The sequence below is a fragment of the Glycomyces sp. NPDC050141 genome (genome assembly GCF_055586545.1).
Genome location: NZ_JBVJHZ010000007.1, coordinates 106,161 through 158,988 on the forward strand (window position 1 = coordinate 106,161; position 52,828 = coordinate 158,988).

The following is a 52,828-nucleotide window of genomic DNA, read 5'->3' on the forward strand; positions in this document are numbered from 1 at the left end:
GCTGTCGGCCAAGACCAGCGCGACGATCACTGCGGTCGCCACCGCTTCCGGGTCGAGAAGGAGCAGCAAGGGGATCACGAGCGCGGCCGCGAGGGCACCGGAGGCGAGCACACTCCGGCCGAAACGGTTGCGGGCGTTGGCGATCGCCGGGTCGGCGATCCGGTCGGGCGGGACGGCGACGCCGAAGGGGAGGCCGGGGCGGGCGAGGGCCGGGATCGCTCGCCAGACGGCGGTCACGAGCGCCACGGCCAGGAACAGGGTGATGAGCGGGAGGGTCACTGTCCGGTCCTCTCTGCGGGGGTGAAGGCGTCGAGCACCTGGGCGGTGCGGTCCAGGACCTCGTCGCGGGTGAGGCCGTGGGCGACGGCCTCGGCGAGCATGATCGTCAGCCGCTCCTGCCAGGCGTCGGCGACGCCTGGTTCGGGCGGGCCGGAGGTCCGGTCGCGGCGGATCACCGCGCCGCTCTTGCGGTTGACGCGGATGAACCCCTCGTGCCGCAGCAGGTCGTAGGCCTTGTTGACGGTGTGGAAGTTGACCGCGAGGTCGGCGCCGAGCTGCCGGGTGGAGGGCAGCGGCGTCTCGGCGGTGAGCTCGCCGGTGGCGATGGCGGTGACGATCTGATCGCGGATCTGCTGATAGATCGGGATCTCGCTGTCCACCGCAAGCGTGATTCGCATGAATCAAGTCTATCTGATATACATGAACTAGAACAGATAGAAGAGATGGAGTTTTGCGATGCACCCTCCGCACCGCCTCGAAGTCCAGGGGCTCACCAAACGCTTCGGCACCGTCGACGCCGTCACCGACCTGACGTTCACGGTCGAACCCGGCCGCGTCACCGGCTTCCTCGGCCCCAACGGCTCCGGCAAGACCACCACCCTCCGGATGCTGCTCGGCCTCGTCACCCCCGACGCGGGCGCCGCCCTCATCGGCGGGAGCCGCTACCGCGACCTCCCCGAACCCGCACGCACCGTCGGCGCGGTCCTGGAGGCCTCCAACTTCCACCCGGCCCGCACCGGCCGCGACCACCTGCGCGTCTACGCCGACATGCTCGGAATCCCGAGCGCCCGCGTTGAGGAGGTACTGGCGATCACCGGCATTGCAGATGCCGCCCAACGCAAAGCGGGCGGCTACTCCACCGGGATGCGCCAGCGCCTCAACCTCGCCACCGCGCTCCTCAGCGACCCGCCGGTCCTGATCTTCGACGAGCCCACCAACGGGCTCGACCCCGAAGGCATCGCCTGGCTGCGCCGCCTCCTGCGCGACCTCGCCGCCGAGGGCCGCACGGTCCTGGTCGCGAGCCACGTCCTCTCCGAAGCCGAACGGCTCGTCGACGACGTGGTGGTCATGCACCGGGGCCGACTGCTCACCGCAGGGCCATTGCACGCCTTGACCACCCATGGATCCGGCCTCGAACGGGCCTTCCTTCGACTCACGGGAGCCGTGGCATGAACCGTCTCATCCGCGCCGAGGTGCGCCGCCTCTGCTCGACCTCGCTGTGGAAATGGGGGCCGCCCGTGGCGATCCTCTCCGGCGGCGCGCTCACCGCGCTGTCCGTCCTCGTGGGGCCGGAGCACTTCGACCCGCCGATGCCCGGCATCGAGACTGAGTCCGGAGTGCGCTTGGTACTCAGCCTGATCGGGCTCACCGTGCTGGCCCCGGCGCTGTTCGGGGCGCTAGCGGTGACCTCGGAGTACCGGCACCGCACCATCACGTACACGTTCCTGTTCGCGCCCCGGCGGCATCGCGTACTGGCGGCGAAGCTGGTCGCGTATGCGATCGCAGGCACCGGGTACGGCCTCGTCGTCGCCGCGTCGGCAGCAGCCGCGCTCTACGGCTCCGCAGCGGTGAAAGGCGTCGCGGTGGGCGCCGATCCGGCGGCCGTGATCGGCATCCTCGCGAGCCTCGCGGCGGCGATGGCCGTCTACACCGTCATCGGCGTGGGGGTCGGAGCGCTGCTGCGCGACCAGACCGCGACCCTCGCGGTGCTCGGCGCGTACCTGTACATGGTGGAGCACCTGATCGTGCTCATCCCCGGGGCCGGCGCGATCTATCCGTTCCTGCCCGGCGGCGCGACCGCCGCGTTGACGCAGGCGAGCCTGATGGGCGAGGCCGCCGTCGAGGTCACCGGCGCGGCCGCTCCCTTGCTGCCGCCGGTACTCGGGGCTGCCGTGCTCCTCGCCTATGCGCTGCTGGCCGCGGCGGCAGCCGTGGTGCTGCCCATGCGCCGCGACGTGACCTGAACTTCGAGAAAGGAACCGACATGGCAGTACTCGAATTCACCGACACGCACCTTCAGGTCCAGTTGACCGGGGCCCGACGCGCCTTCGGACGCTGGCGTCCCCTGCTGATCCCGTTGGCGGCGATCACGGCCGTCCGCGCCGACCCTGAGGCGGCACGGGCCTTCCCCGGCCTGCGCTGGGGCTTCGCCACCAACGTTCCCGGGATCGTGAACCTCGGTTCGTTCCGGCGGGGCGGCAGCCGCGACTTCTGGGACGTCGCCGCCCCGGAGAAGGCCATCGTCGTCGAACTCGAAGGCGCCAAGTACGACCGGCTGCTCCTCGAAGTCGACGACCCGGAGCAGGCAGCGGCCGAGATCCGCTCCCACGCGGTCTAGGGCCCCGGGCAGGCGGGCGGCGCGATTAAGCTTGGCGCTCATGGAGGAGCATCCGCTGGCCCGGGAGGTCTATCCCGGGCTCGTCGCCGAACTCGCCCGCCTGCTCGAGGACGAGGGCGAGCGGTTCCTGGCGATCCTGGCGCACGATCTGCGGATCGTCGCCGAATGCGGCTGCGGGAACGACACGTGCCAGAGCTTCCACACTTCCGTCGAGTTCCCGCCCGGGACGAAGTACGGGCCGGGGCACCGCAACGTCATGCTCGACCCCGCGGAGGGCATGCTCGTCCTCGATGTCGTGGACGAGCGGATCGTCTACGTCGAGGTGCTCGGGCGGCCCGCGATGGTCCGGCGGGGTCTCACCGGCTGAGCACGGTCTCCAAGTGCGCCTTGAGTTCGGCGGCCACATCGACCTCGTCGGGGTCGTAGAGCCACTGGACCTGGAGGCCGTCCCACAGGGCCACGAACCAGACGGCCTCGCGGCGCGGGTCGCGGTCGGGGCCGAGCTGGCCGCTGTCCTGGAGCATCGCGAACACGCCGGTGAAGTGGTCGAGCGCCCAGCGGAAGCGCCGGGTGAAGTAGGCGTGCGCGGGGTGGTCGGCGGCCGTGGCCTCGTGGGAGAGCACGGTGTACAGCTCGATGAGGCCGGGGCGTTCGGCGTTCGCGCGGGCGCCTTCGATGAGGGCGCGGAAGAAGGCGCACGGCGGGAGCGGCGCCAAGACCTCGTCGCCGATCCGGTTGTCGCGGCGGGAGAGGACGGCGGCCAGGAGCGCGTCCTTGGAGCCGAAGTGGTGCAGCAGTGAGGATTTCGCCGAACCCACGCGCTTGGCGATGTCGCTCAGGCTGGTCGCGGTGAAGCCTCGGTCGGCGAACAGCCCGGTCGCGCTCTCGATGATGCGGGCCCGCTGCTCGCGCCCGCGCGCGTAGCCGGACTCGTCGGCCGGGGGCGGCGCGGGCAGGCGAACGAGTGCGCTGCCGGGGGCGTCGGCGACCGTGTCGAGGTCGGTCCGGGCGGCCTCGGCCGGGGTGCGGGCGAAGTACTCGGCGAGTTCGGCGACGACGTCCACTTCGTCGAGGTAGAGCGAGACGACCTGCAGGCCGTCCCAGGCGGAGGTGAGCCGCGCGCCGTCGGTGTCGCCGCCTTCGAAGTGGTAGCGGCGCAGCTTCTCGTAGCGGCGCTTCATGTGCTCGTGGCCGGGGTGGTTCGGGGAGACGGCCTCGCCGGTGAGCGCGGCGAACAGCGGCAGGTACCCGGGGGTGGCGGCATTGCGGCGGGCCAGGCCCAGGAGCGCTTCGGGCCGGGGAAGGTCGGCGTGGGACTCGATCCAGGCGAGGTTGGCGTCCTCCCAGCGGGTCAGGAGCGCCAGGAGCAGGTCGTCTTTGGATTTGAAGTAGCGCAGCAGCGAGGCGTGCGAGACGCCGGCCTTCGCGGCGATCGCGCGGAGCGAGACCCCGCTGAACCCCTCGGCCGCGAACAGCTCGTAGGCCGCGTCGAGCAGTTCCTCCTGGCGGGCTCGGCCGGTCGCGTAGCGGCGCTGGGTGGCGGCGGTCACCTGTGTTCCTCACGGTCGGCGGTTCGGGTGCGGCGCTGGCCGCGGGGCCAATCCTAACCGTTCGTTCGAAAATTGTGAGCCAAAGAAGCTAACCACTCGGTCAGGATTCGAGCTACAGTCCATCGCAGGGCACCGTTGCCCCAGCTTGAAAGGTCAGTGCCATGACAGAGTTGTCAGCCCCCGTGGCCGCGCCCGCGGCTCCCGCCCGCGAAGCGCGCTCCTACCCCTTCGCCCTCGCCGGAGCCAACTTCGGCATCTACGTCGCGATCCTCACCCCGGTCATGGTCTCCATGGCCTTCAAGATCGACCACATCACCGCCACCCCCGAAGCCGCCGCCAGCGCCCTCGGCCTCGTGCTCGGCGTCGGCGCCCTCTTCGCCCTCATCGCCAACCCCCTCGTCGGCCGCCTCTCCGACCGCACCACCTCCCGCTTCGGCATGCGCCGCCCGTGGATCATCGGCGGCGCCGTCACCGGCCTCCTCGCCCTCGCGCTCATCGGCGTCTCCGGTTCCGTGTGGCTGGTCCTCCTCGGCTGGTGCGTCGCCCAGACCGCGCTGAACGCGGTGATGGCCGCCGCCAACGCGACCCTGCCCGACCAGGTGCCCGCCGAGCGGCGCGGCAAGACCTCCGGGATCGTCGGCATCACCACGCCGCTGGGCATCCTCGGCGGTTCGTTCCTGGTGAACTTCATCGACGGCGACCTGCTGCGCTTCACCGTCCCCGGCGCCCTCGCCGTGCTCTTGTGCCTGCTGTTCGCGTTCAGCCTCAAGGACCGGGTCCTGGCCGAGAAGCCCGCCGAGCGGTTCACGGTCCGGCAGTTCCTCGGCTCGTTCGTGTTCAACCCGGTCAAGCACCCCGACTTCGGGTGGACCTGGCTGACGAAGTTCCTGGTCATGTTCGGGTACGCCGGGATCGCCTCGTACCTGCCGTACTACCTCACCGACAAGTTCGCGCTGAACGAGCAGGAGGCGATCGGCGTGATCCTCCTGGCGAACGTGGCCTCGATGCTCGCGATGGCCGCGTCGAGCCCCATCGGCGGGATCGTCTCGGACAAGCTCGGCAACCGCCGCGCACCGGTCGCGTTCGCCGGGCTCGTCATGGTCGCGGGCCTCGTCATGCTGGCGTTCGCGCCGACCACCGGGATGGTCATCGCCGCGCAGGGCGTCATCGGCCTCGGCGCGGGCGCGTTCTTCTCGGTCGACCTGGCCCTCGCCACGCAGGTGCTGCCGAACCCGGAGGACACCGCGAAGGACCTCGGCGTCCTCAACATGGCCAACGCCCTGCCGCAGTCCCTGGCCCCGGCGATCGCGCCCGCGATCCTCGCGCTCGGCAACGCGACCCCGCTCGGGGGCTACCCGCTCTGGTACCTCTTCGGCGCGCTCACCGCGCTCGCCGGGGCGGTCCTGGTGTACCGCATCAAGTCTGTCAAGTAAGGGAGCACCGCATGAACGACATCGACACCCGCTACCGCGACGCGTCGCTGCCCGTCGGGGACCGCGTCGAGATCCTGCTCGGGCAGATGACGCTCGAAGAGAAGGCCGGGCTGTTCTTCCACACCATGATCACGGTGGGCGAGGACGGCGAACTGGCCGGGCCCGACCCGGTGTTCGGGCTGCCGTCGAACGAGGAGTACGTCGGCGGGCGGCTCATGAACCACTTCAACGTCCTCGGCGGACTCCCCTCGGCCGAGGCGGCCGCGAAGTGGCACAACCGGCTCCAGGAGCTCGCGGCCGGGACGCGCCTGGGCATCCCGGTGACGCTCTCGACCGACCCGCGGCACTCGTTCAGCGACAACCCGCTCGCCGCGCTCAACACGCACGCGTTCTCCGAATGGCCCGAGATGCTGGGCTTCGCCGCGCTGCGCGACGAGGCCCTGGTGGAGCGGTTCGGGGACATCGCGCGCCGCGAGTACACCGCGATCGGGCTGCGCGTCGCGCTGCACCCGCAGATCGACCTCGCGACCGAGCCGCGCTGGGCCCGCCAGCTGCCGACGTTCGGCGAGGACGCGGACCTGGTCTCGCGCCTCGGCGCGGCCTACATCCGCGGGTTCCAGGGCGCCGAGCTCGGCCCGGAGTCGGTGGCGGCCATGGCGAAGCACTTCCCCGGCGGCGGCCCGCAGCTCGACGGCGAGGACCCGCACTTCGCGTACGGGCGCGAGCAGGTCTACCCGGGCGGGCAGTTCGAGCTGCACCTGAAGCCGTTCGAGGCCGCGTTCGCGGCCGGGGTCTCGCAGATCATGCCGTACTACGGGATGCCCGTCGGGACCGAGCACGAGGAGGTCGGGTTCGGGTTCAACAAGTCGGTGATCACCGGGCTGCTGCGCGAGCGGTTCGGCTTCGACGGTGTGGTCTGCACGGACTGGGGCCTGGTCAGCGACGGCGAGATCATGGGCCAGCCGTTCCCGGCCCGCGCGTGGGGCGTCGAGGACCTGTCGCCGCGCGAGCGGATGATCAAGATCCTGGACGCGGGCGCCGACCAGTTCGGCGGGGAGGCCATCCCTGAGCTGCTGGTCGAGATCGTCCGGTCCGGCGAGATCAGCGAAGCGCGCCTTGACGTCTCGGCGCGGCGGCTCCTGCGCGAGAAGTTCGTGCTCGGTCTCTTCGACCGGCCGCTGGTGGACGTCGAAGCGGCCGTGTCGCTGGTCGGCTCGGCCGGGTTCCGCGCCGAAGGCGAAGCGGCCCAACGGGCTTCGGTGACGCTGCTGAGCAACGACGGGACCCTGCCGCTCAAGGCGGGCCTGAAGCTGTACGTCGAGGGCGTCGACCCCGAGGTCGCCGCCGAGTACGGCCAGGTCGTCGCGACACCCGAAGAGGCGGACGCGGCCGTGATCCGGCTCCAGGCCCCTTACGAGCAGCGCGAGACGATGTTCGAGAACTTCTTCCACGCCGGGTCGCTCGACTTCCCGGCCGACGTGGTCGAGCACCTCAACGCCGTCGCGGCCTCGGTGCCCACGGTGGTCGACGTGTTCCTCGACCGGCCCGCGATCCTCGGCCCGGTCGTCGACGCGGCCGCAGCGGTCACCGGCAACTACGGCACCAACCCGCGGGCGCTGTTCGACGTGCTCACCGGCGCGGCCGAACCGAAGGGCAAGCTGCCGTTCGACATCCCCTCGAGCATGAAGGCCGTCGAGGCCAGCCGCCCCGACGTCCCGTTCGACACCGCCGACCCGCTCTTCAGGTTCGGGCACGGCCTGTCGTATTAGGTCGAATGAGGACGGCGGACCCCGCGCGGGCCCGCCGTCCTCGTGTCACCGGGAGGCGGACATCGGTGCGAGCGCGGCATCGCCGTCGCCCTCGACCACGCTGTTCGAGGCGGCCAGCGCGAAATCCTGCCGCAGGCCGCCGGGGGCCGCGCCCGGGGCGTGCTGCGTGACCGAGACGCCCCGCACGCGCACGGTGTAGACGCCGTCCTCAGGGGCGGCGACGGTGATCTGCTGGACGTTGTTCGTGACCCGCGTGGCCGGGTTCGCGTCCCAGTTCACGACCTCCCCGCCGGGCGTCTCCAGTTGCAGGTACAGCTCGTTCACCAGACCGCCCAGGCCCTCCAGTGAGGGTGCGTCCGTCCACACGAGCGTGACCTTCAACGGCTGTGCCGGATCGGCGGCCTCGAGCCGGTAGCGGCGGATCTCCCCGGTCGCGACCGCGTCGGCGGGCGCGTCCGCGAACCGGCTGCGGTCCGCTGAGCCGACGGCGCGGGCCACGTCGATGCGCCCGAAGCCGCTCACCGGGTTCGGTCCCTCGGGGACTTCACCAGTGAACTGGCCGGGCATCGCGACCGCGCCGTTCACCAAGAGCGCCTTCAGCAATGCGGCGGAAGGGCGGCGGCCGTCCTCCACGTGGCCCTGCGCGGCGAGGTGCTGGCGCACCAGGGCCGCCGCGCCCGCGCACAGCGGCGTGGCCATGCTCGTGCCGCCGCTCCAGCAGTAGCGTTCGCGCAGCGGGTGGCCCTCGGGCAGGCGGCCCCACAGCGGCTCGTCGTCCCCGGCGTACACCGAGGTGAGCATCGAGAGGACGTTCGTGCCCGGCGCCACCACATCGGGCTTGATCCGCAGGTCGTCGGTCGGGCCGCGCGAGGAGAACGCGGCCATGCCGTCGGCGTCGTCGGAGACGTGCCCGGCCTCCCCGAGCTTCGGGTAGCGGCCCAGCTGGCTCCAGTTGCGGTCGATGCCCGGCGGCGGCTCGGAGCCGCTGGGGCGCAGGTTCTCGCTGGCGCCCACCGTGAGGCAGTTCTTGGCGGTGCCGGGCGAGCCCATCGAGTCGGGGTCGATGACGCCGTCGCTGTCGGCGTCCTGGCCGTCGTTCCCGGCCGCGAAGAGCACCAGCATGTCCGGGTGCGTCCACATGAACTCGTCGACCGCGCGGGCGTTCTGCCCGTACTCCCCCGCGAGCGGCGCGCCCCACGAGTTGGTGTGGACGCGCGCGCCCGCCTCGTAGGCCTCGGCGAACAGCTCGCCGATATCGCCGGGGATGCCGTACAGGCCCGAAGCCGGCGGCGGCCAGGGGAACGTGAACGGCTGCAGGCCTGCCGCCGCGAGCTCCGCGCGGGACTTCCACCTGATCCGCTGGTTGATCGCCTGGAAGAACAGGGTCGCCTCGGGCGCGATCCCGGCCGGGACCGGCCCGGCCCCGGCCTGGCGGGCGGCCGATCCGTCGCCGAGGACCGAGCCGGTGACGTGCGTGCCGTGCCCGGAGTCGGTGTCGGCCGGGCCGTCGTCGTGGCCGGGCGGGTCGTTCGTGAAGGGCGCCAGGACCTTCCGGGTCGGCCACGAGGTGATCGCACTGATCCTGCCGCGCACGTCGGGGTGGACGGTCTCGATGTCGCCGTTGTCGAGCCCCGAGTCGGCCACGGCCACGATCTGCCCGGCGCCCGCGAGCGGCAGGTCCCCGAAGCGGTGGTCGGCCGGGACGCCCATGATCGCGGCGGCCTGGTCGTTGCTCGTCACCGAGAACGCGTACGGCACGATCGCCTGCACGCCTTCGAGATCGGCGAGCTCGGCGATCACCGGGCGCGGGACGCTCGCCACGAGCGACTTCGGGAGGGCGGTGAACACCGAGCCGCCCGCGTCCCGGATGCGGCGGGCCAGCGCGCCGGTGTCCTCACCGGGGAAGACGGCGACCTCGACCATCTGCGGGCCCTCATCGGCGAAGTCGTCAGGGTCCACCGCCGCGAGGGAGGCGGCGTCGAGGTCGCGGCGACGCGCGGGATGGAGCTTCGGGGAGACCTTCATGGCCGGGCGGTACGGGGTGACCTCGTCGACGTGCGCAAGGGCCCGGACCGCTTCGGCGCGTTCGGGAAGGAACCCGGCGAGAAGGGTGAACCCGGAAAGGGAGCCGTGCAGGTCCGCTCCCGCTTCGGTCAATTCGTCAAGCCAGGCGGCAGTGGGCGGGCCGACGAGTTTGACGAGCCAGTAGGCGGTGCGGCCGGGTTCGGGGGCGAGCGTGACGGCCGCCTGCGCGTCGAGCGCGGCGGCGAACTGGAAGCTGGCCCCGGCGGTCTGGACGGGCTGCTCGGGCAGGGGCGTGGTCTCCAGGCCCCTGGAGGCGAGGTCGCGGGCCTGGCGGGGCGTGCCGGCGACGAGGAGCTGGTCGGGGTATTCGGCGAGGAGTTCCACTCCAGTGCCGAGGGCGGTGTCGCGGTCGTCGGTGTGCCGAAGGGTCACAAGAAGTCTGGACATGGAGGCCTTCTTCGGGAGGGGGAATGCCGCGTGCACCGGGCGGCTGCCTTCCAGGCTACGCCTCGATCACGGTGCGTAGGGTCCCCCAAAACGGGCGACCGGGCCCCGCGGTGTGACGATCACCTGAGGCCCGGCCCGCTCAAGGTCCTATTTGGACCAAGCTCCCTCTTCGACTGCCCGGTTCGCCCAGTCGGCAAAAGCAACCGGCTTGCGACCGAGCACTTGCTCGACGCCGTCGGCGACGTCGCCGATCTTGCCTTCGCGCATGATCCGGTACATCACATCGAGGAAGAACACCAGGTCATCGGGCAGCCCCTCGGCCCGCAGCGCGGCGGCGTAGTCCTCGGGGCTCACGTTCTGGAACTCGATCGATCGACCGCTGGCTTGGGCGATCGCCTCGACCGCCGCAGGGAAGCTCAACGCCTCAGGACCGCTGAGCTCGTAGACCTTCCCGCTGTGGCCGTCTTCAGTCAGAACGGCAGCAGCGACGGCCGCGATGTCGGCGGTGTCGATGAACGGCTCGACCGTGTCTTCGACCGGCAAGAAGAGCTCGCCGTCAAGCATCGCCTGCAGCATGTCCCCCTCGCTGAAGTTCTGGTTGAAGTTGTTGGCCTGCAGCACGGTCCACTCCACCCCGGAGGCCTTCACGGCCTCCTGCGCGGCGTACATCCCGATCACTTCGGGGCCGACCCCGGCCGCTTCGGCGAGCACGTGGATGCGGCGGCCCGACTGCGAGACCAGGCGGCGCACGCCCGCCTTCACTGCGGCGGCGACGATCGCCTCGGCCGGGAAGGGCTCGTCCGGCGGGATCAGGTAGACGGCGCTGGCGCCCTCGAAGGCGGCGGCCCACGTCGACTCGTCGTGCCAGTCGAACCGGATCTCGGTGCTGCGCGAGACCGCGCGGACGCGGTGCCCGGCTTCACGAAGCTGCTCGGTAAGGCGGCGGCCGACCTTGCCGGTCGCGCCGGTGACCAGGATGGTTTCGTTCTCGTTGCTCATGTCCCCCAGTCAACTCGACCGAAGACACAGAGCCCATCGCTCAGACGCCACGATCCATGCGCATGCGTCTACGGCGCCGCGTCGCGAACCGCGCCGAGCGCCCGGACGAGGTCCCCGACTCGCGGAGAGGCGAGCCGGTAGCGCATCGAACGGCCCGCGCGGTCGGCCGCGACGAGACCCGCTTCCCGAAGCACCGCAAGGTGGTTCGACACGTTCGACTGCGAAGCACCGGTGCTCTCGACAAGCTCGCCGACCGCGGCGTCGCCGGTCGCGAGCGTGTGCAGGAGCGCCAACCGGATGCGGCAGCCCAGGGCCCGGCCGATGTCGAACAGGCGGTCGTCCACGTCGTTGTAATCCATCAGGCATCCATGATACGTTGCCTTCATATCATCAATCACTGATATATGGAGGACGCATGACCGCGATGGTCTGGACGCACACCGACGAGGTTCCCGCGCAGCGCTTCACCGACGGCATCACCCTGCGCGAGCTGTGGCAGGGCCCGCCCGGGCGCAAGGCCTACGTCGTCGACATCGCGGCGGGCGCGGTGTGGCCCGGCATCGACGTCCACGAGCCCGGCCCGGAGGAGGTCTTCGTCGTGTCGGGCGTGTTCAACGACGGCGTGCGCGACTACCCCGCCGGGTCGTTCATCCACTGCCCGGCCGGGTCGAGCCACGTGCCGCAGTCGGTCGAGGGGTGCCGGCTGTTCGTGTTCTACCCCGAGGGCTGAGCGGCCGCCGCCGTGTACCGGGCGGCCAGCGCCCGCAGGTGGTCTCGGAACTCCCGCGAGTCTTCGACCGTGAACGGAATACCGAGTGCGGTGACGTAGTTCGTGAGGTCCCGCAGCAAGTCGCTCCCGGTGCGCCACAGGCATTCCGACTCCCCCGCCGGCTCCAGGAGCCCGCTCCCCGGCGGCAGCATCGCGGCGACCCGCTCGACGGGGGCCTGCACGCGGATCACGACCTGGTGTTTCCAGGCGCTATGGCCCAGGCCCCGCAGTACATGCGCAACGGCCTCTTCCGGCGGGTCCTTCGGTGTGAACCGGGGCCCGTTGGGCGTCCGCAGCAGGATTCGGTCGGCCCGGTAGGTGCGCCAGTCCGCCCGGTCGACGTCCCAGGCCAGGAGGTACCAGCGGCGTTCGGTGTAGACCAGGCGGTGGGGCTCGGCCCGCCGCCTGGTCTCCGCTCCCGCCCGGTCGCGGTAGTCGAACCGCAGCTGCTCGCAGCGGTACACGGCCTCGGCGATCAGCGTCAGCACTTCGGCGTCCACAGTAGGCCCGGCTCCCGTGGCCGAGGCCGTGGCCGACCTGAGCACGTCGATCCGATGGCGCAGCCGCGAGGGCATCGTCTGCTCCAGCTTCGCCAGCGCCCGCAGCGAGGTCTCCTCGATCCCGGCCACCGAACCCGCAGCCGCCGCCCGCAGCCCGATGGCGACCGCGACTGCTTCCTCGTCGTCCAGGAGCAAGGGCGGCATGGCGTTCCCGGCTTCAAGCCGGTAGCCGCCAGCGCTGCCGGTCACCGAGTGGACGCGGTAGCCGAGCTGCCGCAGCCGGTCGATGTCGCTGCGCACGGTCCGCGTCGACACCTCGAGGCGTTCGGCGAGCGCCGCGCCCGTCCAGTCGCGCTGGGTCTGCAGCAACGCGAGCACCCGCAGCAGCCGAGCCGAAGTCTCCAACATTCCCGAATTCTCTCACCCATTGCGGAAGCAAATCTTCCGCAATGGGCCATAGCTTGGTCTTCAACGACAACGAAGGAGACAGTCAATGTTGCGAGGGTTCAGCACCATCAGCTTTTTCGCCGAGGACCTCGAGGCCGCGAAGGCCTGGTACACCGAACTGCTCGGCGTCGAGCCGTACTTCGGGGTGCCCGGGTACATCGAGTTCCGCGTAGGCGACTACCAGCACGAGATCGGGATCGCGCAGGCCGAGTGGGCGCCGCACGACATGACGGCCGGGCCCGGCGGCGCGATCGCGTACTGGCAGGTCGACGACCTCGACGCGAGCATTGAGAAGCTGACGGCCATGGGCGCCAAGGAGTACGAGCCGAAGATCGTGCGCGGCGAGGGGTTCGAGACGGCCTCGTTCGTCGACCCGTTCGGGAACGTCCTCGCCGTCATGTTCAACAAGCACTACGTCGACATGCTCGCGGCGAGGTCCTGACCGTGGAGTACCTCGATCTCGCCGACCGCGCCGAGTGGGAGGCCTGGCTCCAGGCCCACCACCGGGACGAGGGGTCGGTGTGGCTGCGGATCGGCAAGGAGCGCTCGCCTGAGGGGCGGCTGCGGATCGGGCCCGCGCTCGAGGCCGCCCTGTGCTTCGGGTGGATCGACGGCCACCGCAAGAGCCTCGACGGCGACTCGTTCCTGCAGCGGTATTCGCCGCGCACGAAGCGCAGCCCGTGGTCGAAGCGGAACCGGGGCATCGCGGAGGCGTTGATCGCGGAGGGCCGGATGCGGCCCGCCGGGATCGCCGAGATCGAGCGTGCGAAGGCCGAGGGACGCTGGCCTGACGCTGACTAGTGGGATGATGGCCGGGTTCTTCGAGGAGGCACCATGAACGGACCCGGCCGTCGGCCCCAGACCACGATCTTCACGCACATGTCGGCGCTCGCGCAGCGCCACGGCGCGGTCAACCTCGGGCAGGGCTTCCCCGACGAGTCCGGGCCCGCGCACGTCATCGAAGCGGCCGCTGCCGCGATGCGCGCGGGGCACAACCAGTACCCGCCGCTCGCGGGCATTCCCGAACTGCGCTATGCGATCGCCGAGCACCAGCAGCGCTGGTACGGCCTCGCGCCCGACCCGGACGAGGGCGTCACTGTCACTGCCGGGGCGACCGAGGCGCTCACCGCCGCGATCCTCGCGCTCGTCGACCCCGGCGACGAGGTGATCGCGCTCGAACCGAGCTACGACTCCTACAAGGCGGCGGTCGCGATGGCGGGCGGGACGCTCGTGCCGGTGCGGCTCGAAGCGCCTGACTACCGGCTCGACAAGCAGCGCCTTAGCGAAGCCGTCACCGAGCGCACCAAGCTCCTCCTCGTCAACTCGCCGCACAACCCGACCGGGACGGTCCTGCACCGCGACGAGCTGGAGGCGGTCGCCGCGCTCGCGGTCGCGCACGACCTGATCGTGGTGACCGATGAGGTGTACGAGCACCTAGTGTTCGACGGCCGCGAGCACGTGCCGCTCGCGTCGCTGCCGGGCATGTGGGAGCGCACGGTGAGCATCGGCTCGGCCGGGAAGACGTTCTCGGTCACCGGTTGGAAGATCGGGTGGGCGACCGGCCCGGCCGACCTGGTCGCGCGCGTGAAGGACGTCAAGCAGTGGCTGTCGTTCGCGTCCGGCACCCCGTTCCAGTACGGGATCGCGGCCGCGCTGGCCTCGGGCGACGGGTTCTACCGCGACTACGTTGCGGGCTACCAGGAGCGGCGCGACCTCATGGTGGCCGGGCTCAAAGGCATCGGCTTCGACGTGTACGAGCCCGAAGGCACCTACTTCGTGACCACGGGCGTCGCGTCCTTCGGGTACGAGGACGGCATGGAGTTCTGCCTCGAACTGCCCGAGCGGTGCGGGGTCGTCGCCATCCCCAACCAGGTGTTCTACCTCGACCAGGCGCCGCGCCCGGAGGTGCGGTTCGCGTTCTGCAAGCGGCTCGACGTGATCGAGGAGGGGCTCGAGCGGCTGGCGAGGGGCCTGGCCTGACCGGTAGGGTGGCGTCCATGCGCAACGGCATTGCCCCGCCCGCCTCCTAGCGCGGGCCTCTGATTCCTTGCAGCGCATCGGTTCCTGAACCGGTGCGCGTTCCGGGCATGCCCGCAGACGAGAGCACCTGACCACTCGCTCCCTGCTGGAGAAAACGCATGTCCGCACTCACCACGGTCCGTCCTGCCGTGCCCGCCGCCCGGCGCGGCCTCGGCTACCTCACCGTCACCGGCCTCGCCTGGGGCACCACCGGCGCCGCCGCCGAACTCGTCTACCGCGCAGGCGATCTCGGCCCCTCGGCCGTCTCGTTCTGGCGCCACCTCGGCGGCCTCGTGCTGCTCCTCGCCGTCGCCGCGATCCGCCGCAGGCCCCGCACCACGACCAGGATGCGGCACCGGTTCGCGCTCCTCGCTGGCGTCGGTGCCGGCATGGCGGTCTTCCAGACCGCGTACTTCGCGGCCGTCGAAGCAACCGGGGTCGCGGCGGCCACGCTGCTCACACTCGGGTCCGGGCCGATCCTCACCGCGTTCGGGAGCCGAATCCTCCTCGGTGAACGGCTCGGACGCGGCGGCGCGCTCGCCGTCGCCGGGGCGGTCGCCGGGCTCGGCGTCCTCGTCCTCGGCAACGGCGGCGGCGTCATCGACCCGGCCGGGGTCGCGCTCTCGCTGCTCTCGGCTGCCGGGTACGCGGCCGTGACGCTCCTGGGCCGCGCCACCGGCCGCCGCAGCGACGGCGAGGACCCGTTCACGCTCACCATGTGGTCCCTCGGCATCGGCGCGGCACTCCTGTTCCTCCCCGCCTGGTTCGAGGGCCTGACTCCCTCCACCGGCGACCCGGTGCTGACGTTCGGGATCATCGGCTACCTCGCGGCGTTCACCACCGCCCTCGCGTACCCGCTGTACTTCGCGGGCGCCGCCCGCGTCCGCGCCACCACCGCCTCGGTGATGATGCTGATCGAGCCGGTCACGGCCGCGTTCCTCGCCGTCGCGTTCCTGCATGAACCGCTCACGCTCGCAACGGTGGCGGGCGCGGTCGTCCTCCTCGGGTCGATCACGGCGCTCGCGCTGGCCGAGTCCCGGCGGTAGGGACGCGAACAGGGCCGGTCTCGCGACCGGCCCTGTTCGCTTGCGCTGCTAGGTGGCGGAGAGGAAGCCCGTCTCCAGCATGATGATGACGACGACCCCGAGGATGCAGCGGTACCAGACGAAGATGAACACGCTGTGCTTGGCGACCCACTTGAGCATCCAGTGGATGGCCGCCAGGCCGACGCCGAACGCGACGATCGTGGCCACGAGCATCTGCGCGCCGCTCGGCACCGAGCCTTCCGTGGCCGGGTCGAACACGTCGCCGAGGCTGAGGATGCCCGCGCCGAACACGGCCGGGATCGCGAGCATGAACGAGTACCGGGCCGCGACCTCGCGGTCGAGGTTGATGAACAGGCCCGCCGTCATCGTCGCGCCCGAACGCGAGACGCCCGGGATGAGCGCGCCCGCCTGCGCGAAGCCGAGGATCAGGCCGTCCTTCATCCGGAAGTCGTCCCAGGTGCGGGTCTTGCGGCCCACGAGCTCGGCGAGGGCCAGCAGCAGGCCGAAGAAGATGAGGCTGAACGAGACCAGCCACAGGTTGCGGGCGCCGTCGCGGATCGCGTCCTGGAAGATCAGGCCGAAGAACACGATCGGGAGCGTGCCGATGATGACGTACCAGCCGAGCCGGTAGTCGGTCTCGCCGCGCAGCTCCTTGTCCCGCAGGCCCTTCCACCAGGCCACGAGGATGCGGACGATGTCCCTCCAGAAGTAGAGGAGGACCGCGGTCTCGGTGCCGAGCTGGGTCACCGCCGTGAACGACGCGCCCGCGTCCTCTTCGAAGAACAGCGCCGAGGTGAGGCGCAGGTGCGCCGAGGAGGAGACCGGCAGCATCTCGGTCAGGCCCTGGACGACCCCGAGCACGATGGCCTCGAACCAGGTCATGTCGACCACGGGGCGACCGCCTTCCGGGCACGGGTCCTGCAGGGGGAAGTGTGCATTGGCGCTTCTTTCGTCACATCGACGGTCAGGCGTCGCACGGGCCGTCGGGCGGCTCCCGGCGCGACGGGGGACATCTTGCCAGACGCGGTCGGTGACCGGTCGGCACACGTGGCGGGGAGTGAGACGCGCCAGAGCCCGCGCCCTAAGAGGACGCGGGCCCGTACGCCGGTTTCGCTAGCTCAGTTCCTGCGGGCACTTCAGGCCGTCCTCAGGGACGTCGAGGTCCACGAGGTAGGCCGTGACGGGATCGTCGATGCAGGTGTGGCCCAAGGCGTACGCGGTGTGGCCGCTGCCTTCGTACGTGACCAGGACGTCGTTGTCCAGCTCCTTCGACACCGACTCGGCCCACGCGTACGGCGTCGCCGGGTCGCCCACGTTGCCGACGAGCACGACCTCCGGGGAGCCCTTGCCGTTCACCGAGTCCGGGCCCGGTTCGGAGGCCGACCAGGACGCGCACGGCAGGTAGCTCCAGGCGATGCTGGCGCCGAACAGGTCCGAGTTGCCGTACGCGGTCTCGGCGGCGTTCTGGTAGTCGTCGAACTGGTCCGGGTTGTCGCGGTCGACGCACTGCACGCCGTAGAAGTTCGCCTCGCTGTCGCGGCGCGGCAGCGGGAGCGGCGGGAAGCGCCTGGGCTGGAGGCGGGACGCGCCGTCGGCGTCAGCGAGGTCTTCCAGCTGCTGCAGCCACTCGCGGATCGTGCCCGCGTCCACGGCGGCGAGGATCTTCTCCAGTGCGGGCCATTTGGCCTCGCTGTAGAGGCTCTCGGAGATCATGCTCAGCATGTCCCCCACGGTGAGCTCGTTGTTCACGGCCGCTTGGGCATCGGTGAGGATCGCCTCCAATTCGGCGTCGGAGGCGTCCGCGCTCGTGAACGGGCAGCCGTCGACGGTGAGGCAGTACGCGACGAAGTCGTGCCAGGCCGTCTCGAAGCCCGTGGCCTGGCCTTCGGCGAGATCGAGCACCGAACCGGAGGTGCGCATGACCCCGTCGAGGACCATCGCGCGGACCTTGTCGGGGTAGAGGTACAGGTACATCTGCCCGATGTAGGTGCCGTACGAGTAGCCGAGATAGGTGAGCTTGTCGTCGCCGAGCGCGTTGCGCATGACCTCCATGTCGCGGGCGACGTTCTCAGTGCCCATGTTGGCCAGGAAGTTCGCCTTGATCTCCTGCGTGCAGCCCTCCGAGAGGGTCTCGGCGCCGTTGTCGAGGGCCGTGGCCTGGGCGCTGGTGATCGCGTCGGGGTCCAGTGTGTACACCTCGGTGAGCGCGGCGTCCAGCTCGTCGTCGCTGCCGCACGTGAGGTTCTGGCTCGCGCCCACCCCGCGCGGGTCGAAGCCGACCACGTCGAACGCGGCCGTCACCTCGCTGGGCAGGAACGGCGACATGGCGAGTTCCACGCCCGAGCCGCCGGGGCCGCCCGGGTTGATCAAGAGCGATCCGGTGCGGTCGCCAGTCGCACCGTCGTTGGAGGCAGGATGGCGGACCATCGCGAGGGCGACGCGGTCGCCGCCGGTGTCCTCGTAGTCGACAGGCACCGCGATCGACCCGCATTCGAGCGCTTCGGCCCACTCGGCCTGCGCCGCCTCCAGCTCGGCGTCGCCGTACATCGCCTCGAGGTCGCAAGCGCCCCAGTCGACCCCGGTGACCTCCTCCTGGGTCGTGGTGACGCCGCTGCGGGCCTGCGACGAGCCGTTGCCGTCGTAGTCCTCGCCGCAGGCGGCCAGCGCCGCCGCCGCGAGGACCGCGGCCGCGGCGGTGAGCGTGGCCGTTCGCTTCATGCCGACTCCTTCTGCGCGCGCGGCAGAGCCGCGTCCCGTGGGGTGCTGCACGCACTCTATGGCCGTAGCGTCCGGTTCGGCATGGATTCAGGTGATTGCCGCCTTCCGGGTCGGCATTCGGCGGCGCCGCAGCGAACTTGACCACCTTTGACGCTTTCTTGATGGCCGTCTTCGCCGACGCGGGGAATGATGGGTCGGTGTCACGTGGACAACTGCGGATCTACCTCGGCGCGGCCCCGGGGGTCGGCAAGACCTTCGCCGCGCTCGAAGAGGCCCGCAGGCGCCGCGAGCGGGGCACCGACGTGGTCGTCGGCTTCGTCGAGACCCACGGGCGGCGCCAGACCGCCGCGCTCCTCGACGGCCTGGAGGCCGTGCCGCGCCGGACCCTCGGCGGGGTCGCCGAGCTGGACGTGGACGCGGTCCTCGCGCGGGACCCGGCGGTGGCGATCGTGGACGAGCTCGCGCACGCGAACGCCCCGGGCTCGCGGAACCTCGAGCGCTGGCAGGACATCGACGAGCTGCTCGACGCGGGGATCGACGTGATCTCGACGGTGAACGTGCAGGACCTCGCGTCGCTCAACGACGTGGTGGCTCAGATCACCGGGGTGCACCAGGAGGAGACCGTCCCGGACGCCGTGGTGCGCCGCGCGGACCAGGTGGAGCTCGCCGACATCACGCCGGAGGCGCTGCGGCGGCGCATGGTCCACGGGAACGTGTACCCGCCGGAGAAGGTGGGGCCCGCGCTCGCGAACTACTTCCGGGTGGGGAACCTGACGGCGCTGCGGGAGATCGCGCTGCTGTGGCTGGCCGACAAGGTCGAGGACCAGCTGGAGCAGTACCGCGAGGACCAGCACATCACGGCCACGTGGGAGTCGAAGGAGCGCGTGGTCGTCGCGCTCTCGGGCGGCGACGAGGGCGACACGCTGATCCGGCGGGCGGCACGGATCGCGGCGCGGTCGGGCGGGGCCGACCTCAAGGCCGTGTACGTGGCGTCGGGCGACGGGTTGACGAGCGCCCGGTCGGCGCGGAACCTCGCCCGGCAGCGGAACCTCGTGGAAGACCTCGGCGGCTCGTACCACCAGGTGGTGGGGCACGCGATCCCGAACGCGCTGCTGGAGTTCGCGCGCGGTGTGAACGCGACGCAGCTGGTGCTCGGGGCCTCGCGGCGGGGCCGGTTCGCGCAGATGCTCTCGCGGGGCGTGGGCGTGACGACTACGGCGAACTCCGGGACGATCGACGTCCACCTGGTCAGCCACGAGCAGGTCGCGACGGTGAAGCGCGCGCGGGCGGGCCGGGGCGTCATCGGCGGCGGCCGCAGGCGGCTGGGGATCGCGCTGGCGCTGGTCGGGATTCCGGCCCTGTGCTTCGCGCTGCTGCCGCTGCACGAGGAGCTGTCGCTGACGACGATGATGCTCATCGTCCTCACGGCGGTCATGGGGTTGACGCTCACCGGCGGCATGTGGCCGGCGCTGCTGGGCGCGCTGTCGGGCAGTCTCCTGCTCAACTACTTCTTCACCAAGCCGTACAACACGTTCAAGGTCCACGACCAGGAGCAGTTGATCTCGCTGGGGATCTTCATCGCGCTCGCGCTCGGCGGGGCGAGCGTGGTGAACCTGTCGGCCGCGCGGGCCCGGCTCGCGGCGCGCGCAAGTGCCGAGGCGCAGACGCTGGCGACGCTCGCGGGGACCGTGCTGCGCGGCGGGAACCGGGTCGAGGACCTGCTTGAGCGGCTTCGGGAGACGTTCTCGCTCGAGTCGGCGACGCTGCTGGAGCGCACCGAGCCCGGTGCGGGCCCGGCTGAGCGGCAGGACCCGCGGCTGTGGCGGGTGGTCGCGTGCGCGGGCGAGGGGTGCGCGAGCCCCGGTACTGCCGAGAACGACCTGCCGATCAACGACGACCTCGCTCTGGCGTTGCGGGGGCACACGCTCGAGGCGGGCGACCGGCGGATCGCGCAGGCGTTCGCGATGCACGCGGCCGCCGCGCTGGAGCGGCAGCGCCTTGAGCGGCAGGCGGAAGCGGTGCAGCGGCTCACCGACACGGACAAGCTGCGGACGGCGCTGCTCGCGGCGGTCTCGCACGATCTGCGCACGCCGCTGGCGTCGGCGCGGGTCGCGGTGTCGAGCCTGCGGTCCACTGGGGACCTGTTCACGCCGGAGGAGCGCGACGAGCTGCTGGAGGCCGCGGAGACCTCGCTCGCGCGGCTCACGAGCCTGGTGGACAACCTGCTCGACATGTCGCGGCTCCAGGCCGGGGTGCTCGGCGCGAACCCGGTGCCGGTCGCGTTGGACGACGCGGTGCCGTGGGCGCTCGACGAGATCGGCGACGCGGCGGTGGCCGTCCGGTTGGACGTGGCCCCGGACCTGCCGGAGGTCGAGGCCGACCCCGGTCTGCTGCAGCGCATCCTGGTGAATGTGGTCGCGAACGCGCTGCGGTTCAGCCCGAACGGCGTGCCGCCGCTGGTGATCGCGGGCCAGCACGGCGGCCTGGTGGAGCTGCGCGTGGTCGACCGCGGCCCGGGCGTGCCCGACGAGAGCCGCGAGCTGATGTTCACGCCGTTCCAGCGGCTCGGCGACCGCGACAACACGAGCGGCGTCGGCCTCGGGCTCGCGCTCTCGCGCGGCCTCGCGGAGGCGATGGGCGGCTCGCTCGTCGCCGAGGCGACCCCCGGCGGCGGCCTGACGATGGTGCTGGCGCTGCCGCAAGCGAACGAGAAGGGCACGGAGTGATCAAGATCCTGGTCGTGGACGACGAACCGCAGATCGCGCGGGCGCTGCGGATCAACCTGAGCGCGCACGGGTACGAGGTGACGACCGCCCCGGACGGGGCGCAGGCGCTGCGCGCGGCCGCCGCGGTCGTCCCCGACCTCGTCGTGCTCGACCTGGGACTGCCCGACATGGACGGCACGGAGGTCATTGCGGGCCTGCGGGGGTGGTCGAGCGCGCCGATCCTGGTGCTCTCGGGCCGCGCCGCGAGCGCCGAGAAGATCGCCGCGCTCGACGCGGGCGCCGACGACTACGTGACCAAGCCCTTCGACATCGGCGAACTCCTCGCCCGCGTCCGTGCCGCGACCCGCCGCGGCAACGCGGCCAGCGAGTCCCCGGTGACCGAGATCGGTTCGGCCACGGTCGATCTCGCGTCCCGGGAGGTCGTGCGCGACGGCGAGAAGGTCCGCCTCACCAAGACCGAGTGGCAGCTCCTCGAAGTGCTCCTGCGCAACCCCGGCAAGCTCGTCGGCCAGCGCGAACTCCTGCACCGGGTGTGGGGCCCCAACTACGACCGCGAGACGAACTACCTGCGCCAGTACATGGCCCAGCTGCGCCGCAAACTCGAAGCCGACCCGGCCCGCCCGGTCCACCTCCTCACCGAACCGGGCATGGGCTACCGCTTCCGTCCTTAACGCCTTGGCGCGCGGTTCCTACCATGGGGTCCATCTATCTCCGGGGAGGTGCCATGGGCGGCAACGGTACAGCGGCGAGGCCGGGCGCGCTCCGGGGCGCTCGCGCGGTCCTGTGGGGCCTGACCGGGGTGCTCGCTGGGGCGGCAGTCGTGAAGTTCGCGATGTACGACCGGTTCCAGGAGGACTTGAGACAGGCCTGCTACGACGTCATGGACCAGGAGCCTCCCGGCGGTTGGAGCGACCGCTCGTTCCCTTGCGAGCAGCTCGTCCCCTCGTCTTGGGAAATGCCGTACTGGGCCGCGCTGATGGGCTTTCTGGTGTTCGCGGCGCTGTTCCTGATCGCTTCGGTGCTCACGGGGCGGTCCCATCCTTCGGCTCGGGGGTTCACGCTGTCGGCCGGGATCGCGGCGGTCGCGCTGCTCGCGGTCCCCGGCCTGCTGAACCTCGGCCGGGTCCTCGGCGAATCGGGTCTGAGCCAGGCCGACACGCTGGTGGCCGAACAGTTCCACGCCACGTTCCCGGCGTGGCCGGAGGCAGTGGACACGGTGGCGCAGTCACTGCTGGTCGTCGGTGTCGTTGCGGCCGTGTGGCTGCTGTGGCGGCCTGAGGCCAGGGATTTCTTCAAGCGGCGCTGACTCAGCGCAGGCGGGCGGTGTGGGTCGCGCCTAGGGAGCCTTCAGTGCGGACGGTGAGGCGGGGGCGGTCGCCGGTTTCGACGGTGACGGTGTCGTCTGCTTCGACGGTTTCGCTTGCGGGGTAAGGCAGGTCGATGACGATTTCGGCGGCGGTGCGGCCGGGGTCGGCGACGGCCACGGCGATGCCGTCGCCGCTTCGGGTGACGATCACCGAGGCGGGGCCGTCGCAGACGAGGCCGCCGATCTCCGACGGCTGCCAGAAGTGGGCGGCGATCAGGTGCTCGGCGGCGACTGCTTGGACCGCGGTCGTGTTGGCGAGGATCTCGAGCGTGGGGTTCGCGGCCCAGACGGCGGTCTCGGCAGCGGTCGCGGTCGGCAGCAGCATGTAGGCGTACGAGGCGTCCACAGGCGAGACGCCGTGGTCGTACCAGAGCGTGGCGTACCGCCGGGTGTGCTTCTCTGTGTCGCCGCCGCCGGTGGTCCCGCCCTGCTCGATGTCGTTCCAGGCGCCGCGGCGGGTCTCGCGCCCGACGTGCAGTCCGGTGCTGCCACCCGGGAAGACGTACCCGGCGACGCCGGGAAGGCAGAGCCAGCGCGCGCCGTCGACGGGGGTCTTGAAGTCGTTGTCCTCCTCGGGGAGGACGCCGTCGACCGTCATGCGCCGGTCGCCGTCCGTATGGCGGTTGCGGTGCTCCACTGTGGTCCATACGGCGCGGTCGTCGGCGGCGGTGATACCCGCGCCGAGCGCGCAGACCACGTCGTCGACGACGAACCAGGCCTTCTTGGCGCGCAGCGAGGAGCCGTCCGCGACGAGGTCCATCGCCGCCGCGGCGTACCGGTCGTCGAGGGCCGCGCCGCCCGCGACGTCGTTCGGGGGCAGGTGGGCGACCAGGTCGTCGCCGTGGCCGATGACCTCGCGCTCGCGGGAGTCGACGGTGACGCCGGGCAGCCGGTAGGGGTTGGCGGTCGGCCAGAACTCGTCGCCGAACTGGTGCGGGTCGTCGACGGTGTAGAGGTACGACATGCCGTCGCCGACGTACCAGCCGCGGAGGTTCTCCCCGCCGACCATCTCGTACGCGGAGATGCGGTTCGAGGACATCGACAGCGCCCAGGACCAGTTGGCGCGGCGCACCAGGAGCCGGTCCATGCCCGGGTAGACGCGGGTCGCCTCCGGGCGGGGAGCGGCGGCGGGCGCGGCGTCGGTGAGGAGGTCCTTGCCGAGGCGGATGCCGCGCAGGTCGGCGTGCTCGAAGTAGGGGACGGTCGCGGCGGAGCGCTCGATCCAGCCGCGGGCGAGCGCGCGCCACCGGTCGCCGTACTCGGCGGGGGCGATCTCGGCGAGGTCGGCCACAGCGGCGGCCAGGGCCGGGCCGACGTCCGAGTCGCGCCGGGTGGGGCGCGCGATCCCTCTGCCGCGCAAGCAGTCCATGAACAGCCCGTCCTCGACGAACGGGGCGAACGACCGCTCGACCGCGTCGTAGAGGCGCACCAGGTCCGGGTCGGTGACCTCCCAGACCGAGTCCTTGAGCAGCGCCAGCGCGAGGGTGACGGAGGTGAGCAGGTCGAGGCCGTAGCTGCCGGTGCTGGGGACGTGGCCGTGCTGGATGAACGAGCCGTCGCGGTGGAAGCCGTCGCCTGCGTCGACGATCCGGAAGAGGCTGTTCGCGCCGCCGCCTTCGAGGTCGGAGAGGCCGTCCCGGGCCTGGGCGAGTTTGGCGGGCTCCTCGCCGACGAGGCCGCGGAGGGCGAGGATCGCGGCCTTGTCGGCGCGGTTCGCGCCGGTCTCGCGTTCGGTGGGCGAGGCGAGGCGCACGTCGGCGTTGGGGCAGAAGCGGTCCACGACGTCGAGGTAGTGGGCGAGGTGCGCGCTCGGGATTCGCTCGCGCATGAGGGTGCAGATGTGGATGAGGTACGTGGGCGAGCCGATCTCCCACCAGTACCAGTTGCCGGTCTGCTCGGCGTGCTCGTTGTAGCCCGACTGGTAGAGCAGGACGAGCGCGTCGACGACGTCGCTGGCGACCTCGCCGTCGTCGTACTGGTCGGTGCCGGGGGTGGCCCAGGCGAGGGCGATCCGGCGCAGGCGGGCGTAGGAGAGGCTGAAGCTCAGGGGGTCGCTCGCGGGGCCGAGGTCGGGCCAGAGCCCGGTGCGGTCTTCGTTGCGGTGCATGGAGTCGCGGTCGCGCCCGGCGCCTCTGCTGAGCGCGCGCAGGGCGCGGTCGTAGTCGCCGTCGGCGGTGTCGATGGCACCGCCCGTGAGCAGCGCTCTCGCGCGTTCACGGAGCGTCGGGAAGTTGAGCGGGCCGGTGTCGGGTTCGCCGGGGACCTGGCCGATGACGCCGCGTTCGGGCTCGTCGAGGACGGTCCATGCGGCGACTGCGGCGCTGACGCCGGTGAGACCGAGGGCGCCGCCGAGCAGGAGTCGTCGGTTCAGTGGCGGCATGGGGGTCCAACTCAGGGCGGCGGCAAAGTCGCGCCCATACTAGCCGCCTCGCGCGCATGTCCCACAGTGGAAGGTGTCTGGTACGGGCGTACCCCTCGTTCAGGTCTGCGGCGCGGTGGTGGAGACGAGGTCGTCGGCGCGGGTGCGGCCTCGGGCGACGTAGGTGTCGGTGAAGCGGTCGAGGATCGCGGCGGCGGCCGGGTCGGGTTGTGCTGCACGGGCGGCGGCGAAGCAGGCGTTGGCGGCGCGGGAGAGGCCGTCGTCGTGGAGGGCGGCGGTGGCGGCGCGGAGGTAGAGCTCGGCGGGCGAGGCGTGGTGCCAGAGGGGTTCGAGGGCGGCTCGGGCGCGCTCGGCCGCAAGGGGATCGGCGAAGAGTGCGGCGACGAGGGCGACGGGTGCGATCCAGTCGGGGCCGGGTTGGGCGTCGATCATGCGCAGTTCGAGGTAGGCGCCGCGCGGGCGCACGGGCGGGAACAGGGTCGAGAGGTGGAAGTCGAGGTCGTCGAGGGTGGGCGCCTGGTGGTAGTCGCCGTTGATCCAGTCGCGGAAGGTGAGTCCGCGCGGGACGGTCCAGCGGCCGGGGCCGCGCACGGCCATGACGCGGGCGTCGAGGGCGTACCGGGCCCAGGATTCGCGCGGGTCGCCTTGGGCGCCAGGACTTTGAACGACGGCGCGGGAGCGGGTGCGGTCGATCGCGGCCCACACGTGCTGGCGGGTGGAGCGCCACATGCTCGGCTCGCCGCGGCGCAGCGGCGAGTTCGCGAACGCGGCGATGAGGGCGGGCGCGAGCCGGTGCGCGAGGTCCCAGCGGTCGGCGATGCCCTGGTGGCCGGGGCGGTCGTCGCCGATGTCGATACAGACCTGGACGGAGGCGGTGTTCGACATCATCCAGCGCCCGGCGCGGCCGTCCTGGTCGAACAGCTCCTCCATGGCCTGGTAGCGCGGGGTGCGCAGGACCCTGCGGGGCAGGCGGACCGGGTCGAGGCCGAGCCCGAGGAGTTCGTAGCCTTCGGCGTTCAGGGCGGCGGTGACGCGGAGCCGGTCGGCTTCGAGGTCGGCGAAGCACTCCCCCACGGTTGCGGCGGGGCGGGAGCTGAGTTCGAGGGCGCCGCCGGGCTCGAAGCTGAGGCGGCTGCGGCGCGGCAGGGCGTCGCGGACGGCGAGGACGGCCTTGAGGGATTCGGGGTCGTGGCGGCGGTGCCGGTCGGCCGCGCTGGTCACGAGGGACTCGACCTCGGCCCCGATCCGGGACGGCGGGCCGGGGCGGAAGCCCTGGGCCGCAATGTGGTCGAAGGCCGCGTCCACGGTGAGGGGCGGGGCCGAGACGAAGAGCGAGGCGTCGGACATGGGTGACCTCCGAGCGGTTCGTAATCCTATTGATTCGATAGGATATCTAGATTTTAGAGGTCCGGGACACTTCGCGCAAGTGGTCTTGATTCCCATCAGATCAGTAGGATATGCTCGCTCCGGTGCCGCCCGCTCCGAATCCGTCTCGCACCATCGAAACCGAAGGCGCCGCCATGACTCCCGTCCAGACCCGCACCCGCCCGCAGACCCACCGCCGCGCGGGCGCTCCCACCGTGACCGTCACCATCGAGATCCCCGCCGACGACCCGCGGCTCGTCCGGCGCCTCACCGCCGCGCTCGCCGGGCTCGGCCAGAGCCGGGTCGCTATCGCCGGCGAAGAAATCCCCGCGCCCGTCGAGGCGCAGGCCAAGCCGCAGCCCGCACTCGTCATCGACGTGCCCGGCCGCGAAGTGCTCCTGCGCGGCGAAGCGGTCGCGTTGACCCGCTTGGAGTTCGAGCTCCTGGCGTTCCTCGCGCGCTACCCCGGGATGGTCCACACCCGGGCCGAACTGCTCCAGTACGTATGGGAGACACCGGACACCGGCATCCCCGGCCGCACCGTGGACGTCCACGTGCGGCGCCTGCGCGCCAAGCTCGGGGAGTTCGACGAGCTCGTGGGCACCGTGCGCGGCGTCGGGTACCGGTTCGCGCGCAGCCGCGACGTGGAGTACCGCACCGGCTCGGCGTCCCCGGCCGCGGACCGGGTTCTCAGTATCTGAACATTCCTAGTATTTCGATAGGATTACTGCTATCGTTCTCGATATGAAGTCCGCCAGCGTCCTCACGCGGCGGCGCGAGATCGACCAGATGCGCGCCGCCAGCGCCCTGTGTCAGCCCCGAATGCGCTAGAGCGCAGCCATTCTGCGGGCAGCACCTCGGCTGCGCTCTATTCCCCCGTCTGCGATCCCAACGGGCCCACCGGGCCCGCTCCTCGGCACGCGCTCTAGTGCCATGCCTCCCATCGTTAGGACTCCGACGTGACCGTCGACATTGCGCTGACCACTGTGGTCGGCAACCCGAAGCGCCTCTCCCGCACCCTGGCCACCGCCGAAGCCCTCGCCGCGGCGATCGGCTCCGACCTGCGGGCCGAGCCCCGCACCACCTCGATCGACCTCGCCGAGCTGTACCTGGACGGCATCGAGCCCCCGCACGACGGGTTCGAGCACGCCGCCGCCCAGGTCCGCTCGGGGCACGTGCTCATCGTGGGCACGCCCGTCTACAAGGCCAGCTACACGGGCCTGCTCAAGCTGTTCCTCGACCAGCTGCCGCCGCACGCGCTCGACGGCGTCGTGGCCGTGCCGGTCACCATCGCCGCCTCGGCCGAGCACCGGCTGCTCGCCGACCTCCACCTGCGGCCCGTACTCGCCGAACTCGGCGCGCGGCTGCCGGTGCCGTCGCTCCAGCTGCTCGAGAGCGAGCTGCCGGAACTGCCCGAGCACATCGGGGCCTGGGTCGAGGCGTACGCCCCGGCACTCGAAGCCTCGTTGGGGCGCAAGGTAGGTGCGGCGGTATGAGCGCGCCCCTCGCGGCCCCGGCGGGCGTCGCCGCCGCCGAGTTCCGGTCCCTGTTCCGGGCCCACCCCGCCGGGGTGACCGTGGTGTGCGCCGACGCCGGGCACGGCCCGGCCGGGTTCACCGCCACCTCGCTGACCTCGGTGTCGATCGACCCGCCGCTCGTGTCGTTCGCGATCGCCACCGGGTCGTCGGCCTGGCCCGCGGTCCGGGACGCCGAGAGCCTCACCGTGAACTTCCTGTCCTCGGGGCAGCACGAGATCGCGACCCGGTTCGCCACCAGCGGCATCGACCGCTTCGGCGGGCCGACCCTGTGGTCGCGGCTGGAGACCGGCGAGCCGGTGCTCGACAACGCGCCGTCGTTCCTGCGCGCAGTCGTCACCGACCGCATCGAAGCCGGGGACCACCACGTGGTCCTGGCCCTGGTGGTCGACGCCGAGACCGGCGGCGACCACGACCCGCTGGTCTACCACGCGGGCGGCTACTGCGCCGCCGCTCCCCTCGAGTAATCCCCCACTGAAGACTTCCTGAAAGGCCAATCCCCATGCCATCCAACGTGACCCGCAGAACCCTCGTGGCCGGTGCGCCCGCCGTCGCGGCGCTGGCGCTCGCCGCGTGCTCCGAGGAGCCGAGCGGCCCGGTGCTCGCCGCCGACGCCGCGATCCCCGCCGAAGTCCCCGAAGGGACCGTGCTCGTCGTCGGCGACCCGCAGAACCAGATCGCCTACGAGCTCTCAGGACTGGCGAAGGAGCTGCCGTTCACTGTGGAGTGGGCGAACATCTCCGGCGGCCCCAAGACCGCCGAGGCGTTCCGCGCCAAGTCCCTCGACATCGGCTCGGTCGCGGACATCCCGCCGATCCACACGAACTGGACGGGCCTGCCTACGAAGATCGTGGCCGCCTCGTACCGGGTCGACCCGCTGGAGCATCCGATCTACGACCTCGGCGTGGCGCCGGGAGTCGATGTCAAGAGCCTGGAGGACTTGGCGGGCAAGCGGATCGCCTACTCCCCCGGGCAGGCGCAGGGGGCGCTGATCCTGCGGGTGCTCGACGCCGCCGGGCTCGCCCAGGACGACGTGGAGCTGGTGGAGCTGCCGAGCACAGGAGACACGTACTCGAACGCGCTGGCCGGTGGCGAGGTCGACGTGGCGCCGATCGGCGATTCGCAGGTCAAGTCGTACCTGAACAAGTACGGGCCCGACGGCGGGACGACGATCCCGCACGGCATCCGGGACGACCCGTGGCTGCTGTACACGCCCACGGAGGTGCTGGAGGATGCCGACAAGGCCGCCGCCATCGCCGCGTACGTGCGGTTGTGGGGCGCGGCGCGGCTGTGGACGCGGGCGAACAAGGAGGCGTGGATCAACGCCTGGTTCGTCGAGCACGAAGGACTGTCCTACGAGGATGGCGAGTACCTGTTCGAGCGGCAGGGCGAGCCGGACTTCCCCGCCGACTGGGCCGAGGGCATCGACCGCCACCAGGAGACCATCGAGATCGTCGCCGAAGGCACCGGGAACGAGGTACTGGACGCCGAGGACCTGTACGACCGGCGCTTCGAGTCGCTTGTCGCCGAAGGGATCGAGGAGTACGGAGAGGCGGGTGCGCCGTGACCGCCGTCGATGTGAAGCCCCGGGCTGCGCTGCCTGACCACGACGACGCGGCTGGCGGGCGGGCCTCGCGGCCGAGAGGCAGGCGCCGCCTCGGCCCCGGCAAGGCCCTCCCGTTCGGGTACCTCATCGGCCCGCTCCTGCTCCTGGGCGTCTGGTTCTGGGGCTCAGCGGCGGGCTGGATCGACCCGCGCGTGCTGACCGCCCCGTGGACCGTGGCGACCACCGCGTGGGACCTGTGGGAGTCCGGGCGGCTCGGCCCCGACCTGCTCGTCTCGGCCCGGCGATTCGCGCTGGGTCTGGCATTCGGTGTCGCCGCCGGGCTCGTGCTCGCCGTCGTCTCCGGGCTCAGCCGCTGGGGCGAGGCCATCGTGGACGGACCGGTGCAGCTCAAGCGGTCCATCCCGAACCTCGCGCTGCTGCCGCTGCTGCTCTTGTGGTTCGGCATCGACGAGCGGATGAAGATCATCACGATCGCGCTCGGCGTCCTCATCCCGATCTACCTGCACACCCACAACGGCCTGCGCTCGATCGACGGGCGCTACGCCGAACTCGCCGAGACCCTGCGCCTCGGGCCCGCCGCGTTCATCGGCCGCGTCGTCCTGCCCGGCGCGCTCCCCGGGTTCTTCCTGGGGCTCCGCTTCGCCGTCACCGCCTCGTGGCTCTCGCTCGTCGTGGTCGAACAGGTCAACGCCACCAGCGGCATCGGCTACATGATGCTGCTGGCCGGGACGTACGGGCAGACCGACGTCATCATCGTCGGCCTCGTCCTCTACGGCCTCCTCGGCCTCGGCTCCGACGCCATCGTCCGCATTGCACAGAGGAGGGTCCTGACATGGCGACGCACACTGGAGGACTGACCAAGGCTTCGGCTGTCCGCATCCGCGACCTCCACCGCTCCTTCACCGACGACCGGCCGGTCCTGGCCGGGCTCGACCTCGACATCGAACCGGGCGAGTTCGTCGCACTCCTGGGCCGCAGCGGCTCGGGCAAGTCGACGCTCCTGCGGGCCCTCGCGGGCCTTGACCAGGACGCGGGCGGCAGCGGCGACATCGAAGTGCCCGAACAGGTCTCGGTGGTGTTCCAGGACTCGCGGCTGCTGCCGTGGCAGCGGGTCCTGCGCAACGTCGTCATCGGCCTCACCGGGCCGGGCGCGCAGGCCCGGGGCAGGGAAGCGCTCGCGGAAGTGGGCCTGGCCGGGCGCGAACGGGCCTGGCCCCGGGAGCTCTCCGGCGGCGAGCAGCAGCGCGTGGCGCTGGCCCGCTCGCTGGTCCGCGAGCCGGAACTGCTCCTGGCCGACGAGCCCTTCGGGGCCCTCGACGCCTTGACCCGCATCAAGATGCACGGTCTGCTGCGCGCGCTCTACGAGCGGCACAAGCCCGCCGTCCTGCTCGTCACCCACGACGTGGACGAGGCGATCGTCCTCGCCGACCGGGTGCTGGTCCTGGACGCCGGGCACGTGCGGACCGAGCGGCGCATCGACCTCGACGGGCACCGCGACCCGTCCGACCCGCGCTTCGCGGAGATCCGCACCCAACTGCTCGCCGCGCTCGGCCTGGGCGCCGACCACAAGGAGGCCGCATGAGCCGGCAGCTGCACCTCAACGCGTTCCTGATGAACACCGGCCACCACGAGGCCTCCTGGCGGCTCCCCGAATCGGACCCGTTCGCCTCCACCAAGATCGGGCACTACGCGCACCTCGCGCAGATCGCCGAACACGGGAAGCTCGACTCGGTGTTCTTCGCCGACTCGCCGTCGCTGTGGGGCGACATCGGCAGGCGCCCTTCGGGATCGCTGGAACCGACCGTGGTACTCGCAGCCCTCGCGGCGGTGACCGAGCACATCGGGCTCATCGCGACCGCGTCGACGACGTACAACGAGCCGTACAACCTGGCCCGGCGGTTCGCCTCCATCGACCATCTCTCGGGCGGGCGGGCCGGGTGGAACATCGTCACCACGGCCACTTTGGACGCGGCCCGGAACTTCAACCTCGACTCGCTGCCGACCCACGCCGCCCGGTACGAGCGGGCCGAGGAGTTCCTGCGGGTCGCGAAGCGGCTCTGGGACTCCTGGGACGACTCGGCCGTCCTGGGCGACAAGGAGACCGGGCTCTGGGGCGACCAGCGCCTGGTCTACCCGGCCGGGCACGCGGGCGAGCACTTCCAGGTGGCGGGCGCGCTCAACGTGCCGCGCTCGCCGCAGGGGCACCCGCTGCTCGTCCAGGCCGGGTCCTCCGAGAGCGGCCGGGCCTTCGCGGCTACGCACGCCGAAGCGGTGTTCACCGCGCAGCAGACCCTCGAAGAGGCGCAGTCGTTCTACGCCGACCTGAAGCGCAGGGCCGCCGCTTCCGGGCGCGATCCTGAGCATGTGCTCGTGCTGCCGGGGATCGTGCCGGTCCTCGGCGACACCGAGGCCGAGGCGCGGGAGCTGGAGGCCGAGCTCGACCGGCTCATCGTCGCCGAATACGCCCGCGACAACCTCGCCGGGCTCCTCGGCGTCGCACCCGAGGAGCTGGACCTCGACGAGGAGCTGCCGGGGAACCTGCGCGACGAGTCCGAGATCGAGGGCATGAAGAGCCGGTACACGCTCGTCGTGGAACTGGCCCGGCGCGAACGGCTCACGGTGCGGCAGTTGATCGGCCGCCTCGGCGGCGGGCGCGGGCACCGCACCTTCACCGGCACCGCCGAGCAGGTCGCGGACGCGATCACCGAGTGGGCCGACAACGGCGCGGCGGACGGGTTCAACATCATGCCCGCCGTCATGCCCTCGGGCCTGGAGTCCTTCGTGGACAAGGTGGTCCCGATCCTGCAGGAGCGCGGCCGGTTCCGCACCGAGTACACCGGCACGACCTTGCGCGACCACTACGGCCTGCCCCGCCCGGAGAACCCGCGGCGGCGCGAAGCACTCGAATCGGCGGCCAAGGGCGTCCTCGCTCACACCCGTTAAGCAAGGGGGCGCGCCGTGTCCGGTGCGCCCCCTTTTGCGTCCCGCCAAATGGAACGAACCCTGGCATTCGGGTGTTGTGCGAGCAAGAACGCCCCGAGCCCGACCATTTACTGGGACGGGGGTTGCCCGCAGCCGCTTCGCAATCCTAGAATTCCCACTAGTTTGATCGAGTTGATCGAACTAGTAGGAATACCTCCCTCTGAACGAGAAAGCATCCCCATGAGCATCAGACGACGAAGCGTCATCGCAGCAGCAGGTGCGGCCCTCACCGCGGTCCCGGTGCTGGCCGCCTGCGGGGAGGACGGCGACGCCCCCTCCGCCGCCGAAGCCGACAGCGCGACCGCCAGCGGCACGATCCGCCTGGGCTACTTCGGGAACGTCACCCACGCCCCCGCCCTCGTCGGCCTCCAGGCCGGCGTCTTCAAGGACACGCTGCCCAGCGCGGTCACGATCGAGGAGACCGTCTTCAACGCCGGGCCCTCGGCGATCGAAGCGCTGTTCGCCGACGCCATCGACATCTCCTACATCGGCCCCAACCCGGCCATCAACGGCTGGGCCCAGTCCGGCGGCCAGGCGCTCCACATCATCGGCGGCTCCACCTCCGGCGGCGCGGGCCTGGTCGTCGACGAGTCGATCACCACCGCGGACGACCTGCGCGGCAAGGCGCTCGCCACCCCGCAGCTCGGCAACACCCAGGATGTGGCGGCCCGCTACTGGCTCAAGGAGCAGGGCTTCACGACCGACGAGAACGGCGGCGGCGACGTCGCCGTCACCCCCATCGACAACTCCGAAGTCGCCGCGGCCTTCGACGACGGCACGGTGCAGGCGGCCTGGGCCGTGGAGCCGCGCTACTCGGACCTGATCCTCAAGCACGGTGCGGTCGAGTTCGTCAACGAGCGCGACCTGTGGGAGGGCGGCGAGTTCGTCACCACCCACATCATCGTCTCCAAGACGTTCCTCGACGAGCAGCCCGCCCTGGTGAAGGCGTTCCTGGAAGGCCACCTGGCGGCCCTGGACTACATCGCCGCGAACCCCGAGGAGGCCCAGACGGCCTCCAACGACCGCATTGAGGCGCTCACCGACAAGCGCCTGGACGACGCGGTGATCGCCGCCGCCTGGGAGAACCTGACCTTCACCGCCGACCCGATCGCCGCCTCGCTCCAGGGCAGCAAGGACCACGCGGTCGAGATCGGGCTCCTCGAAGAGGTCGACCTCAAGGGCATCTACGCGCTCGACGCCCTCAACCAGGTGCTCGCCGACCGCGGCGACGCCGAAGTCTCGGCGGGTGACCTGGGATGATCCCGGTCCGCCATGCCGCGGCGGCCGTGGACACCGCCCGGGCCCCAGGGGCCGTAGTGCTGACCGACGTGGTCAAGCGCTACGGCCGGGGCCCGGGCGCCGTCACGGCGCTGGACGGCGTCTCGCTCAGTGTCGGGCCCGGCAGCTTCACCTGCCTGCTCGGCGCCTCCGGGTGCGGCAAGAGCACCCTGCTCTCGCTCGTGGCCGGACTCGACGACCTCACCGGCGGTTCCATCGACAATGTGGACCGGCCGGTGGCGATGATGTTCCAGGAGTCGGCGCTGTTCCCGTGGCTCACGGTCTCGGGCAACGTCGAACTCGCTCTGCGCGTGAAGGGCGTCGGTCGGGCTGAACGACGCCAGCGCGCCGCAGAGCTGCTGGACACGGTGCGGCTGAACGGCTTCGCACACAAGCGGCCGCACGAGCTCTCGGGCGGCATGCGCCAGCGCGTGGCGCTCGCCCGGGCGTTGGCGCAGGACGCCTCGGTGCTGCTCATGGACGAGCCCTTCGGGGCGCTCGACGCGATGACCCGCGACATCCTGCACGACGAGCTGGAGCGTATCTGGCGCGAGCGGGAGCTCACGGTGCTGTTCGTGACCCACAACGTGCGCGAGGCGGTGCGTCTGGGCGACCGGGTGGTGCTGCTGAGTTCGCGGCCGGGCCGGGTGCTCAACGTGTACGACGTGGAGCTGGAGCGGCCCAGGCGCATCGACTCGGCGCCGGTCGCGAACCTGGCGGCCGAGATCACCGACGCGCTGCGGGAGGAGGTGTCGCGCCATGCCGGTTGAGACCGTGTCTTCCAAGGAGAAGGACACCTCCCGCAAGTGGGTGTCGGGGCTCGACGAGCTGGAGCGCACTCCGGTGACCGAGACCCGCTGGGGCCGTTTCGGTTCCCGGCTGTGGGCGAATACCTGGCCGAAGGTGCTGGCGCTGGTCCTGGTGATCGGCGTGTGGCAGTTCCTGGTGCTGATCGAGTGGAAGCCCGTGTGGGTGCTGCCCGCGCCGTTGACGGTGTGGGAGGACCTGTCGACGTACGCGTCCACTCCGGACTATTGGCAGGCGATCCTGATCACGATGCAGCGGGCGCTGACCGGGTTCGCGCTGTCGGTGCTGGTCGGTTCGGTGCTGGGCATCGCGGTGGCGCGGTTCAGGCCGCTGCGGGCGGCGATCGGCTCGGCCATCACCGGGCTCCAGACGATGCCTTCGATCATCTGGTTCCCCTTGGCGATCCTGCTGTTCAAGATCTCGGAGTCGGCCATCATGTTCGTGGTGGTGCTCGGGGCGGTGCCCGCGATCGCCAACGGGATCATCTCGGGCATCGACTACGTGCCGCCGGCGTACAAGCGCGTCGGTGCGGTGCTGGGCATGAAGGGCCTGGCCCTGTACCGGCACGTGATCCTCCCGGCGACCCTGCCTTCGTTCGTGTCGGGCCTGAAGCAGGGCTGGGCATTCGCCTGGCGCTCGCTCATGGCGGGCGAGCTGTTGGTGATCATCGCCGGTCAGGGTTCCATCGGCGCCCTGATGCAGGGGGCGCGAGAGTTCAACGACGCGGCGCGGGTCATCGCCTGGATCATCACCGTGCTCGTCATCGGCATCGTGGTCGATGCCGCGTTCCGCGCCGCCGACAACCGCATCCGCTCGTCCTGGGGCTTGAACCAGGACCGCTAGAACACGACATAGTTTTCCCCCGCGGGCGTTCCGCACCTTCGTCCCGCGGGGGGACCATCCCGATTCACCTGGGGCACAGCATGACCACTATTCCTATTAAAAAGATAGGACAAGTAGATATACGAGCGGTGTCCGCGAGGCTCCGGCTCGACCGGCTGCGCATCCTCATCGGACCGGTCGCCCTGCTGGCGCTGTGGCAGATCGGCTCGGCCACCGGGCTCATCCCCGAGCAGACGCTCGCGGCGCCGGCCACGGTGGTCAGCGCCGGGGCCGAGCTGATCGAGACCGGGCGGCTCCAGGAGCACCTGCTCGTGTCGCTCGGCCGGGCCGCCACGGGCCTCGCCCTCGGGGTGACGCTCGGCGCGGTCCTGGCGGTCGTCGCCGGGCTCTTCCGCCTCGGCGAAGACCTCATCGACGGGCCCATGCAGATCCTGCGGGCCATCCCCGCACTCGCCCTGGTGCCATTGGCGATCGTGTGGTTCGGCATCGGCGAGGAGGTGAAGGTCTTCCTCGTGGTCTTCGCGACCGCGTTCCCGGTGTACGTGAACACGCACGCCGCGATCCGGGGCCTGGACCCGCGCTTCGCCGAACTCGCGCGAACCGTGGAGCTCGGCAGGTTCGCGCTGGTGCGCAAGGTGATCCTTCCGGGGGCGCTCCCCGGGTTCTTCACGGGCCTGCGGTTCGCGACCGCGATCTCGTGGCTGGTCCTGGTCGTCTCCGAGCAGATCAACGCCACCAGCGGCATCGGCTACCTCATGACCCAGGCCCGCAGCTTCGCGCAGACCGACGTCATCGTCGTCGGCCTCGTCGTCTACGGCCTGCTCGGCCTCGTCTCCGACCGGCTCGTCCGCTTCACCGAAGGGAGGGTCCTGCCATGGCGACGGGCCTTCAACGCCCGATAGCGATCCCGGCGGCGGTCGCCGTCGCGGGCCTCGACAAGTCATTCGGTACGCAGCACGTCCTCAAAGGCGTGGACCTCGACATCGCGCCCGGCGAGTTCGTGGCGCTGCTGGGCCGCTCCGGGTCGGGCAAGTCGACGCTGCTGCGCGTGCTCGCCGGGCTCGACACCGAGTACGACGGGACCGCGGCCGTGCCGCGGCGCCGGGCGGTGGCGTTCCAGGACGCCCGGCTCCTGCCGTGGAAGCGGGTGCTCGACAACGTCCTGCTCGGCCAGCGTGGCCAGGCGGCCCGGGTCAAGGGCCTGACCACCTTGGACGAGGTCGGCCTGGCCGACAAGGCGAAGGCGTGGCCGCACACGCTCTCGGGCGGCGAGGGCCAGCGGGCCGCGCTCGCGCGGGCGCTGGTGCGCGAGCCGGAGCTGCTGCTCCTCGACGAGCCGTTCGGTGCTTTGGATGCCTTGACGCGCTTGAAGATGCACGCGCTGCTGCGGCGGCTGTGGGCCGTGCACCGGCCTTCGGTGCTGCTGGTGACGCACGACGTCGAGGAGGCGATCGCGCTCGCCGACCGCGTGCTCGTGCTGACCGAGGGCCGGATCTCGCTCGACGTGCGCGTCGAGCTTCCCGAGGTGAGCCCGCGCCGTTCCCGCGAGTTCGCCGACCTGCGCGACCGGCTCCTCGGTGAGCTGGGCGTGTCCGAATCCGAACGTTGACGAAGGCAGGCTGAAGATGACGATTCCCGAGCACGCCCGCGGTTACGAGGGCTTCGAAGGCACGGTCGGGCGCACGAGCGCCGAGTCGGAGCCGTGGTGGCCCGCGGAGCCGACCGCCCCGGCGGGGGCGCCGAACATCATCGTGGTGCTCCTCGATGACATGGGCTACAGCGATATCGGGCCGTTCGGGTCCGAGATCGACACACCGAACCTGGACCGGCTGGCCGCGAGCGGGGTGCGGCTGCAGAACTACCACACGACGCCGGTGTGCTCCCCCGCCCGCGCGGCGCTGCTGACCGGCCTGAACCCGCACCGGGCCGGGTACGGGTCGGTCGCGAACGGCGACCCGGGCTTCCCGGGGCTGCGGCTGGAGCTGGCCGACGATGTAGTGAGCCTGCCTGAGGCGCTGCGCGCCAACGGGTACGCGACCTACGCGATCGGGAAGTGGCATCTGGCGCGGGACGGGAACCTGGCGCCGGGGCGCACGAAGGACTCGTGGCCGCTGCAGCGGGGCTTCGACCGGTACTACGGGTCGCTGGAGGGGCTGAACTCGTTCTACCACCCGAATCAGCTCACCGTCGACAACGGACCGTCGGAGGTGGAGGACTACCCGGAGGGGTACTACCTGACGGACGACCTCACCGACCAGGCGGTGGCGCGGATCAAGGAGCTGCGCTCGCACGACCCCGAGAAGCCGTTCTTCCTGTACTTCGCGCATGTGGCGATGCACGGGCCGCTGCAGGCGAAGCCGGAGGACATCGCGAAGTACCGCGGGCGGTACGCGGAGGGCTGGGACGCGCTGCGGGAGCGGCGGTTCGCGAAGCAGCTCGCCGAGGGCCTGTTCCCCGAGGGCACCGAGCAGGCCCCGCGCAACGCCGAGCCGGGCTTCGACGTCCCGGCCTGGGCGGATCTCTCCGATGAGGAGCAGGAGCGGTACGCGCGGTACCAGGAGGTCTACGCGGCGATGGTCGACAGCGTCGACCAGTCGCTGGGCCGCATCCTCGACACCGTGGAGGCCTTGGGCGAATTGGACAACACGATCGTGGTGTTCACTTCGGACAACGGCGGCACGGCCGAGGGCGGCCCGGAGGGCACGCGTTCGTACTTCTCGCGGTTCGTGCACCACCCGGTGCCTTCGGGCTGGGAGCGGGACGTGCCGCACGACCCGGAGCTGATCGGCACGGCGAAGCTCGGCGTGCACTACCCGAGGGGCTGGGCGCAGACCTCGAACACGCCGTTCCGGTTCTACAAGGGGCAGACCTTCGCGGGCGGGGTGCGGGTGCCGTTCATCGTCTCGTGGCCCGCCGGGCTGCGGCGCGCCGAGGGCGACGACGGCATCCGGGACCAGTACGGGTACGTCACCGACGTGTTCCCGACGCTCCTCGAACTCGCCGGTTTGGAAGCGCCCGGGAACAGGCACGGGCGCGAGGCGCAGGACCGCGACGGTACGAGCCTCGCCGAGGTGCTGCGCAAGAAGGAGCTGGCGAGCCCGCACACCGAGCAGTACGCCGAGTTCGGCGGGCACCGCGGCTACTACAAGGACGGCTGGAAGCTCGTCACCCTGCACGCGCCGGGCACGGCCTTCGACGAGTCCGAGTGGGAGCTGTACGACACCCGCAGCGACCCGACCGAGCTGCACGACGTCTCCGGCGAGTTCCCCGGCATCGCAAGGGAACTGGCGGGCCTGTGGGAGGACGCGGCCTGGCGGAACACCGTGTTCCCGCTCCAGACCGGGTTCCGGTCCGGGCCCGGCGGGCGCAGGCCCTCGGACGAACGGTTCGAGCGGCCGGTGCGGCTGCTGCCGGGCTCGCCGGTCCTCGAGCGGTTCCGGTCGGCGCGGCTCGTCCAGTACCGCTCGTTCACTGTCGACGTGGAGCTGACCGGGGACGGCGGCGACGGCGTCCTGTTCGCACACGGCGACCCGCAGGGCGGGTACGTGCTGTACGTCGAAGAGGGGCGTATCCGCTTCGGCTACAACCAGTTCGGGCGGCCCACCGTGATCGACGGCGGCGACCTGCCCGCCGGGACCCGCCGGATCAGGCTGCACGCCGAGGCCACCCCGAGGCTGCAGTGGGACTTCACCGTGGCGCTCGGCGACGGCACCGGGGAACCGGTCGAGGTCGCGAACCTGCCCGGCCGGTTCCAGCTCGTCGGCCTCGCCCCCTGGACCGGCATCTCCGTCGGGCGCGACGCGCGCGGCCCGGTCCTGTGGGACCTGCGCGAACGGCGCGGCACCTTCCCGTTCAACGGCGAACTCGCCGCCGTCACCTACACCCCCGGCCCGCTCGCGTTCGGCCCCGAGGAGATCCGGGCGATCCACCGCGAAGCCGAACGCATCACCGACTAAGACGATCCCCATCTGAAAGGCCCGACATGACCACCGTTACCCGCAGAACCCTCCTCGGCGCGGCCCTGCTCGCCGCACCCGCCGGCCTGACCGCCTGCTCCGACTCCGCCGCCGCTGGCGGCGTGACGCTGCGGGTCGGCGAGCTCGGCGCCGCCCCGGTCACCCAGGAGCTGTTCAAGGCCGCCGGGCTCGACCGGGACCTGCCTTACGCGATCGAATGGAAGCAGTTCGTGAACGCCGGGCCCGAGTACATCGAGGCCGCCGGGGCCGACGCCGTCGACGTGGGCTTCACCGCCGACACCCCGCTGATCTTCGCCGCCTCGAACGGCGTGGGCCTCAAGGCGATCGCCGTCTCCAGCCCCGACGACCCGGACGCGTCCGGCAACGCGATCCTCGCCGGGCCCGGCACCGGCATCGCCACCCTCGCCGACCTCAAGGGCCGCAAGGTGTCCTTCCAGGAGGGCACCATCACGCAGTACCACGTGGTGAAGGCCCTCGAATCGGTCGGGCTGACCCTCGCCGACATCGAACCGGTCAACCTGCCCGTCGTGGACGCCAACACGGCGCTCGCCAACGGCGAGACCGACGCCGTCGCTACCCTCGGCATCTACTGGACGCAGGCCGAAGCGAACGGCGCCACCGTGATCGCCACCGGGGCCGGGTTCATCCCCGGCAACAGCCTCCTGTCCGCACGCACCGCGGTCATCGACGACGGCACCTACACGGACGCGCTCGCCGACTATGTGGACCGCTTCGCGCGGGCCCAGCAGTGGCGCAACGACAACGTCAGCGAATGGTCCGCGATCTACGCCGGGCTCACCGGCCTCGACGCGGGCCTCATCGAGGCCACCGAGACCCGCGCGCCCTCGACGCTCGGACCCGTCACCGACGAGGTCATCGCCGCGCAGCAGGACCAGGCCGACGTGTACACCGCGCTCGGCATCGTCGGCGAACTCGACGCCGCCGCACAGTTCGACGACGCCTTCACCGGCGCGATCGGGGCGTAGACATGGGCAACCCAGCGACCCCCGAGACCGAGGCGGCCAACGCCGCCGCCGCTTTCGGGCTCCACGATGAAACCGAAGCCGCCCTTGCCGACCGGGGCCTCATCGCCCCCGCCCACGGCGTCCCCGGCGTGCGCAGCAACGACCGCTTCCGGTTCCTCGACGGCGAAGTGCCCGACACCGTCCACCCCGGACTGTGGCGGCACGCCGGGCTCAACAACCGGGCCGGGCTGTTCGAGGTCGTGCCCGGCCGGATCTGGCAGGTCCGCGGCCTCGACCTCGCCAACCTGACGCTCGTCGCCGGGGACACCGGCTGGATCGTCCTCGACACCCTCACCAACGCCGAGGCCGCGAAAGCGGCGCTGGCGCTCGCGAACGAGCAGCTGGGCGAACGCGAAGTGCAGGCGGTCGTCATCAGCCACAGCCACATCGACCACTTCGGCGGCGTGAAAGGCGTCCTGCCCGGGGACCGGTCCGTGCCCGTGGTCGCCCCCGAAGGGTTCCTCGAAGCGGCCGTCGCCGAGAACATCGCGGCGGGCAACGCCATGTTCCGCCGCGCCGTGTACATGTTCGGCGCGTTCCTGCCCGCCACGGCCGAAGGCCAAGTGGACCAGGGGATCGGCAAGAGCAGCGGCGCGGGCGGGACCTCCGGGCTCGTCGCGCCCACAGTGGAGATCGGCGAGACCGGGACCGAACTCGTGCTCGACGGGGTGCGCCTGGTCTTCCAGGTCACCCCCGACACCGAGGCCCCCGCCGAGCTCAACGCCTACCTGCCGGACTTCAAGGCGCTGTGGGTGCCCGAGAACGCGGTCGCGTCCCTCCACAACCTCTACACGCCGCGCGGCGCCGAGATCCGCGACGCCCTCGCCTGGAGCAGGCACCTCCACGAGACAGTGCTGCTCTTCGGCGGCGACGCCGAGGTGCTGTTCGCGTCGCACCTGTGGCCGCGCTGGGGCAACCGGGAACTCGTCGAGTTCCTGACGCTGCAACGGGACGCGTACCGGTACCTCCACGACCAGACCCTCCGGCTCGCCAACCACGGCCTCGGCCCCGTGGAGATCGCCGAGGAGCTGCGGTTCCCGCCCGCGCTCGCCGCGCGCCCGTTCGTGCGCGGCTACTACGGCACGGTGAACCACAACGTCAAAGCCGTATACCAGCGCTACCTGGGCTGGTTCGACGGCAACCCCGCGAACCTCCACCCGCTTCCGCCCGTGGAGACCGCCAAGCGCACCGTCGAGTACGCGGGCGGCGCGGCGGCGGTCCTCGCCAAGGCCCGCAAGGACTTCGAACGCGGCGAGTACCGGTGGGTCGCGCAGATCGTGAACCAGGTGGTGTTCGCCGAGCCTGGCAACACCGAGGCCCGCGAACTCCAGGCCGCCGCCCTCGAACAGCTCGGCTACCAGGCCGAGTCGGCGCCCTGGCGGAACATCTACCTGACCGGCGCGGCCGAACTGCGCGGCGGCGTCCCGCCGATCCCCCGCCGCCACGCCAACCCGGACCTGCTGGGCGGTTTGACACCCGAGCAGGTCTTCGACTTCCTCGCGGTGCGCCTCAACGGCCCCAAGGCCGCTGACGCGGCGTTCACGGTGAACTGGGTGCTCCCCGAGCGTTCCTACGCGACCGAACTGTCGAACGGCTCGCTCCACACCGCCGCGGGCCGCTTCGTTCCGGAGGCCGAAGCCACCGTCACCGTGACCCCGGCCGAACTCGTGGGCCTGCTCGTCGACCCGGCCGCCGCCATCCCCGAACTCAAGACCGATGGCGACCCGACCGCCGTCACACGGCTGTTCAGCCTCCTCGACCGCTTCGCCCCCGACTTCCCCATCGTCACCCCCTGAGACAGTCGGCGGCCGGGCGCCCGATCAGCTCGCGGGCGCCCGGCCGCCGACGGCGACCTGCTCGCGGGTGTCGGCGGCGCGTTTCGCGTTGGAGGCGAGGGCGACGGCGAGGGCGGCGATGCCGAGGGCCACACCGATCCACACTGGAGCGAGGAGGCCGAGGCCGCCGTCGATGGCGAGGCCGCCGAACCAGGCGGCGAGGGCGATGCCGACGTTGAACGCGGCGGCGTTCACCGAGGACGCGAGCGAGGGCGCCTCCTTCGCGACGTCCATGACACGGGTCTGGAAGACCGGGACCATCGCGAACCCGGCCGCGCCGAGCACGAACACCATGACCGCGGCCGGGATCGCATACGGGGCCGCGAAGGCGAAGACGACCAGCGCGAGGGTCGCGGCGGTGATCGTGCCGTAGAGGGTCGGCATGAGCGCGCGGTCGGCGAGGCGGCCGCCGAGGAGGTTGCCGCCGGTGAGGCCGACGCCGAAGAGGATCAGCAGCCAGGGCACGGCCCCGCTGTCGAACCCGGAGACGCGGGTGAGGATCGGTTCGAGGAAGGTGATGGCCGCGTAGGCCGCGCCCCAGCCGAGCATGGTGATCAGGAGGACCTGCCAGACCTCCGGCCTGCGGAAGACCGCGAGCTCAGTGCGCAGCGACCCGCCGGTGTCGCCGGGCCGGGACGGCACGAACGCGATGATCGCGGCCAGCGAGACCGCGCCGATGACCGCGATGCCCCAGAAGGCCGCGCGCCAGCCGAGCTGCTGGCCGAGGGCGGTGCCGAAGGGCACGCCGACGACGTTCGAGAGGGTCAGGCCGGTCATCATGAGCGCGATCGCACGCGAGCGCCGCCCGGGGGCGACGAGACTGGCGGCCATGACCGGGCCGATGCCCATGAACGCGCCGTGGCACAGGGCCGAGACGACCCGGCCGGTCATGAGCACGCCGTAGTCGGGGGCCTTCGCGGCGAGCACGTTCCCGGCGATGAAGAGGCCCATCAGGATGACGAGCATGGTCTTGCGCGGCAGGCGGGTCCCGGCGGCGGTCATGATCGGCGCGCCGATCGCGACCGAGGCCGCGTAGCCGGTGACGAGGAGCCCGGCCGTGGAGATCGAGACGTCGAGGTCGTCGCCGAGCGGGCCGAGGAGGCCGACCACGACGAATTCAGTGAGGCCGATCCCGAACGCGCCCAGGGCGAGTGCCCCGAGAGCGAACATGCGGCGGCGTTTAGAGGCTGGCATCGCGGTCAAGTATTCGCCGCCGCGTCGGGCAAAGTCCAGTACTTTTTCCATCCATTGGAAAAATACCTCCGGCGACGCGGGCTTGCGTACGCTTGGCCCGTGGCACACGAACCGAACCGCACCGGCGGAACCGAGCACTCGACCAAGGGCGCGTATGTGACCGGCGGCGAGTTCACGAGGGACACCAACTACATCGAGGACCGCGTCGTCGCCGACGTCGCGGCCGTGCGGGCCGCGCCCCCCGAGCCGCACGCCAAGATCGGCGACCCGCGCATGCTCGGGCTCACCGAGGGCGCGCAGGCCTGGCCGGTCGAGCCGGGCCGCTACCGGCTCGTGGCCGCGCGGGCCTGCCCCTGGGCGCACCGGTCGATCATCGTCCGCCGCCTCCTCGGGCTCGAGGACGTGCTCTCGCTCGCAACGCCCGGCCCGGTGCACGACGTGCGCTCCTGGACCTTCGACCTGGGCCCCGGCGGCCACGACGCCGTGCTCGGTTCCGAACGGCTGCAAGAGCACTACTTCCGGCGCTTCCCCGAGTACCCGCGCGGCATCACCGTGCCCGCGCTCGTCGACGTGCCGACCGGCCAGGTGGTCACCAACAACTACCCGCAGCTGACGCTCGACCTGTCGACCCAGTGGACCGCGTACCACCGTGACGGCGCGCCGGACCTGCTCCCGGCCGGGCTCGTCGACGAGATACTGCCGGTCATCGAGCGGATCTTCACCGAGGTCAACAACGGCGTCTACCGCGCGGGCTTCGCCGGGTCGCAGGCCGCGTACGAGCGGGCGTACGAGCGCCTGTTCACCGCCCTCGACTGGCTCGAGGCGCGCCTCGCCGGGCAGCGCTATCTGATGGGCGACCACATCACCGAGGCCGACGTGCGGCTCTTCACGACCCTCGTGCGCTTCGACCCGGTCTACCACGGCCACTTCAAATGCAACCGCAACAAGATCAGCGAGATGCCGGTCCTGTGGGCGTACGCGCGCGACCTGTTCCAGACCCCCGGCTTCGGGGACACTGTGGACTTCGACCAGATCAAGCGGCACTACTACGCCGTGCACGAGGACATCAACCCCACCCAGGTGGTGCCCGCCGGTCCGGACCTCGCGAACTGGCTCTCCGACCACGGCCGGGAGGCCCTGGGCGGCAAGCCCTTCGGCGACGGCACCGCGCCCGGTCCCGTCACGGCCGACGAGCGCCCGCCGGGGGCGAACCCGCTCTACTGACTCCAGCCTGAAGTGGTCGCGATCCGCTGCTCCCATTGAGCGACGGCGGGGCCGCCGTGCTGCCAGCGCTCGCAGAACGCGCGCAGTTCGATGCACCGGTCGACCATGGCGGCCTTGCGGACCGGCCAGTCCGGGACGGGCGCGCCGTAGGCCGCGAAGAACGCGTCGAGCGCCCTGACGCGGTCCGGGTGGTGCATCCGCACGATCCACTCGCACCAGGCGAGGTCCTCGACGGGGTCGCCGAGGCGCGCGAACTCCCAGTCCACTACGGCCGTAACGGCATAGGTGGAGCGGTTGGACGTGAAGCCGAGCAGCAGGTTGTTGGGGCCGAAGTCGCCGTGGACGAGCGTGCCGCCGTGTCCTGGAAGGGAACCGCGGAGGGCGTCGACCGGGGTCTGGTGGATCTCGCGCAGGATCGAGCCGCAGACTCGCAGCACCTCGGCGGGATCGCCGGTGTCCATGAGTTCCTGGCCGGGGATGCCCGGGACGAAGCCGAGGGTCAGCGCGCCTTCGCCGGAGCCGAGCACGGGCGGGACCGGGATCGTCTCGGCGAGCGCGGTGAGCAGCAGCCGTTCGCGTTCGAGTCGCGCGGCGGCGTCGGGGCCTTCGTAGTGCTTGACCACCGTGGAGCGGTCGCCGGAGGTCCGGTTCGTGTAGCCGTGCGGGAGTCGACGCATCCGTCGAGTATGCGGCGGCGGTACCCCGGTGGGCGAGCGGTTGAACGCGGATGGAAATCACGGTGTTCCGTGTGAGCTGCGGCCGGATCGGTGGTTCGGCGCCCCGGGCTCGGTTACGGTTGCGGCGACCGCCGCAGTACAGGACGGAAGGCCCGCCGTGATCCACAGCCTCTTCGACTCAGCCGTCGCCTACCAGCCGACCGAGGCCGAGCAGTCCGAGCCCGTGCCGCCGATCGAGGCGGTCCTGTTCGACTTCTCGAACACGATCTTCAAGCTCATCGACGCGGGCACCTGGCTGCGCCGCGTGGCCGCCGAGACCGGCCGCCCGCTCGACGACGACCTGCTCGAGAAGACCGTCGCGCAGCTCGGCGACGCCTACCGCATCCCCGAGGTCGCCGCTATCCAGATCGGCCGCGACGAGTCCGCCGAGCAGCACCGCGTCGCCCTCCTCGGCTGGTTCGCGCACGTCGACTACCTGCAGGGCATCGAGGCCGAGGCGTACGCCGCGATCGCCGCCCCCGACGCGTGGGTGCCCTACCCGGACACCGAGCCGCTGCTGCGCGAGCTGCGCCGCCGCGGGATCAAGACCGGCATCGTCTCCGACTTCCCTTGGGACGTAGGCGTGCACATGGAGTACTTCGGGCTCGACGACCTCATCGACGTGCGCGTGATCTCCTACCAGTTCGGCACCGAGAAGCCCGACCCGGTGCTGTTCCGCGCCGCGTGCGAGCGCCTCGGCGTCGACCCGCGCCGCACGCTCATGGTCGGCGACAACCCGGCGAAGGACGGCGGTGCGGCCGCGACCGGCCTGCGCGCGTACATCCTCCCGGGCGAGGTCCGCATGGGCGAGCGCGGCCTCTCGCACGTCCTCGGCTTTCTTGACTGAGCACAGCCTTGACCGAGCACCGCTTGACTAAGGGTTGACCTGCGCACTTGCCTTGGAGTGCACTCCAAGTCGTAGCTTCGGGGCATGAGCGACAAGCAGCAACCGATCGGATCAGGCTTCAACGACAAGAGCACCGCCGCCGAGGTCGTCGCCGGCCTCGACCTCGCGGGGAAGACCGCCGTCGTGACCGGCGGGTACTCCGGCCTCGGGCTCGAGACCACGCGGGCCCTGGCGGGTGCGGGTGCAACGGTGGTCGTCCCCGCGCGGCGGCCCGACCTGGCCGCGAAGAACCTCGACGGCATCACAAGCGTGGAAGTGGACGAGCTCGACCTCGCCGACCTCGGCAGCGTCAAGGCCTTCGCGGAACGGCGCCTCGCGGACGGGCGGCGCATCGACGTCCTCGTCAGCAGCGCGGGCATCATGGCCTGCCCGGAGACGCGTACCGATCAGGGCTGGGAGCTCCAGTTCGCGGTCAACCACCTCGGGCATTTCGCGCTCGTGAACCGGCTCCTGCCGCTGCTCGAAGGCGGCCGGGTCGTGTCGGTCTCCTCGGCGGCCCACGGGCGCTCGCCGATCCGCTGGGACGACGTGCACTTCGAGACCGGCTACGAGCGCTGGGACGCCTACGGGCAGTCCAAGACCGCGAACGTGCTCTTCGCCGTCGAACTCGACCGGCTCGCGCAGTCGGCGGGCCTGCGGGCGTTCGCGCTGCACCCCGGCGGGATTCTGACGCCGCTCCAGCGCCACATCTCCGAGGCCGACCAGCGCGAGCTCGGCTGGATCGACGACGAGGGCAACCCGCCTGCGACGTTCAAGACCGTGGAGGAGGGCGCGGCCACCCAGACCTGGGCGGCCACGTCGCCGAAACTCGACGGCCTCGGCGGGGTCTACCTGGTGGACTGCGAGGTCGCCGTGTTCGGTGAGGACGGCAAGACCGTCAGGCCCTACGCGGTCGACCCCGAGCAGGCGCGGCGCCTGTGGGAGTACTCGGCCGCGCTCACGGGTGTGAACGCGTTCGATTAGGCGCCCTTGGCTTTCGGTTTGGCGCGCAGGTGGGCGCGTTCGCCCTGGCTGCCGAAGAGGCTCAGGAACTCCACGGACCGCTCGTCGGCGCAGCCGAACCAGTGCGGGGTGCGGGTGTCGAACTCGGCGGCCTCGCCGGGCTTCATCACGAAGTCGTGCTCGCCGAGGACGACCCGGAGGTTCCCGTTGAGGACGTACATCCACTCGTACCCCTCGTGGACCTTCGGGTCGGGCTCGGTCCTGTTTCCGGCGGGGATGATGAGCTTGTACGCCTGGATGCCGCCGGGGCGGCGGGTGAGCGGCAGGTAGATCATGCCGCCCCGGGTGACCGGTCTCATGTGGACGCGCGGGTCGCCGGTGGCCGGGGCGTCCACGAGGTCGTCGAGGGTCACGCCGTGGGCTTTCGCCAAGGGCAGCAGGAGTTCCAGGGTCGGTTTGCGGGTACCGGACTCGAGCCGCGAGAGGGTGCTCACGGAGATCCCGGTCTGTTCCGAGAGGTCCGCGAGGGTCGCCTCGCGGGCCTTGCGCAGGGCCCGCAGGTGGGGACCGACCGCGCCGAGGGCCTGGTCCGTAGCTTCGTCCATGCTTCGAGTTTGCCAGATCGGCAAGAAAATTTGCCAGTTTCGCGGGGTCCCGTTTACGGTCGTTGCCGGAGGTGGTCGCAGTGACCGATGAACTGAAGGAGCAGTACGACGTCGTGGTGGTCGGCGGCGGGGCCGCGGGCCTGAACGGGGCGCTCATGCTCGCCCGCGCGCGGCGCTCGGTGGCCGTGATCGACGCGGGCGAGCCGCGCAACGCCCCCGCCCACGGGGTCCACGGCCTGCTCGGGCGCGAAGGCATGGCGCCCGCGGAGCTGCTGGCGGTCGGCCGGGCCGAGGTGCGGCAGTACGGCGGGCACGTGGTCGACGGCAGCGTGACCGGCGCGCAGGCGGTCGGCGGCGGCTTCATTGTCGGGCTCGCGGACGGCCGGCAGGTCAAGGCCCGCAAGATCCTCGTCACCACCGGGCTCGTGGACCGGCTGCCGGAGATCCCGGGCCTGGCCGAGCACTGGGGCCGGAACCTGGTCCACTGCCCGTACTGCCACGGCTGGGAGGTCAGGGACGAGGCGATCGGGATTGTCGCGACCGGGCCGATGTCGATGCACCACGCGCTGCTGTTCCGGCAGTGGACCGCTGACCTGGTGGTGTTCACGAACGACCGGCTGGCGCTGCCGCCGGAGGAGGCCGAGAAGCTGCGGGCGCGCGGCACCCGGATCGTGGACGGCGCGATCGAGCGGATCGAGTCCGAGGACGGCCGGATTCGCGGGGTGCGGTTGGCGAACGGCGAGTTCGTGGAGCGGACCGTGCTCGCCACGGGCACCCGGATGGAGGCGCGGGCCGGGTTCCTGAAGGACTTGGGGCTCAACGCGGTCGAGCACCCCTCGGGCGCGGGCGAGCACCTCCCGGCTGACCCGACCGGGAAGACCGAGGTCCCGGGCGTGTGGGTCGCGGGCAACGTCACCGACCTCATGGCCCAGGTCGGCGCGGCCGCCGCCGGAGGCGCGACGGCCGGGGCCCGCCTCAACATGGAACTGGTCGAAGAGGACACGGAAGCGGCCGTGGCCGCGCACCGGGCGAGGTAGGCGAGTGCGCGGCAGGGCCGGGACAGTGTCCCGGCCCTGCCGCGTTTCGCTGTGCCTACTCCCCCGACGGGGCGTTGCGCCAGATCAGGTCGATGACCTCGTCGTCCGGGCGCCGCTCGTTCTCGCCGGGACCGGCACCGCCGCTGCCAGCGCCGATTCCCAGGTCCTCGTAGGTGTCGTTGCCGCCTTCGGCCGTCTCCATGACGGTCTCCGCGTCGGTCCCCACCGGCATCTCGGCCGCCGCGAAGTCGATCGCCTCGCCGCTGCCGCCGTCACCGCCGTCACCCATCGCGTGCCTCCTCGCTGTCGGACGTTCCCACTATTGTCGCGGGAGCCGGCCACAAGCGGGGCCCGCTCGCGATCACGGCTTGCGCGGCGGCTTGGCCGAGCCTCCCGCTGCCAGGCGCATCAGGTCGGAGCTGAGGTCGATGTCCAGCTCAGTGCCGCCGGCGCTGCCGTACTCGTGCTGGTAGTGCTTCCAGGACTCGCTGCGGACCTTCTCGGCGAAACCGGACTCCATGAGCAGCAGGACCTCGATCGCTGCGCGCGTGATCCGCTCCCCCAGCTCCTTCGAGTTCCAGTCCTCCGTGGCGGCGAAGACCGAGGTCGGGACGGTCATCGTCCGCAGGTACGCGAACAGCGAGCGCATCTGCTCGTCCACGACGAGGGCGTGCCGGGCCGTCCCGGCGGTCGCGGCGAGGACGACCGGCTTGGCGATGAGCAGGTCGTTGTCGAGGATGTGGAAGAAGGAGCTGAACAGGCCGCTGGGCGCGGCCTTGTAGACCGGGGCGCTGGCGACGACCGCGTCGGCGCGGCCGAGCAGTTCGACCGCGCGGGTCAGCTTGGGGCCCATGAGCTGCGAGACGAGCGCGGTCGCGATCTCGGTGGCGAGTTCGCGGAGGTCGATCACGTCGGTGGCGGTCTTCTCGTCGCGGTCCTCGGCGAGGGTGCGCACGCGGTCGGCGATGCGGTCGGCGAGCATCCGGGTCGAGGACGGGTCGCTCGTGCCGCCGCTGACGACGACTACGCGGAACGGTTGGGCGGCTTGGGATTGCACGATGCTCATTGGACTGCTTCCTTGCGTGGTGCGGGGGTCGCCGCGCCTTGGGCGGCGAGTTTGCGGCCGATGGCCTCGAGCTGGGCCATCTCCTCGTCGGTGAGGGCGGCGGTGACGGCGCGGGCGACGTCGACGGCGTGGCGGCCGCCGACGCGGCGCTGGCGTTCGCGGCCCGCCTCGGTGAGGGCGAGGCGGACGCCGCGCCCGTCCTCGGGGTCGGGCGCGCGCTCGATGAGGCCGCGCTCGGCGAGGCGGTCGACGAGCCGGGACAGGGCGGGCTGGCTGAGCAGCACGCCGCGTCCCAGTTCGAAGAGCCGCAGCGGTTCGGCGTGCTTGGACAGCGTGTAGAGGACGTCGTACTCGCGCATGGTCAGCTCGCCCCAGATCGGCTCGGCGGCGAACCGCTTCATGAGCGAGGCGTGCGCGGTGAGCAGCGACTCCCACGCCTCGTTCGCGCGGCGGCTCCTGCTGCGGGTCATGTTCGGGCCCTTCAGCTCTCGTCGTCCTGGTAGGGCATGTCACCGGCGGTGTTGTCGCCGCGGTTGGCGTTCGGGCGCGGCTGGCGGGCCGGGGCGTCGCCGTACTTGGCCCTGCTGCGGCCCGCGTGGGTCGGCGCGTCGGCCGATTCGGGGTCGCGGCGGGCGGCGAGTTCCTTGCGCAGCACCGGGACGACCTCTTCGCCGAGCAGGTCGAGCTGGTTGAGGACCATCTTCAGCGGCATCCCGGCGTGGTCGATGAGGAACATCTGGCGCTGGTAGTCGCCGAACGCGTCATGGAAAGTGAGGGTCTTGTCGATGACCTCCTGCGGGCTGCCCACCGAGAGCGGCGTGCCGCGCGTGAACTCCTCGAGCGAGGGGCCGTGGCCGTAGACGGGGGCCTCGTTGAAGTACGGGCGGAACTCGCTGACCGCGTCCTGCGAGCGCTTCGCGATGTAGGCGTGGCCGCCGAGGCCGACGACGGCCTGCTTGCGGGTGCCGTGGCCGTAGTGCTCGAAGCGCTGGCGGTAGAAGTCGACGAGGCGCTTGGAGTGCGACGTCGGCCAGAAGATGTGGTTGGCGAAGTAGCCGTTGCCGTAGAACGCGGCCTGCTCGGCGATCTCGGGCGTGCGGATCGAGCCGTGCCACACGAACGGCGGCACGTCGTCGAGCGGCCGTGGCGTGGAGGTGAAGCCCTGCAGCGGGGTGCGGAACTCGCCTTCCCAGTCGACGACGTCCTCGCGCCACAGGCGGTGCAGCAGGTTGTAGTGCTCGAGCGCGAGCGGCAGGCCCTGGCGGATGTCCTGCCCGAACCAGGGGTAGACGGGGGCGGTGTTGCCGCGTCCGAGCATGAGGTCCATGCGGCCCTTGGACAGGTGCTGGAGCATCGCGTACTCCTCGGCGATGCGCACCGGGTCGTTGGTGGTGATCAGGGTCGTGGCGGTGGTAACGACCAGTCGCTTTGTGAGCGCTGCGATGTGCGAGAGCAGCGTCGTGGGGGAAGAGGAGAAGAACGGCGGGTTGTGGTGCTCGCCGATGCCGAAGACGTCGAGGCCGACCTCTTCGGCCTTGACGGCGATCTTGAGGATGGCGTCGATCCGCTCGGCCTCGGTCGGGGTCTCCCCCGAGACGGGGTCGCGCGTGATGTCACTGACTGAGAAGACACCGAACTGCATCGTAATCCCTGCTCTCCCCGCCGAGGCGGTGCGATCTTCATGCGTTTGCATCTACCTTAACGGCCCGGGGGCGGGGAGTATTCCGATTCCGGGGAGGCACTGCTCACACCGAAACGGCGGTGCACTGTGAACAACGCCCAGCCGCCGGGACGGCGTCTTAGTAGCGTCCGACGACCACCCCCGAAGGAGAACTCCACATGCTGGGCAATTCAGGGCGAATCCGCCGACCGGCCGCGCTCGTCGCAGCCGCCGCACTGCTCGCGGTAGGCGCCTGCACCACCGAGGACGAGCCCGACGCGGGCGGTGTCGAGCCGGGGCCCGACGCCGTCGCCGAAGCAGAGCGGCTCTACCAGATCGTCAACGACAGCCACGCCATCACCGACGAGCTCACCGTGATCGAGCACCGGATCACCAAGCGCTGCTTGGAGGACGAGGGCTTCACCGTCCACGACCCGATGGAGTTCCAGGAGTCGCACACCGCCGCGTACAGCGCGGGCGGCTACCTCAGCGGCGCGCCGCTCAGGGCCGTGCCGACCGCCGAGGCGGCCGGGCAGTGGGGCTTCGGCGTGTGGGCGGAGTTCGTCCGCAACCCCGGCAACGAGGATCTGGCCGAAGAGCTGCTCACACCGGAGGCCAGGACCGCCTTCGGCATCCTCGACGAAGAGGACATGGGCCTCGACACGAGCGAATGGGACGCTGAGGACCAGGAATACCAGGCCGAGTGGATCGAGGCCTACACCGGTTCGCCCGCGATCACCGGCGGCCTCAAGGGCGCCGAGATCGACAGCGAGGCCCCGCCCGGCGGGTGCTGGCTCGAGATGGTCGAGACCATGTACGGCGAGCCGTACATGGTGGCCTACGAGGGCGAGGACGGCGGCGAGGGCGGCGAGTACGCCCAGACCCACGAGCCGAGCCCGGTGTTCACCCTCGAGGAGAAGGAGGACTACGGCGACCTGCGCACCGAAGTCGGCGACGAGGCCGACGCGTTCGACAGCTGCCTCATCGACGCCGGCTACGAGGGCTGGGAACTCGGGGACGAGTTCTACCCGCCGCTGTGGCAGTACTTCGGCGAGATGTACGACCCGGCCTACTTCGAGGAGTACGGCGAGGAGGGCATCGAGGTCCCCGAAGCGCCCGAGGACGTTCCGGGCGACTTCATGGGCGTGCTCGAACTCGAGAAGGCCATGGCCGCCGACTTCGCCGCCTGCGGCGCGGAGAGCGGTCTGCGCGAGGCCGTCGCACAGGCCTGGGCCGCGGACCTGGTCGAGACCTACCAGCCGATCGAGACGGACCTCGTCGCCTGGCAGGAGCAGATGCAGGGCCACCTCGACAAGGCCCAGGACTACCTCAGCGAGTAGCCCTCTCGCAGGTTCCCGGGGGGGGGGGGGGGGGGGGGGGGGGGGGGGGGGGGGGGGGGGGGGGGGGGGGGGGGGGGGGGGGGGGGGGGGGGGGGGGGGGGAGGGGGGGGGG

The 52,828-nt window shown here is 71.3% G+C and carries 51 protein-coding genes and 1 pseudogene (1 of these 52 running past the window's edge); 34 read left to right on the forward strand and 18 right to left on the reverse strand.

Translation table 11 applies throughout. The features are described 5' to 3' along the window. Nucleotides 1–279 carry the 5' end (the start) of a DUF1648 domain-containing protein gene (locus ACZ60M_RS06690; protein WP_465415412.1) on the reverse strand. Its footprint begins 864 nt before the window's first position, so 279 of the gene's 1,143 nt are visible here — the first part of the coding sequence; it begins with the start codon at nucleotides 277–279; the stop codon falls past the left edge of the window. Further along, a complete protein-coding gene (locus ACZ60M_RS06695) occupies nucleotides 276–677 on the reverse strand; it encodes a GntR family transcriptional regulator (protein WP_465415414.1) in 402 nt (133 codons plus the stop codon). Before ACZ60M_RS06695 ends, ACZ60M_RS06690 begins: the two co-directional genes overlap by 4 nt. 58 nt (nucleotides 678–735) lie before the next feature. On the opposite strand from ACZ60M_RS06695, the gene ACZ60M_RS06700 reads away from it, so the two are divergent. Genes ACZ60M_RS06700 through ACZ60M_RS06715 form a run of 4 tightly spaced genes read left to right on the forward strand, consistent with a single transcriptional unit; the run spans nucleotide 736 to nucleotide 2,984 of the window. Beyond that, nucleotides 736–1,452, forward strand: a complete 717-nt coding sequence (locus ACZ60M_RS06700; protein WP_465415416.1) for an ABC transporter ATP-binding protein — start codon at nucleotides 736–738, stop codon at nucleotides 1,450–1,452. Beyond that, nucleotides 1,449–2,243 (forward strand): ABC transporter permease, encoded by a 795-nt coding sequence (locus tag ACZ60M_RS06705; protein WP_465415418.1) that lies wholly within the window; start codon nucleotides 1,449–1,451, stop codon nucleotides 2,241–2,243. Before ACZ60M_RS06700 ends, ACZ60M_RS06705 begins: the two co-directional genes overlap by 4 nt. A 20-nt stretch (nucleotides 2,244–2,263) precedes the next feature. After that, nucleotides 2,264–2,617 (forward strand): hypothetical protein, encoded by a 354-nt coding sequence (locus ACZ60M_RS06710; protein ID WP_465415420.1) that lies wholly within the window; start codon nucleotides 2,264–2,266, stop codon nucleotides 2,615–2,617. Nucleotides 2,618–2,657: 40 nt separating this feature from the next. Beyond that, complete coding sequence (locus ACZ60M_RS06715; RefSeq protein ID WP_465415422.1) at nucleotides 2,658–2,984, forward strand: hypothetical protein; 327 nt, start codon at nucleotides 2,658–2,660, stop codon at nucleotides 2,982–2,984. Here the strand turns inward: ACZ60M_RS06715 and ACZ60M_RS06720 are convergent. After that, entirely contained in the window at nucleotides 2,974–4,167 is a 1,194-nt protein-coding gene (locus ACZ60M_RS06720; RefSeq protein WP_465415424.1) for a TetR/AcrR family transcriptional regulator, read from the reverse strand. The two genes, ACZ60M_RS06715 and ACZ60M_RS06720, sit on opposite strands and share 11 nt — an antisense overlap. 161 nt (nucleotides 4,168–4,328) lie before the next feature. Here ACZ60M_RS06720 and ACZ60M_RS06725 point away from each other — a divergent pair, with 161 nt between their 5' ends. Next, nucleotides 4,329–5,600: an MFS transporter gene (locus ACZ60M_RS06725; protein ID WP_465415426.1), complete on the forward strand. Its 1,272-nt coding sequence runs from the start codon at nucleotides 4,329–4,331 to the stop codon at nucleotides 5,598–5,600. Between the two features lie 11 nt (nucleotides 5,601–5,611). Continuing rightward, entirely contained in the window at nucleotides 5,612–7,369 is a 1,758-nt protein-coding gene (locus tag ACZ60M_RS06730) for a glycoside hydrolase family 3 protein (RefSeq protein WP_465415428.1), read from the forward strand. A 45-nt stretch (nucleotides 7,370–7,414) separates the two neighbouring features. Here the strand turns inward: ACZ60M_RS06730 and ACZ60M_RS06735 are convergent, their stop codons facing one another. From ACZ60M_RS06735 to ACZ60M_RS06745, 3 genes are all read right to left on the reverse strand, one after another. Then, nucleotides 7,415–9,841, reverse strand: a complete 2,427-nt coding sequence (locus ACZ60M_RS06735) for a S8 family serine peptidase (protein ID WP_465415430.1) — start codon at nucleotides 9,839–9,841, stop codon at nucleotides 7,415–7,417. Nucleotides 9,842–9,988: 147 nt separating this feature from the next. Next, the gene (locus ACZ60M_RS06740; RefSeq protein WP_465415432.1) at nucleotides 9,989–10,840 is read right to left on the reverse strand and encodes an NmrA family NAD(P)-binding protein; all 852 of its coding nucleotides are present in this window, start codon (nucleotides 10,838–10,840) and stop codon (nucleotides 9,989–9,991) included. A gap of 68 nt (nucleotides 10,841–10,908) precedes the next feature. Next, nucleotides 10,909–11,199 carry an ArsR/SmtB family transcription factor gene (locus tag ACZ60M_RS06745; RefSeq protein WP_465415434.1) on the reverse strand — a complete coding sequence of 97 codons (291 nt, stop codon included), beginning with the start codon at nucleotides 11,197–11,199 and terminating at the stop codon, nucleotides 10,909–10,911. A 56-nt stretch (nucleotides 11,200–11,255) separates the two neighbouring features. Between ACZ60M_RS06745 and ACZ60M_RS06750 the strand changes: the two genes are divergently transcribed. Continuing rightward, nucleotides 11,256–11,570 carry a cupin domain-containing protein gene (locus ACZ60M_RS06750; RefSeq protein ID WP_465415436.1) on the forward strand — a complete coding sequence of 105 codons (315 nt, stop codon included), beginning with the start codon at nucleotides 11,256–11,258 and terminating at the stop codon, nucleotides 11,568–11,570. Here ACZ60M_RS06750 and ACZ60M_RS06755 read toward each other — a convergent pair. Beyond that, nucleotides 11,555–12,517: a helix-turn-helix transcriptional regulator gene (locus ACZ60M_RS06755; protein ID WP_465415438.1), complete on the reverse strand. Its 963-nt coding sequence runs from the start codon at nucleotides 12,515–12,517 to the stop codon at nucleotides 11,555–11,557. The genes ACZ60M_RS06750 and ACZ60M_RS06755 overlap by 16 nt on opposite strands. 85 nt (nucleotides 12,518–12,602) lie before the next feature. Between ACZ60M_RS06755 and ACZ60M_RS06760 the strand changes: the two genes are divergently transcribed. From ACZ60M_RS06760 to ACZ60M_RS06775, 4 genes are all read left to right on the forward strand, one after another. Beyond that, nucleotides 12,603–12,998: a VOC family protein gene (locus ACZ60M_RS06760; RefSeq protein WP_465415440.1), complete on the forward strand. Its 396-nt coding sequence runs from the start codon at nucleotides 12,603–12,605 to the stop codon at nucleotides 12,996–12,998. Between the two features lie 2 nt (nucleotides 12,999–13,000). Continuing rightward, nucleotides 13,001–13,357, forward strand: a complete 357-nt coding sequence (locus tag ACZ60M_RS06765; protein WP_465415442.1) for a YdeI/OmpD-associated family protein — start codon at nucleotides 13,001–13,003, stop codon at nucleotides 13,355–13,357. Nucleotides 13,358–13,390: 33 nt separating this feature from the next. Continuing rightward, nucleotides 13,391–14,536: a methionine aminotransferase gene (locus tag ACZ60M_RS06770; RefSeq protein ID WP_465415444.1), complete on the forward strand. Its 1,146-nt coding sequence runs from the start codon at nucleotides 13,391–13,393 to the stop codon at nucleotides 14,534–14,536. Between the two features lie 158 nt (nucleotides 14,537–14,694). Beyond that, nucleotides 14,695–15,621, forward strand: a complete 927-nt coding sequence (locus ACZ60M_RS06775; protein WP_465415446.1) for a DMT family transporter — start codon at nucleotides 14,695–14,697, stop codon at nucleotides 15,619–15,621. Between the two features lie 48 nt (nucleotides 15,622–15,669). Here ACZ60M_RS06775 and ACZ60M_RS06780 read toward each other — a convergent pair whose 3' ends face one another. Continuing rightward, on the reverse strand, nucleotides 15,670–16,503 hold the full coding sequence (locus ACZ60M_RS06780) for an undecaprenyl-diphosphate phosphatase (protein ID WP_465415513.1): 834 nt from the start codon (nucleotides 16,501–16,503) through the stop codon (nucleotides 15,670–15,672). 231 nt (nucleotides 16,504–16,734) lie between these two features. Next, on the reverse strand, nucleotides 16,735–18,339 hold the full coding sequence (locus tag ACZ60M_RS06785) for an alpha/beta hydrolase (RefSeq protein ID WP_465415447.1): 1,605 nt from the start codon (nucleotides 18,337–18,339) through the stop codon (nucleotides 16,735–16,737). A 197-nt stretch (nucleotides 18,340–18,536) separates the two neighbouring features. Here ACZ60M_RS06785 and ACZ60M_RS06790 point away from each other — a divergent pair, with 197 nt between their 5' ends. From ACZ60M_RS06790 to ACZ60M_RS06800, 3 genes are read left to right on the forward strand one after another with little or no spacing between them, the layout of a single operon-like run. Then, entirely contained in the window at nucleotides 18,537–21,065 is a 2,529-nt protein-coding gene (locus ACZ60M_RS06790; protein ID WP_465415449.1) for a sensor histidine kinase, read from the forward strand. Beyond that, entirely contained in the window at nucleotides 21,062–21,736 is a 675-nt protein-coding gene (locus ACZ60M_RS06795) for a response regulator (RefSeq protein WP_465415451.1), read from the forward strand. Before ACZ60M_RS06790 ends, ACZ60M_RS06795 begins: the two co-directional genes overlap by 4 nt. A gap of 53 nt (nucleotides 21,737–21,789) precedes the next feature. Next, nucleotides 21,790–22,371, forward strand: coding sequence for a hypothetical protein (locus ACZ60M_RS06800; RefSeq protein WP_465415453.1), 582 nt, complete (start codon nucleotides 21,790–21,792; stop codon nucleotides 22,369–22,371). A gap of 1 nt (nucleotide 22,372) precedes the next feature. Here ACZ60M_RS06800 and ACZ60M_RS06805 read toward each other — a convergent pair whose 3' ends face one another. Together ACZ60M_RS06805 and egtA are read right to left on the reverse strand one after the other, a co-directional pair. Continuing rightward, complete coding sequence (locus tag ACZ60M_RS06805; protein ID WP_465415455.1) at nucleotides 22,373–24,811, reverse strand: polysaccharide lyase 8 family protein; 2,439 nt, start codon at nucleotides 24,809–24,811, stop codon at nucleotides 22,373–22,375. A 99-nt stretch (nucleotides 24,812–24,910) separates the two neighbouring features. Next, a complete protein-coding gene (gene egtA, locus ACZ60M_RS06810; protein ID WP_465415457.1) occupies nucleotides 24,911–26,158 on the reverse strand; it encodes an ergothioneine biosynthesis glutamate--cysteine ligase EgtA in 1,248 nt (415 codons plus the stop codon). 173 nt (nucleotides 26,159–26,331) lie between these two features. Between egtA and ACZ60M_RS06815 the strand changes: the two genes are divergently transcribed. From ACZ60M_RS06815 to ACZ60M_RS06885, 15 genes are all read left to right on the forward strand, one after another. Then, nucleotides 26,332–26,877, forward strand: coding sequence for a winged helix-turn-helix domain-containing protein (locus tag ACZ60M_RS06815; protein ID WP_465415459.1), 546 nt, complete (start codon nucleotides 26,332–26,334; stop codon nucleotides 26,875–26,877). Nucleotides 26,878–27,135: 258 nt separating this feature from the next. Beyond that, a complete protein-coding gene (locus ACZ60M_RS06820; protein WP_465415461.1) occupies nucleotides 27,136–27,672 on the forward strand; it encodes an NADPH-dependent FMN reductase in 537 nt (178 codons plus the stop codon). Continuing rightward, complete coding sequence (locus tag ACZ60M_RS06825; RefSeq protein WP_465415463.1) at nucleotides 27,669–28,178, forward strand: flavin reductase family protein; 510 nt, start codon at nucleotides 27,669–27,671, stop codon at nucleotides 28,176–28,178. The genes ACZ60M_RS06820 and ACZ60M_RS06825 overlap by 4 nt, the downstream gene beginning before the upstream one ends. A 47-nt stretch (nucleotides 28,179–28,225) precedes the next feature. Next, nucleotides 28,226–29,278 carry an ABC transporter substrate-binding protein gene (locus ACZ60M_RS06830; RefSeq protein WP_465415465.1) on the forward strand — a complete coding sequence of 351 codons (1,053 nt, stop codon included), beginning with the start codon at nucleotides 28,226–28,228 and terminating at the stop codon, nucleotides 29,276–29,278. Further along, nucleotides 29,275–30,135: an ABC transporter permease gene (locus tag ACZ60M_RS06835; protein WP_465415466.1), complete on the forward strand. Its 861-nt coding sequence runs from the start codon at nucleotides 29,275–29,277 to the stop codon at nucleotides 30,133–30,135. The genes ACZ60M_RS06830 and ACZ60M_RS06835 overlap by 4 nt, the downstream gene beginning before the upstream one ends. Further along, nucleotides 30,111–30,860 (forward strand): ABC transporter ATP-binding protein, encoded by a 750-nt coding sequence (locus ACZ60M_RS06840; RefSeq protein WP_465415468.1) that lies wholly within the window; start codon nucleotides 30,111–30,113, stop codon nucleotides 30,858–30,860. The genes ACZ60M_RS06835 and ACZ60M_RS06840 overlap by 25 nt, the downstream gene beginning before the upstream one ends. After that, a complete protein-coding gene (locus tag ACZ60M_RS06845) occupies nucleotides 30,857–32,221 on the forward strand; it encodes an LLM class flavin-dependent oxidoreductase (protein ID WP_465415470.1) in 1,365 nt (454 codons plus the stop codon). The genes ACZ60M_RS06840 and ACZ60M_RS06845 overlap by 4 nt, the downstream gene beginning before the upstream one ends. Nucleotides 32,222–32,440: 219 nt before the next feature. After that, a complete protein-coding gene (locus ACZ60M_RS06850) occupies nucleotides 32,441–33,520 on the forward strand; it encodes an ABC transporter substrate-binding protein (RefSeq protein WP_465415472.1) in 1,080 nt (359 codons plus the stop codon). Next, complete coding sequence (locus ACZ60M_RS06855; protein ID WP_465415474.1) at nucleotides 33,517–34,308, forward strand: ABC transporter ATP-binding protein; 792 nt, start codon at nucleotides 33,517–33,519, stop codon at nucleotides 34,306–34,308. The genes ACZ60M_RS06850 and ACZ60M_RS06855 overlap by 4 nt, the downstream gene beginning before the upstream one ends. After that, nucleotides 34,298–35,188: an ABC transporter permease gene (locus ACZ60M_RS06860; protein WP_465415476.1), complete on the forward strand. Its 891-nt coding sequence runs from the start codon at nucleotides 34,298–34,300 to the stop codon at nucleotides 35,186–35,188. The genes ACZ60M_RS06855 and ACZ60M_RS06860 overlap by 11 nt, the downstream gene beginning before the upstream one ends. 128 nt (nucleotides 35,189–35,316) lie before the next feature. Then, nucleotides 35,317–36,090 carry an ABC transporter permease gene (locus ACZ60M_RS06865; protein WP_465415478.1) on the forward strand — a complete coding sequence of 258 codons (774 nt, stop codon included), beginning with the start codon at nucleotides 35,317–35,319 and terminating at the stop codon, nucleotides 36,088–36,090. Then, entirely contained in the window at nucleotides 36,063–36,797 is a 735-nt protein-coding gene (locus tag ACZ60M_RS06870) for an ABC transporter ATP-binding protein (protein WP_465415480.1), read from the forward strand. Before ACZ60M_RS06865 ends, ACZ60M_RS06870 begins: the two co-directional genes overlap by 28 nt. A 16-nt stretch (nucleotides 36,798–36,813) precedes the next feature. Then, nucleotides 36,814–39,144, forward strand: a complete 2,331-nt coding sequence (locus ACZ60M_RS06875; RefSeq protein ID WP_465415482.1) for an arylsulfatase — start codon at nucleotides 36,814–36,816, stop codon at nucleotides 39,142–39,144. A 26-nt stretch (nucleotides 39,145–39,170) separates the two neighbouring features. Next, complete coding sequence (locus ACZ60M_RS06880) at nucleotides 39,171–40,151, forward strand: ABC transporter substrate-binding protein (protein WP_465415484.1); 981 nt, start codon at nucleotides 39,171–39,173, stop codon at nucleotides 40,149–40,151. Between the two features lie 2 nt (nucleotides 40,152–40,153). Further along, entirely contained in the window at nucleotides 40,154–41,986 is a 1,833-nt protein-coding gene (locus tag ACZ60M_RS06885) for an alkyl/aryl-sulfatase (RefSeq protein WP_465415486.1), read from the forward strand. Nucleotides 41,987–42,010: 24 nt separating this feature from the next. On the opposite strand, the gene ACZ60M_RS06890 is transcribed toward ACZ60M_RS06885, so the two are convergent. Beyond that, nucleotides 42,011–43,219, reverse strand: a complete 1,209-nt coding sequence (locus ACZ60M_RS06890; protein WP_465415487.1) for an MFS transporter — start codon at nucleotides 43,217–43,219, stop codon at nucleotides 42,011–42,013. Between the two features lie 99 nt (nucleotides 43,220–43,318). On the opposite strand from ACZ60M_RS06890, the gene ACZ60M_RS06895 reads away from it, so the two are divergent. Further along, entirely contained in the window at nucleotides 43,319–44,443 is a 1,125-nt protein-coding gene (locus ACZ60M_RS06895) for a glutathione S-transferase family protein (protein WP_465415489.1), read from the forward strand. Here ACZ60M_RS06895 and ACZ60M_RS06900 read toward each other — a convergent pair. Continuing rightward, nucleotides 44,437–45,120 (reverse strand): phosphotransferase family protein, encoded by a 684-nt coding sequence (locus ACZ60M_RS06900; RefSeq protein WP_465415491.1) that lies wholly within the window; start codon nucleotides 45,118–45,120, stop codon nucleotides 44,437–44,439. The genes ACZ60M_RS06895 and ACZ60M_RS06900 overlap by 7 nt on opposite strands. Before the next feature lie 157 nt (nucleotides 45,121–45,277). Here ACZ60M_RS06900 and ACZ60M_RS06905 point away from each other — a divergent pair, with 157 nt between their 5' ends. Further along, nucleotides 45,278–46,006: an HAD family hydrolase gene (locus ACZ60M_RS06905; RefSeq protein WP_465415493.1), complete on the forward strand. Its 729-nt coding sequence runs from the start codon at nucleotides 45,278–45,280 to the stop codon at nucleotides 46,004–46,006. Nucleotides 46,007–46,090: 84 nt separating this feature from the next. Then, on the forward strand, nucleotides 46,091–47,029 hold the full coding sequence (locus ACZ60M_RS06910; protein ID WP_465415495.1) for an SDR family NAD(P)-dependent oxidoreductase: 939 nt from the start codon (nucleotides 46,091–46,093) through the stop codon (nucleotides 47,027–47,029). Here the strand turns inward: ACZ60M_RS06910 and ACZ60M_RS06915 are convergent. Continuing rightward, the gene (locus ACZ60M_RS06915) at nucleotides 47,026–47,613 is read right to left on the reverse strand and encodes a helix-turn-helix domain-containing protein (protein WP_465415496.1); all 588 of its coding nucleotides are present in this window, start codon (nucleotides 47,611–47,613) and stop codon (nucleotides 47,026–47,028) included. The genes ACZ60M_RS06910 and ACZ60M_RS06915 overlap by 4 nt on opposite strands. Before the next feature lie 80 nt (nucleotides 47,614–47,693). Between ACZ60M_RS06915 and ACZ60M_RS06920 the strand changes: the two are divergent. Then, nucleotides 47,694–48,641 (forward strand): annotated as a pseudogene (locus ACZ60M_RS06920) (NAD(P)/FAD-dependent oxidoreductase); the annotation flags it as partial. A 64-nt stretch (nucleotides 48,642–48,705) separates the two neighbouring features. On the opposite strand, the gene ACZ60M_RS06925 reads toward ACZ60M_RS06920, so the two are convergent. The 4 genes from ACZ60M_RS06925 to ACZ60M_RS06940 all read right to left on the reverse strand — a co-directional run bounded on the left by ACZ60M_RS06925 (nucleotide 48,706) and on the right by ACZ60M_RS06940 (nucleotide 51,358). Further along, the gene (locus tag ACZ60M_RS06925) at nucleotides 48,706–48,939 is read right to left on the reverse strand and encodes a hypothetical protein (protein ID WP_465415498.1); all 234 of its coding nucleotides are present in this window, start codon (nucleotides 48,937–48,939) and stop codon (nucleotides 48,706–48,708) included. 72 nt (nucleotides 48,940–49,011) lie between these two features. Beyond that, nucleotides 49,012–49,716, reverse strand: coding sequence for a CE1759 family FMN reductase (locus ACZ60M_RS06930; RefSeq protein WP_465415499.1), 705 nt, complete (start codon nucleotides 49,714–49,716; stop codon nucleotides 49,012–49,014). Further along, nucleotides 49,713–50,186 carry a MarR family winged helix-turn-helix transcriptional regulator gene (locus ACZ60M_RS06935; protein ID WP_465415501.1) on the reverse strand — a complete coding sequence of 158 codons (474 nt, stop codon included), beginning with the start codon at nucleotides 50,184–50,186 and terminating at the stop codon, nucleotides 49,713–49,715. The genes ACZ60M_RS06930 and ACZ60M_RS06935 overlap by 4 nt, the downstream gene beginning before the upstream one ends. A gap of 11 nt (nucleotides 50,187–50,197) precedes the next feature. After that, on the reverse strand, nucleotides 50,198–51,358 hold the full coding sequence (locus ACZ60M_RS06940; protein ID WP_465415503.1) for an LLM class flavin-dependent oxidoreductase: 1,161 nt from the start codon (nucleotides 51,356–51,358) through the stop codon (nucleotides 50,198–50,200). A 197-nt stretch (nucleotides 51,359–51,555) separates the two neighbouring features. Here ACZ60M_RS06940 and ACZ60M_RS06945 point away from each other — a divergent pair, with 197 nt between their 5' ends. Beyond that, nucleotides 51,556–52,716 carry a hypothetical protein gene (locus ACZ60M_RS06945; RefSeq protein ID WP_465415505.1) on the forward strand — a complete coding sequence of 387 codons (1,161 nt, stop codon included), beginning with the start codon at nucleotides 51,556–51,558 and terminating at the stop codon, nucleotides 52,714–52,716. Nucleotides 52,717–52,828: the final 112 nt, after the last annotated feature.

Bases quoted from the DNA above. Each gene is read 5' to 3' on its own strand.
- ACZ60M_RS06770 (WP_465415444.1), top strand. From the start codon at position 13,391: ATGAACGGACCCGGCCGTCGGCCCCAGACCACGATCTTCACGCACATG.
- ACZ60M_RS06775 (WP_465415446.1), top strand. From the start codon at position 14,695: ATGTCCGCACTCACCACGGTCCGTCCTGCCGTGCCCGCCGCCCGGCGC.
- ACZ60M_RS06915 (WP_465415496.1), bottom strand. From the start codon at position 47,613: ATGGACGAAGCTACGGACCAGGCCCTCGGCGCGGTCGGTCCCCACCTG.
- ACZ60M_RS06710 (WP_465415420.1), top strand. From the start codon at position 2,264: ATGGCAGTACTCGAATTCACCGACACGCACCTTCAGGTCCAGTTGACC.
- ACZ60M_RS06700 (WP_465415416.1), top strand. From the start codon at position 736: ATGCACCCTCCGCACCGCCTCGAAGTCCAGGGGCTCACCAAACGCTTC.
- ACZ60M_RS06755 (WP_465415438.1), bottom strand. From the start codon at position 12,517: ATGTTGGAGACTTCGGCTCGGCTGCTGCGGGTGCTCGCGTTGCTGCAG.
- ACZ60M_RS06725 (WP_465415426.1), top strand. From the start codon at position 4,329: ATGACAGAGTTGTCAGCCCCCGTGGCCGCGCCCGCGGCTCCCGCCCGC.
- ACZ60M_RS06780 (WP_465415513.1), bottom strand. From the start codon at position 16,503: ATGACCTGGTTCGAGGCCATCGTGCTCGGGGTCGTCCAGGGCCTGACC.
- ACZ60M_RS06930 (WP_465415499.1), bottom strand. From the start codon at position 49,716: ATGAGCATCGTGCAATCCCAAGCCGCCCAACCGTTCCGCGTAGTCGTC.
- ACZ60M_RS06760 (WP_465415440.1), top strand. From the start codon at position 12,603: ATGTTGCGAGGGTTCAGCACCATCAGCTTTTTCGCCGAGGACCTCGAG.
- ACZ60M_RS06860 (WP_465415476.1), top strand. From the start codon at position 34,298: ATGCCGGTTGAGACCGTGTCTTCCAAGGAGAAGGACACCTCCCGCAAG.
- ACZ60M_RS06745 (WP_465415434.1), bottom strand. From the start codon at position 11,199: ATGGATTACAACGACGTGGACGACCGCCTGTTCGACATCGGCCGGGCC.
- ACZ60M_RS06715 (WP_465415422.1), top strand. From the start codon at position 2,658: ATGGAGGAGCATCCGCTGGCCCGGGAGGTCTATCCCGGGCTCGTCGCC.
- ACZ60M_RS06705 (WP_465415418.1), top strand. From the start codon at position 1,449: ATGAACCGTCTCATCCGCGCCGAGGTGCGCCGCCTCTGCTCGACCTCG.
- ACZ60M_RS06870 (WP_465415480.1), top strand. From the start codon at position 36,063: ATGGCGACGGGCCTTCAACGCCCGATAGCGATCCCGGCGGCGGTCGCC.
- ACZ60M_RS06910 (WP_465415495.1), top strand. From the start codon at position 46,091: ATGAGCGACAAGCAGCAACCGATCGGATCAGGCTTCAACGACAAGAGC.
- ACZ60M_RS06935 (WP_465415501.1), bottom strand. From the start codon at position 50,186: ATGACCCGCAGCAGGAGCCGCCGCGCGAACGAGGCGTGGGAGTCGCTG.
- ACZ60M_RS06940 (WP_465415503.1), bottom strand. From the start codon at position 51,358: ATGCAGTTCGGTGTCTTCTCAGTCAGTGACATCACGCGCGACCCCGTC.
- ACZ60M_RS06840 (WP_465415468.1), top strand. From the start codon at position 30,111: ATGGCGACGCACACTGGAGGACTGACCAAGGCTTCGGCTGTCCGCATC.
- ACZ60M_RS06785 (WP_465415447.1), bottom strand. From the start codon at position 18,339: ATGAAGCGAACGGCCACGCTCACCGCCGCGGCCGCGGTCCTCGCGGCG.
- ACZ60M_RS06815 (WP_465415459.1), top strand. From the start codon at position 26,332: ATGACTCCCGTCCAGACCCGCACCCGCCCGCAGACCCACCGCCGCGCG.
- ACZ60M_RS06825 (WP_465415463.1), top strand. From the start codon at position 27,669: ATGAGCGCGCCCCTCGCGGCCCCGGCGGGCGTCGCCGCCGCCGAGTTC.
- ACZ60M_RS06845 (WP_465415470.1), top strand. From the start codon at position 30,857: ATGAGCCGGCAGCTGCACCTCAACGCGTTCCTGATGAACACCGGCCAC.
- ACZ60M_RS06890 (WP_465415487.1), bottom strand. From the start codon at position 43,219: ATGCCAGCCTCTAAACGCCGCCGCATGTTCGCTCTCGGGGCACTCGCC.
- ACZ60M_RS06855 (WP_465415474.1), top strand. From the start codon at position 33,517: ATGATCCCGGTCCGCCATGCCGCGGCGGCCGTGGACACCGCCCGGGCC.
- ACZ60M_RS06900 (WP_465415491.1), bottom strand. From the start codon at position 45,120: ATGCGTCGACTCCCGCACGGCTACACGAACCGGACCTCCGGCGACCGC.
- ACZ60M_RS06695 (WP_465415414.1), bottom strand. From the start codon at position 677: ATGCGAATCACGCTTGCGGTGGACAGCGAGATCCCGATCTATCAGCAG.
- ACZ60M_RS06885 (WP_465415486.1), top strand. From the start codon at position 40,154: ATGGGCAACCCAGCGACCCCCGAGACCGAGGCGGCCAACGCCGCCGCC.
- ACZ60M_RS06875 (WP_465415482.1), top strand. From the start codon at position 36,814: ATGACGATTCCCGAGCACGCCCGCGGTTACGAGGGCTTCGAAGGCACG.
- ACZ60M_RS06800 (WP_465415453.1), top strand. From the start codon at position 21,790: ATGGGCGGCAACGGTACAGCGGCGAGGCCGGGCGCGCTCCGGGGCGCT.
- ACZ60M_RS06850 (WP_465415472.1), top strand. From the start codon at position 32,441: ATGAGCATCAGACGACGAAGCGTCATCGCAGCAGCAGGTGCGGCCCTC.
- ACZ60M_RS06925 (WP_465415498.1), bottom strand. From the start codon at position 48,939: ATGGGTGACGGCGGTGACGGCGGCAGCGGCGAGGCGATCGACTTCGCG.
- ACZ60M_RS06805 (WP_465415455.1), bottom strand. From the start codon at position 24,811: ATGCCGCCACTGAACCGACGACTCCTGCTCGGCGGCGCCCTCGGTCTC.
- ACZ60M_RS06880 (WP_465415484.1), top strand. From the start codon at position 39,171: ATGACCACCGTTACCCGCAGAACCCTCCTCGGCGCGGCCCTGCTCGCC.
- ACZ60M_RS06735 (WP_465415430.1), bottom strand. From the start codon at position 9,841: ATGTCCAGACTTCTTGTGACCCTTCGGCACACCGACGACCGCGACACC.
- ACZ60M_RS06740 (WP_465415432.1), bottom strand. From the start codon at position 10,840: ATGAGCAACGAGAACGAAACCATCCTGGTCACCGGCGCGACCGGCAAG.
- ACZ60M_RS06730 (WP_465415428.1), top strand. From the start codon at position 5,612: ATGAACGACATCGACACCCGCTACCGCGACGCGTCGCTGCCCGTCGGG.
- ACZ60M_RS06945 (WP_465415505.1), top strand. From the start codon at position 51,556: ATGCTGGGCAATTCAGGGCGAATCCGCCGACCGGCCGCGCTCGTCGCA.
- egtA (WP_465415457.1), bottom strand. From the start codon at position 26,158: ATGTCCGACGCCTCGCTCTTCGTCTCGGCCCCGCCCCTCACCGTGGAC.
- ACZ60M_RS06750 (WP_465415436.1), top strand. From the start codon at position 11,256: ATGACCGCGATGGTCTGGACGCACACCGACGAGGTTCCCGCGCAGCGC.